This is a genomic window from Bacillus manliponensis (assembly GCF_000712595.1).
Lineage (GTDB): Bacteria > Bacillota > Bacilli > Bacillales > Bacillaceae_G > Bacillus_A > Bacillus_A manliponensis.
In genome coordinates this window covers 1-56629 of the sequence record NZ_JOTN01000021.1, presented here as the reverse complement: position 1 = coordinate 56629, position 56629 = coordinate 1, and the positions used below count along the sequence as shown (strand labels likewise).

Below are 56629 nucleotides of genomic sequence, written 5' to 3'. Positions count from 1 at the left end.
GGGTCCACTCCCATTTCGCTACGTGTTGCTACTTTCATTCATCATTTTTATCATTTTGACGGTGCAAGGGATATGGTTTGTAAATAAAAGTATTCAACCAACGTTAATAAAATATGCTGAAGTGCAGTCAAAGAAAGTTGCGACTGCTGTGATGACAAAAGCAGTAAAAGATCGAATAGATGAAGGGTTCGACGTTGATTCTTTAATGAAGGTAAAGACTGATAGAAATGGAAACGTATCTACAATTGATGTGAATACAAAGCAAGTCAATGAGATTTTGACATCAACAACAACATACATAGAGAAGTATTTACATGAAGTAGGGGAAGGAGATACAAAAGCAATTGGTACGTTAGAAAAAGACGGGATAGCAATGTCAGTTCCACTTGGAAGAATTACTGATAATGCGCTACTTGGTAATATGGGGCCGAATATTCCAGTTCAATTTACAACAGTTGGTCATGTTCATACAGATATTAAACAAAAATTTGAAGAACATGGGATTAACAATACAGCAATTCAAGTTGTGATGGAAGTAGAAGTTGCGTTGCAAGTGCTGATTCCCCTTCATGCTGAGGAAGTAAAAGTAAAACAAGAAATACCAATTGCAACGAAAATTGTACAAGGGAAAGTACCGGATTATTATGGAAGTGGTAGTGTAGTGGTCCCGAATAAAAAGGAAAAGGAAGCGGATAAGTGATTGGTCCGCTTTTTATCCCGCATTAACAGCCTGTAAAAGCCCGATTAGTCGGGCTGACAATCAGTGGGGGATGGAGAAAACCCCCACTGATTGAAGTTCCACCTTATTATTTATATTTTTTTATTTTAATATTAAGTATTATTATTGAAAAAATAAGATATATATTTTTAAATAATAGTAGAGATATAAAAAAATAGATAAGGGAGAATGAGATTATAATGAAAAAATATAAAAAATACATATGTGCTGCAATGCTTTCTTCGGTAGTTACTTTTAGTACAATGACTCCGTCTGTATATGCAAATGGAACAGCTCAGCAATATGAGGAACAGCTATTGCAGCAGTTAGAAGGACAACTTAAAGTACATTTGAATAATCGTGAAGAAAAGATTATCCTTTCTCACAACACGAAGCAAGAAGATTTAAAAGCGGTATTAAATGAGGTTAAGGCTACATATAATGCTGTTTTACAGCAAGATGATTATCTTCTTTATACAGTAGGATCTTCAAACTTTTCAATTCGTGGATATTCCGGTAATTACACCCTTACAATTACAGTAAATTATCGAGAATCGAAAGAGCAAGTTGCTTATGTGAAAGAGCAATCAAAACAAATTGTGCAGTCTATTACTCATGTAAATATGGATGAACATGAAAAAGTAAAGGCAATTCATGATTATGTTGTAAAGCTACTTGCATATGATACATCCTTGCAGCGATATACGGCGTATGAAGCGTTGCAACAACGTTCTGCTGTATGCCAAGGGTATGCGTTATTAACGTATCAACTACTAAAAGATGCAGGTTTGAATGTAGAAATTGTAGAAGGAACTGGAAACGGCGGAGCTCATGCGTGGAATCTCGTTCAAATTGATGGGAAATGGTATCACCTAGATACAACGTTTAATGATCCGATTCCTAATAAAGTAAATCGCGTGATATATACGTATTTTAATGTTAGTGATGAGCAACTTGCGAAGGACCATACGTGGGACCGTACAAAGTATCCTGCTGCAACAGCAAATTATGCACAGGAGCTTTCAAGGAAAATCAAAATGAATCATGAGAAGCAAGCTAGTTATCAACAGATTTTAAAAGATGCGAAATTATCATATGTAGAAGTAAGTACAGGGTGGGTAGCATCAGGAGGAAAATGGTATTACTTAAGTAGCTCAGGAGAAATGCAGACAGGCTGGTTATCAGTAGGGAATAAGTGGTATTACTTAAATAGTTCAGGAGAAATGCAAACAGGCTGGTTATCTGTTGGGGGTAAGTGGTATTACTTAAATAACTCAGGAGAAATGCAAACAGGCTGGTTATCTGTTGGGGGTAAGTGGTATTACTTAAATAACTCAGGAGAAATGCAAACAGGCTGGTTATCAGTAGGGAATAAGTGGTATTACTTAAATAGTTCAGGAGAAATGCAAACAGGCTGGTTATCTGTTGGGGGTAAGTGGTATTACTTAAATAACTCAGGAGAAATGCAAACAGGCTGGTTATCAGTAGGGAATAAGTGGTATTACTTAAATAGTTCAGGAGAAATGCAAACAGGCTGGTTATCTGTTGGGGGTAAGTGGTATTACTTAAATAACTCAGGAGAAATGCAAACAGGCTGGTTATCAGTAGGGAATAAGTGGTATTACTTAAATAGTTCAGGAGAAATGCAAACAGGCTGGTTATCTGTTGGGGGTAAGTGGTATTACTTAAATAACTCAGGAGAAATGCAAACAGGCTGGTTATCAGTAGGGAATAAGTGGTATTACTTAAATAGTTCAGGAGAAATGCAAACAGGCTGGTTATCTGTTGGGGGTAAGTGGTATTACTTAAATAACTCAGGAGAAATGCAAACAGGCTGGTTATCTGTTGGGGGTAAGTGGTATTACTTAAATAGTTCAGGAGAAATGCAAACAGGTTGGTTATCAGTAGGAGGTCAGTGGTATTACTTAAATAGTTCAGGAGAAATGCAGACAGGCTGGTTACAAGAGGGAGGTCAGTGGTATTATTTAAATACAGATGGTACGTTGGCATAAGAGAAAGCGAGCAAAAGGTTTCATCCTTTTGCTCGCCTTTTTATTACTTTAGTTTAAATTGTTCAATCATGCTTTGTAGTTCCTCGGCCATGTGTGAGAGTTGTTTTGCCGCTGAACTGATTTCTTGCATAGAATGCATTTGCTCTTCGGATGAAGCTGCGACATTTTGTACGCTTACTGTATTTTCTTCAGCAGCAGCTGCAATTTCATCAATTGCATTTGTTACATCGTTTGCATTTTCTCCCATATGTTTCGTTGTCGTTGTCATTGTTGTAATTTGGGAGACGATTTCGTTTGTTACTTTTAAAATGTCCACGAAGCTCGTTTTTGTTTTTTGGACAACTTCAATTCCATGTTGTACCTCATGTTTGACTTCGCCCATAGATTTTACTGTTTCATGAATATCTGCTGTAATTTCAGTAATTAACTTTGCAATCTCTCCTGAAGATTGTCCTGTTTGTTCAGCTAATTTTCTTACTTCATCGGCAACAATTGCAAATCCGCGTCCATGTTCGCCAGCTCTTGCAGCTTCAATTGCCGCGTTTAGAGCAAGTAGATTTGTTTGCTGTGCAATGCTTTGAATCACTTCTAAAATCGCACCAATTTGTTTTGATTTTTCATCTAGTAGTTTAATGACATCATCTGATTGTGTGACAGATTGATGGATTGACTCCATTTGTGAAACCGTTTGTTCAACGTATGCGCCGCCTTCTTCAGCTTTTTGTCTTGCATATGTAGAAGAAGTAGAAATCGTTTCGGAGCTTTGTGTAACGTGCATAATTGCCTTGTTTACTTCTTGTAATAATGCGACTCCTTCTTCGACACCTTCGCTTTGGGACTGTGCGCCGCTTGCGACTTGATCCATTGCGGTTGTAATTTCTTCTGTTGCATCATTTGCTTGGTTAACACTTGCTGTTAATTCTTCGGATGATGCAGCTAAACGTCCAGAAGATTCATTCATTTGTATAATTATATTTCGAATTGAAGTGGCCATATCATTAAAGCTTTCGGCTAATTGGCCAATTTCATCTTTAGAATGAACTGGAATTTCTTCTGTTAAATCGCCATCGCTAATTTTTTTGGCAGATGTCACAATACGCCCTAATGGCTTTGTAATAGATAGGGTCATAAAGTAGATCAGCGCACTGCCACTCATAACAGCAATGATTACAATCATTAATGTTTTTAAGAAAACAGGTTCTGCAGCTTTTGTTACTTCATCTTCAAACATAACAGCAATTGTTTTCCAACCTGTCTTTTTATTTGTTGTAAATGAAAGCTTTTTCTCATCGCTATTCTCTTTATAAGAAACTGTTCCGTTGTCTTTTTCATAAATAGGTGTAACCCAAGAAGCTTCTATCTTTTTCCCACCTTTAATGGACGGATGACTAACCACTTGTTGGTTTTGATCTAACACGATGGCATAACCTTTCTCGCCGATATGAATCATTTTTGTTAGTTTTGTAATGCTCTCAAGGTTTAAATTTAGTCCAACAACACCTTGACCATCAGGCGTTTGTTTTGCAATTGTCACGACCATATTTTTTGTGGAGCTTGACTCGTAAGGTGCTGTTATAATAAGTTGACCACTTTTTTGAACAGCCTCTTGATACCACGTTCTCTCTGTTGGATCGTACCCATCAGGCATTTGCAAATTTGGTTCTCTTATAAATGTTTTATCGGCACCACCGATATAAATTCCTTCTACTTCCGGGTGAAGGCTGATATACTCTGCTAGTTTCGTTCGTGTAGCTTCAATATTTTCTGTGGCATAACTACTTGCAGAAAAGATATTTGCAAAATAATCAACATCAGTAGCTTTCGCACCTAGTTGCTGATCGATGATACCATTTAACACTGTTGTACTAGCTGACATAGATAGCATCGTTTGTTTTTCGAAGTTCTCTTTAGCCGTTGTATACGACATTCCTCCGATAACAAAACTCGGTACCGTTAAAATAATTAAAAATGAAATAATAAGCTTTTTTGTAATGCTTATTTTTGAAAGAAACTTCATGTAATTCCCCCTTTATATACTCCCATAATAAATTGTATAGAATTTATCGGTTGGAAACAATATCTAATAATATTAATTAAAAGATATTTATATTTTTTAAAAAAATAGTAGGGAATATAAGATGAAAAGAGACGCTTTGAAATGATATTATTTCAAAGCGTCTCGTAGGGAGGAGTTATATTTTAAATTGTTCTATCATATTTTGTAATTCTTCTGCCATTTGGGATAACTGTTGCGCTGATTCACTGATTTCTTCCATAGAATGCATTTGCTCTTCTGAAGAAGCAGCAACGTTCTGCATACTTGCTGTATTTTCTTCAGCAGCAGCTGCAATGTTATCAATAGTGTTGGTGACTTCGTTGGCATGATCTTTCATTTGTTTTGTTGTTGCTACCATATTTGTAACTTGGGAAGCAATGTCATTTGTAACATGTAGAATGTCTGTAAAACTTGTTTTTGTTTTGTTGACGATTTCAATTCCGGATTTCACCTCATGTTTTACGCTCTCCATGGAATAAACAGTTTGTCCGATATCTTTTTTGATTTCTGCGATTAGCTGGTCAATTTCATTAGAAGATTCTCCTGTTTGCTCGGCTAACTTTCGAACTTCATCAGCTACAATTGCAAACCCGCGGCCTTGCTCACCGGCCCTTGCTGCTTCAATTGCGGCATTTAGGGCTAGTAAGTTTGTTTGTCCGGAAATATTTTGAATTACTTCTAAAATTGCTCCGATTCTCTTTGACTTTTCATCAAGTAATCGAATAATATGATCAGATTCCGAGACTGACTGCTGAATCGACTCCATTTGTGTTACAGTTTGATTTACAAACGTTTCTCCTTCTTCTGCTTTTGTCCTTGCGTAGCGGGATGAATTTGAAATTGTTTCAGTACCTTGTGTAACATATTCAATTGCTCCATTTACTTCTTGTAATAAGGAAGCACCTTCTTCGACACCCTTACTTTGTAAGCTTGCTCCACTTGCAACTTGATCCATTGCAACAGTGATTTCTTCTGTTGCATCATTTGCTTGTTTTACACTTGCTGTTAATTCTTCGGATGATGCGGCTAAACGCTCAGCGGAACCATTCATTTTTGAAATCACATTTCGTAAAGAGGAAGCCATTTCATTGAAATTGAGCCCAAGTCGCCCAATTTCATCATTGGAACGAACAGAGATTTCTTCTGTTAAGTCGCCTTCACTAATCTTCTGTGTAGAAGTAACGATATTTTGCAGTGGTCTCGTAATGGATAAAGTAATGAAATAAACAAGAGTACTACCTATTAATACAGCGATAAAAATAACAGCTAACGTCTTATATAAGACGTCCATTGCGGCTTCTGTTAGTTCATCATTATACATGACACCGATAATTTTCCATCCGGTTGTTTTATTTGTAGCATAGGCCAATTTCTTATCGGCACCTTTTTCTATAAAAGAAATAGTGTCTGCATCTTTTTTATATATAGATGAAAGGAATGGATAGTTTGCTTTTTCTCCACCTTTCCAAGAAGGATGACTGATTACTTTTCCGTCTTTATCTAAAATAACGGCGTAACCTTTCTCGCCAATTTTAATAGAGCTCGTTAGTTTGACAATGCTATCTAGTTTTAAGTTTAATCCGATTACACCTTTTCCATCTTTTGTTTGTTTTGCAATGGTGATAACTGTATTTTTAGTAGAAGTGGATTGATAAGGAGGTGTGATAATAACTTCCTTACTATTTTGAATGGCTTGTTTATACCAAGGGCGTTCTGTTGGATTATAATCTTCATCTAGATTAATAGAAGGTTCTCTTACGAATAGGCCACTTTCTGTTCCTATGAAGATGCCCTCTACTTCTGGATGCATGTTCATGTAATGTATAAAGTTTGTTTTAGCAGTTTCGATATTTGCTTCCTGATATGCATCTTCTGTTAAGAGGTTTGAAAAGTATTCCACATCAATTGCTTTTGCTTCAACTGCTGTTGTAATCATATTGTCCAGGACAATGACATTTTCGTCTATATTGATGAGCATTTGTTTGTCGATACTATTTTTAGCAGTTTCGTAAGATATAGTACCGATAATTAGTCCTAGCATGATTAAAATGGAGAGAAAAGAAAAAATAAGTTTCTTTCCAATATTAATTCCTCGAAACCAATTTGCAATTTGTTTCATATATGTATCTCCTTCATTTTTATTTTTTTTTACTTTGTAAATTGTATAGAAATTAAATTATAAAAACAATATATTTTTATTATTAGATTATAAAAATAAAAATATAAGAACAAATAACCACAGCAATCACTGTGGTTATTTGTTCCTATTCAAACGCTCTTTTCGTTCCCATAGTCGTAAATGGTTGTACGGATCAAACGCCCATTCTGTATAGCCGTTATCTTTGTACATACCAAAATGTAGGTGGGGTGGGAATTTTCCGGCTGTGCCAGGTGGTCCATAACCAGTGCTACCAACAAATCCAATGACGGTTCCTGGCTCCACAATTTGACCAAGTTGTATTTCTTTTGAAAACCCACCTAAATGAGCGTAATAATGATAGTTGTTATATAAATCGCGAATACCAATACGCCATCCACCGAGGCGATTCCAGCCTTTCGTTTCAATAATGCCATAACATGTTGAGCGTACAGGTACACCATACCCTGCGAAAATATCTGTTCCTTCATGCATGCGGCGTCCACCGAAGCTTCGTCTATCGCCAAATGTACTGCGATAACTATAATCAGCACGAAGAGGAAGAGGAAAAGCACTTCCTTCTAATTGAAGGCGCCCGTAATGGTTGTAAAGACGAGCATATTCCATAATGAGCTCCACAGTTTTGGCACGTTTATAATGTTCCCAAAGAGCAATCTTCATATGGTCTTCATCTGTACCACCGCTTCCTAATATTGTGGCCGTTGTGTACAGTACATCACGGTCATTATTCATATTGGCAAATCCATCACCGTCGCCGTCTAAGCCAATTCCTCCAAAAAGTGAGATGGTGTACGGACGCACATCATATGGATCGGGATTAATCGGACCAGACCACATTTCGGGCTTAAAGTAAATAGAAATAACCGCATCAGGTTTTTTTGGAATATCGCGGCGAACGGAGCGTACATTTCGTTCATATTGATCGATAGCAGCGAAATAATACCACGGGATGAATGAGGCCGTTTCCATTTCTTTATATAAAATCATTCGCTTGTCATATATCGTTTGTTCTTGCTCAGCAGCATGAACAGTTAATCCTTGCTGAAGACAAAAATAAACGAAAAGCAAAAGGAACAGTTTTCGATACACGAGAATAGCCTCCTTTTTGTTCACTATCTTTAGTGTGGGATATAGAGAGCATTTCATTATCGCTAATTATTGGAAAAAAATATCGAAATCTACATTTGAGCAAAATCCTTTGTTACGATAAAATAGATATGTTACATTGAAAGAAGCGAACATGGTAAACTATTTCATATTGTGCGGAGTTGATAACATGACAAAACAAACAGAATACAAGCGCAAGCCCGAATGGTTGAAAATTAAGTTAAATACAAACGAAAACTATACAGGCTTAAAGAAAATGATGCGTTCCAAACAGTTACACACTGTTTGTGAAGAAGCGAAATGTCCCAACATTCATGAATGCTGGGCTGTAAGAAAAACAGCAACATTTATGATTTTAGGTGCAGTTTGTACGCGTGCATGCCGTTTCTGTGCGGTTAAAACAGGCTTACCAAATGAGCTTGATTTACAAGAGCCAGAACGCGTAGCAGACTCTGTTGTACAAATGGGCTTAAAGCACGTTGTTATAACAGCGGTTGCACGTGATGATTTAAAGGATGGCGGTGCTGCTGTATTTGCTGAAACAGTACGAGCTGTTCGTCGTAAGAACCCGTTCACTTCTATCGAAGTATTACCATCTGATATGGGCGGAGTAGAAGAGAATTTAAAAATGTTAATGGATGCACGTCCTGATATTTTAAACCATAATATCGAGACAGTACGTCGATTATCTAACCGAGTTCGCGCAAGAGCAAAATATGAACGTTCACTAGAGTTTTTACGTCGTGCTAAAGAAATGCAGCCAGATATTCCAACCAAATCGAGCATTATGCTTGGACTTGGAGAAACAACGGAAGATATTATCGAAGCAATGGATGACTTACGTGCAAACAACGTAAACATTTTAACGCTTGGACAGTATTTACAACCATCAAAGAAACATTTACCAGTTATTAAATATTACACGCCAGCAGAGTTTGCAGAGCTAAAAGAAATTGCACTTAGCAAAGGTTTCAGTCACTGTGAAGCTGGCCCACTTGTTCGTTCTTCTTACCATGCAGATGAGCAAGTACAATCAGCAAAACAAAATACGGCAGAAGCAAAATAAAAAAGAGGGCTGTCATCAGCTCTCTTTTTTATATTCAAAAACAGTATTTTCACATGTGGATAAAATCTTTCGAAATTCTTCTGTTGATAATGCGATTGTAAATTGTGGAACACCAGGAGAAATAAGTAATTTTTCGTGCGCATAGACAGTATTATCCACAATAATGGTTACATTACTTGTATAACCAAACGGGGCCACACAGCCAGGTACACATCCTGTTATTTCTCTTAGTTCATCAGGTGAAATAAGAGATAGACGTTTACCAGTTAGTTCTTTTAGATGCTTTGTATCAAGCCGTGTACCTTCTAGTGTAAAAAAGACGTAATATGAATCGTCTTTTGCTTTTAAAAATAAGCTTTTGCTTGGGATACCCTCTATTCCAAGGCGTTCTCGCATAAGAAGATCTGCCTCGTAATCAAGGATTGGTTCATGCTCAAATTTCTCGTATATTGTATTTGATTTATGTAATAGCGAGATGACTTCTTCATACATGATGTAATAATTCCCCTTTCTTATTAACTAGAAGTAATAGACGTTTCATTATTTCACAGTTTTTTTAGCCCGCTATTTGCGGTCTGTAAGACTCCCACTTCAAAACTTAGAGGATTCAGAGAAGTTTAGGTGGGAGATTAACAGCCCGTAAAAGCCCGATTGGTCGGGCTAACAATCAGTGGGGGATGGAGAAAACCCCCACTGATTGAAGTTTCGCTTTATATTCGTTTCATCTTTTGTAATTGTAATTTCATACACATCTGGATTACTCATTTGTTTCCATGTGGAAAAACCGATGTTTTGATCAAACATTTTTAAAATGAGTGTGAGTAAGTTACCGTGTGTAACGATTAATGTAGTATGTTTCTCACTTTGTAACACATGTTGAATAAGGGGTGCTACGCGGTTCATCGCTTCTTGTGATGATTCTCCGCCATGAAATGCTAAGCCAAGATTCGTAAATGTTTTTTCAAGCTTTTGCAGCCAATCATCCATCGGCTCTCTGCTTAAAATACGTTCTGTTAATCGTTCATCAATTATGATGGGAATATTGATTTCTGTAGCAAATGGCGTGATTGATTGCATCGTTCTTTTGAAAGGGCTTGAAATGATACTTTGTATAGATAGTTTCTTTTCTACAAGAAAATGGGCAAGTGAAATGGCTTGCTTTTCCCCAGCAAGTGTTAGTGCTGCGTCTGGTTCTTGCCCAGTGGCAGAGCAGTGACGCACAAGAATAAGCTTTTTCATTGATATCCCTCCGCACTATACTTCGACAAATAGAAAGAGAATCCTGCAAATGAAAAAGCTAAGCCCATTGGCTTAGCTTTCAATTGGTTCTGCTTGTAGTTTTTCTTTCATATTACGGATGACAAAAATAGCAGCGATTGTACACACAAAGATGATTCCCTCAACAGCAAATAAGTTGATGACTTGTTTTTGGTATAGAGCAGCAAAGAAGTCAACGAACATATGGAATAAAACACTATATGCAACATACATGTGATTTTTATATTTTATGCCATATAGCATCAGTAACGTGAATGCAATTTGTAAAATGAGTACCATAACTCTTTCTGCACTTGTTAGTAAAAATAAATACGTTTCAGCATTTACAAGAACGTCCTGGATTTTACCAAGCTCCGGTTGCTTTTCAATAAGAGCAGCCATGCTGCCATTGTTAATACTGAAAGCGAAGACTAAATTTTGTACACCAACTAGTCCACCAATTAAAATCGATTCAATTCCGCCATGTCCAATTCCATAGCCAAGGCCATCTTCATACTTTCTATATGCTTTTAAGACAAGTAAAAAGGCGATAAAACGTCCTGCTCCTTCAAAAATAGCAGCAGAAAGTGAGCCATAAGTCGCATAGAGAAATGGGCTACTATCAAGGATACCTTTAATTGTATCGTTTCCTAGTACAATCATATGAATAGGAGACTGTAAAATTTGTGAAAATCCGATGAAAATCATAACCCCAACAAGGACAACTTTAAAGGAAATATTGTATTTCTTTCGGAGATATACGAGCGCGATAATTGGGACAAGGGTTGTAATAACAAGCTGAATAATCATGCTTGTAATAACTGCATTTGAAACCATCTTTTCCACCACTTTCTAAAATTGATACAATACAATTATGCATGAAAATGGTGGAAAAGTAGAGGGAAGATTACATATTATCTTTTTTTCCCCTCGTAATAAGGATTGTTTTTTATTTCGCGTTTCAACATATCCAAGGATTGTCTATATTCTTTATCATTCATTGTGCCGGACTGTAACCCTTGAATTTGTGAGATTAACTTTTGATCGGTTGATACATATGCTTTATAATAGCGTGGCACAATTGATAACGCAGTTTTGTACACTTGATCAGCTACAAGTGCTTCGTTTGTTGTATCTGCACGGTAGACAATAAAGACTTCATCGTCTGTTACAAGCGTTGCTGCATTTGTAACGTCAGGTAGCTTAACAGTTAAATCTGTAATCATTTCCGCTAACTTCTCGCGGTTAATGGAGCCAACTTGACCAGTAGATACTTCATTTTTTTGTTTAGAAGAGTAGCCAACTTTCGTAAGGCGATCACTCTTTTCTGGATTGCCATATACATCTTTTCGCTCAGAAACAAGAACACGATTTCCTTCTTCTTGCTTTATTTCAGCTTCTTCTTGTACATTACAAGCTGTAAATAATGAGGAAAGAAGAAAAAGAATAAGTAATTTTTTCATTGTGAGAACCTCCTTATGAATAGCATGTACGAATTTCCGTTTTTTTGTATTTGAAATTGTTGGTTGGTTCCCTTTATGATACGATAAAGAAAAACTTCGATAAGAAACAAATTTTCCTCTCTTATATGATGAATGGAAAGGACTTGAAAGATGGAGCAAAAACAAAAGACGGTATCAACTGTATGTATAAATAACGTTCACTATGAAGTAATAGAAGATTACCGCAACGGGTATAGTGAAGAGGCGTTTAAAGAACGTTACGCTGAAATTTTAAATAAATACGATTATATCGTTGGAGATTGGGGCTATGAACAGCTTCGATTGCGTGGCTTCTTTGATGACAGCAACCAACGTGCAACGTATGATACAAAAATTAGTACATTATCTGAGTACTTGTATGAGTACTGTAATTTTGGATGTTCGTATTTTGTATTGAGAAAAGTGAAGAAGTAAGTGATAGAAATAAGCATTGTCTAGAGTGGAGTCTTGCAGTCCGTTAAAGCGAGATGAACGCTAAAAAGCCCTTCAGCTGAAGGGCTTCTCTCTTTTTAAGAAACGAAAATAGATATACAATCGTCCGCACATAATTTTGTACTTGGTTTAACGGTATTCCCATTTAATAAGATAGAACCGTCATTTAGTTTCGAGACGATGGCACTTCGGCTCCAGTCTTCGATATGCATTGCTAATGTTTTATCGAGACGGAATGTTCCGTATATGTCACGGAGCATAATTTCAATTATATCGATGCCCCTCTGCTGATGAGTGGTAATGGAAACAGTATTATCTATTTCAGTTTGTTCTTCACTTCGCTCACCAAAGAGACGAACGTGATCGGTATATGCCTTATATATTTCTAATTTTTTGTTCCATGTGTGTCCATTTGGACATTTGTAGATGGCAAAGCGATAAATGTTTTTTCCGTTTGCGTTATGCCGGCGAATATTTGAGTCTGTAAAAGCAGTAATCTGTCCACAATTTTTACAATGTTTTTGAATGACGTTCTCCGCATTTGTTTCGTATAAATTCCAAGAAAGCTGTACTTTCTGCATGTTCCTTCACCTCGTATTTTATAAAGGAACGTAAGCATCTATTCGGAATCTTGTAATAGGAGCACAAAAAAAGAGGTCCCCGCTAAGGAACCTCCGTAAACATCATATTACAGATGTGCTACGTTCCTGTGTAATGGGAAATGGGCAGACTACTCCCTTGAAAAAGCTTGGTGCTTTTTTGAGAGCAATACTATCCAATTGCTGGTCCATTACGCAGTAAATGTTGGCATACGCAGCTTTGCATCCTTTCTTCCGAATAGATTTGCTTTTAGTATATCATAAAGAATTGAATTTTTAAAAAACAAAAAGCATCACCAGCTCAAAATAGGCTGGTGATGCTTTTTAAATCACTTCAAACAAAAATGAACGTAGCTCTTCAGCAACTTCTTCGGTAACAGAAAAAGCATGCTCTAAGTAACCTGGTTCATTTAAGTCATCGTGACCAATAATTGCAAATTTATTGCGCTGAATGTCTAATACGATAACTTTTCCGTAGTGACGGTCTGAATAGAGGAGAGCTAAATCGTAACGCTCGTGTTCCCCCATAAAGCTAACGAATCGTGTTTTCGTTTCTACCGTATCATCGTATAGGAAAAAACGTTCTTCCATAAACTCTTCTCCTTTAAATTAAATCTCTAAGTCTAAGTGAGGTTTATGATCTAGGTGGTGATGTGTTTTAATAAAACGCACTGTTCTTGTTTTATAGCGCATAACAATTGAATATGTTTCCGCTAGGTCTCCGCCAAGGAATTTTACACCATCTAATAACTCGCCAGAAGATACACCTGTTGCAGAGAAGATTGCATCATCTCCAGATACTAGGTCGTTTAATGTAAGAAGCTGGCGTGGGTCTTCTAAGCCCATCTTACGGCAGCGTTCTTCTTCCTCCGCATCCATCGGAACTAAGCGTGCTTGCATTTCTCCGCCAAGGCATTTTAATGCAGCTGCGGAAATAACACCTTCTGGAGCTCCACCAGTACCAACGAATAAATCGATACCTGTTCCAGGAAGAGCAGTTGCGATAGACGCACCTACGTCACCGTCACCAAATAATTTTACGCGCGCACCTTTTGCACGTACACGTTCAATAATTTCTTCGTGGCGATCACGCTCTTGTACGATAACTGTTAAGTCGCGAATTCGTTTATTATTTGCTTCTGCTACAATTTCAATCGTCTTTTCGATTGGATCATCTAAGCTAATTTTACCAGCAGCTTTTGGACCAACTGCGATTTTCTCCATGTACATATCAGGTGCATGAAGTAAATTGCCTTTATCAGCAATTGCGATAACAGCCATTGCATTTGCAAGACCTTTTGCAACGATGTTTGTTCCTTCTAACGGGTCAACAGCGATATCCACTTCTGGACCGTAACCAGTTCCAAGCTGTTCGCCGATATATAACATAGGCGCTTCATCAAGCTCTCCCTCACCAATCACAACAGTACCTTTCATGTTGACAGAGTCAAACATTGTGCGCATAGCTGTAGTTGCTGCGTCATCTGCTTCATTTTTCTTGCCGCGGCCCATCCATTGAGCTGATGCAAGAGCGGCTGCTTCTGTTACACGGACAATTTCTAATGCGAGTTCACGTTCCAAAGTGTCATTCCCCCAGTTTCAAAAATCATACAATTATAACTATAACAAAGAAAGGTGAAAAGGTGAATTCGAAAAATTGTCGATTTTTTCAGAAGAAAGGAGTACAATGGTTATGAAAATGCTTTAATTTCCAGGTAGGTGACATCCATGTATTTTGTAGATCGTAAAAAAATTGAGAAGATGCTCGAATGTTTAGAGGAAGCTGTTCATACATTCCAAGCGAATGAAACATATACGAATTCGCTTGAGCGTTATGCGTTAGAACGTATGGCTCAAACGATGATTGATTGCGTATTAGATGTTGGAAATGCGATGATTGACGGTTTTATTATGCGTGACCCAGGAAGTTATGAAGATATTATTGATATTTTAATCGATGAGAAAGTAGTAAGTGAAGAAGCAGGGGAAGAATTAAAGAAGGTTATTTTTCTGCGTAAAATGCTTGTTCAAAACTATATTGAGATGGACCACGAAGTTGTGTACAACACAGTGAAAGAACAAATGGCAGCCTTAGTTAATTATCCGGTGAATGTTCGTCGATATTTAGAGCAAGAGTTAGGACCTGTATCAGCATTTGTTCCACAATAAGTTAACAAAGTGAAACTTTAATCAGTGGAGCTCTGTCTCCACTGATTATGAGTTGAATATGGCATAAAGTCCTCGTTTTTTAGTGGGGGCTTTATTATTTAGTTAGGAAGGGGAGATGAATGAGAAATGGGGGAAGCACGTACAACGAAAGAGGAAATCATACATATTTTTAAAACAAAAGGTGAACAAACAATTGCAATGTTAGCGGAGGAATTACAAATTACAGAAATGGCGGTTCGTCGTCATGTGAGTAAGTTGGAAAAAGAAGAGCTTATCGCTTCTAAAATGGTTCGACAACAAGTTGGACGACCGACGTATGTATATATGTTGAGTGAAAAAGGTGAAGATTCTTTTCCGAAAGATTATAAAAAGTTTGCACTTGATATGCTTGAAGACTTACAGCAATTTGATGTTGTAAATACAATGCTAAAGGCACGAACAGAAAGAATAGAAAAGCAACTAAAAAGAAGAATGGACAGGCAAGAGAGCTTTGTTCATAAGTTGCAAGAGGTCGCTCTGCTTCAAGAGAAAAATGGTTATATGGTTGAAATTGAAAGTGATGGAGAAAAGTCATTTATTTTACATAAACAAAATTGTCCACTTATAGACGTTGCGAAACAATTTCCACAGCTTTGTGAAGAAGAGAAACAAATGTATAAACGTCTTTTTGTCGATGCAAATGTGAAGGTATTATCAAATATGTGCGCTGGCGATTGTAATTGTTCTTACAAAATTGAAGAGAAAAAATGAACATTGTGAAACGCTTTTCTTGAGGGCGTTTTTTTCTTTTGGAAAAGAGGTTAAGATATAAAGAGAGCATAAGCAAAAAGGAGTGTCATCTATGTATAAAGGTTATTTAATTGATCTAGACGGTACAATGTATCGCGGTGAGGAACAAATTGAAGAAGCAAGTGGTTTTGTAAAAGCATTACAAGAGAGAGGTTTACCATACTTATTCGTAACAAATAATTCGACACGTAAGCCAGAGCAAGTTGCAGAGAAATTAAAACGTTTTGATATTCCAGCAGAGCCAGAGCAAGTATTTACAACGAGCATGGCAACAGCGAATTTTATATATGAACGAAAGCAAGATGCAACTGTGTATATGATTGGTGAAGAAGGTTTACGTGATGCTCTTGTAGACAAGGGTTTCACACTTGTGGATGAAAATCCTGACTTTGTTGTTGTAGGACTAGATCGTGAGATTACATATGAAAAGTTAGCAAAAGCATGCTTAGCGGTTCGCAGCGGAGCAACATTCATTTCAACAAATGGAGATATTGCAATTCCGACAGAACGTGGATTATTACCAGGTAACGGTTCCATTACTTCTGTTATCGCGGTATCCACAACAGTAAATCCGATTTTTATCGGAAAGCCAGAATCCATTATTATGGAACAAGCATTGAAAGTTTTAGGTACAAAGAAAGAAGAAACGTTAATGGTTGGGGATAACTACGATACTGACATTTTAGCAGGAATGAACGCTGGAATGGAAACACTTCTTGTCCACACAGGAGTAACAACTGTGGAAAAATTGACAGAATACGAAGTGCATCCAACACATGTTGTGCATAACTTAACGGAATGGATTCCGAAAATGTAATAAAATGCAGGCAGTCTGTGGATTGCCTGTTTTTTTCTGTGGATAAACATTGTATTATGTTGATAAAGCAATTTAAAAGGAGTGTAAATGTGGATATCATTAATATGTTGTTTTGTTTGTTTGGATTGTTTGCAGTTTCATCTACCTTATGGAAAATGTATAAAACATCACGTTTGAAAAAGAGTGTAGGACAGTTGGTGGCTACGTATTCTCGAAAGAAAAGTCGCTTATGGACATTAATTGGAATACCTATCTTTTCTGGGTTGATGGCATATAAGTGGGTCCAATACCATAACGGTGAGATTGCTACTTTACAATCCTTTTTATTAGAAGTTGTTTGGTATAGCTTACTATTGCTCATTGTATTTTTAACGACATGGAATAATATGAAACCTGTTGAAGTATATGAAACGGGGATTGTTGATGGCATGCATTATTATCCGTACGATGAATTAAAAGGATATAAAACATCAACGATAGAGTATGAAAAAGAAAATATTTACTTAGATCGTGGGTTTGAAAAAAATAATTATATTGTTAAGTTATCGATTCAAAAAGAGCATCAGCGACGTGCTGAAGAAGTTCTCTCACGTTATATTCCAAAATTAATTGCAAAGTAAAAAACCACCTCATCCGGTGGTTTTTTACTATAGTAATCGATTTACAACTTCTTTTACTTCTTCAAGATATTCCTTACGTACTTCATCACTAACAGCCGGAACGCTCGTATAGAAAGTATGCTCAAGTACCTCGATACCAGTGAAGTCAAAAATACCTGCATCTGTTGTGTTCTTCATCGCAGTAAACATACCATTCGCTTCATAATTTTCCTGTGAATTTCCCATTGTGGATAACAATAATCCTTTTTTGCCACTTAATAATTTTTCAATGCCGTTTTCACCGTATGCGTAAGCGAAGCCGTGGCTAAAGACGCGGTCTACATATCCCTTTAAAATAGCTGGGAGTCCGGCCCACCATACTGGGTAAATGAATGTAATGGCATCAGCCCACTTAATATGCTCTTGCTCCTCGGCAATATCAGCTGGTGTATTTCCTTCAGAAAATGAAATGAAATCAGAAGCTGCCAGCACAGGATTAAAGTTTAATTCGTACAAATCACGGACGCGTACTTCATGTCCTTTCTCTTCTAATTGTCCTTTTACTGTCTCTAAAATCGCATGATTAAAGCTTTTTGGATTTGGATGTGCATATACAATCACATGTTTCATGTGAAACCCTCCTTTGTGGATATGTCGTCATTAGTATGTGTTTCTTTTTTATGATAGAGTCAAGAAATATGCATTTTTGTTTATAAAAGATACAAAGAAGATAATTGTTTTATATAAAAATATTATAACTATCAAATAGACAAGGAAGATGCATATAACATCAGCTTTGCATATATAGTATGCGAAGCTGATGTTATATATAGTGGGAAAGGATATAAGATATGTATTTGAAGTATTAAACTTGAGTTAGTTTGATAAGGACATAAGGTGTTGGTTGTTGTTCGTTTGCTAGATGATTAGCGGGAGCATAAGGTGTTGGTTGTTGTTCGTTTGCTAGATAATTAGCGGGAGCATAAGGTGTTGGTTGTTGTTCGTTTGTTAGATAATTAGCGGGAGCATAAGGTGTTGGTTGTTGTTCGTTTGTTAGGTGCTTTACATCATGCTTCTGTGTAGCATTTAAATCTAGAAGATTGTATAAACCTGTGCATAACACTCCTATGGATAAAGTAGTGATAAGGAATTTCTTTTTAAACATTTTAACTACTCCTTTTTTTATCTTATTTAATTTAAATATAAATGAAAGGAGTAGTTAAAAAGAACAAGTAAAAAATAGGTAAAATTTTATAAAAAATTTCACCCAAAAAGTGCATAGATTTTACAAAGAAATGTTTCTTATTTTAAATCTAAATGACAATCTAGAGCCGTTTTGAAATATTTTGCAGCTAATTTGTAGGCTCGAATATCGTAGTAGTATTCACCTAGCTCAGTAGCTAGCTTTTTTGTGAGTACATATTGTTTTTTATCGATTCCTAATTGAATCGTACTTTGCATTTTTTTTTCATAATTATAATAATCACCACGAATTTTGTATATATGAGATTTATACATATAGATTTCAGTTTGAATAGAAGGAAGATTGTTATTTTCTACAATTTTTAGTGCACTGGACATAGATTTATCCACTTGTTCCCAGTCTTTTAATTGTAAGTAAATATCAATGAGACTACGTAAAGAATATATATTTTCTTTAGATTGATTTAATGAATCATTCAGTTGCATTGTATTTGTGAAATGTTGGATAGCCTTTTCATATTCTTTTAGACCTTGATAGACTCTTCCATAATTATATTCAATCATTGTTAATAGATGGGCCGAGTTAAGAGATTGAGCATATACTTCTGCTTTTTTTAAATATTGTAATGATTTATCATATTTACCATCTAAGTGATATTGGACGCCTATCGTTATGAGGGTATCTGTAATTTTTTCAGGGATATTTAGAAATTCGAAAATTTCTAGCGCTTTTTTAGAATATTTACGGCTAATATCTTGGTTAGTAATCAGGCGTTGTTTCACTAAACTCATATTGAAGCAGATTTCAGCATACTGTAATGTGTTTTCTGGACTTAACAGTTTATCAGCTTGCACATAATATTCGTTTGCTTTTAAGAAATCTTGTACATAATAAAAATAATTACCACAGGCTATGTAGTAATATAAGAACTCTTCAGTGTATTGCTCATTTATTCTATTGGGAATTAAGTTGTGAGAATGATTATAGATTGTTTCGGCTTTTTTAATAGAATCAAATCTGATGTAATAGTGAAGTAACACTCCAAAAATATTTAAAAGTATGAGAGTTCCATGCATCTCACGGGAATGCAATTCTAATAGAGAAATTTCATGATCTGTTAATGTATTTGTTTCCTTATATTTTTGTGCGATCATCTCAATTGTCTCTTCTATGCCATCCACATTTGCATCTGCTAGATGTTTAACATCTACATTTAACTTTGTTGCAACTTTTTCCAAAAAAGATTGAGAAGGTTTTATTTTTCCGTTCTCGATGCGACTTAAATATGTAATGGAGCATATTCCTTCTACTAGCTCTCCTTGTGTCATTTCACGGTGTATACGAATTTGACGTATTTTTTCACCTAGTTTCAAAATATCACTTCCTTTTTTATAAATCACTGAGAATAAGGTAAAATGTGGATATATTTATATAATACTGAAGAAATGTATTAATATAAATACCTTGTTTTGAATTTTTTATTAATTTGGTCAATTGGTTTTGGATTTATCTTGCATTAAGTCGATGTAAAAGCTTGATTAGCCGCGCTAATAATTAATAGGGATGGAAGTCTTCACTGATAAAGTTTCACTTTATTTGAAAAAAGGAGAGAGCTAACTATGTATATAATACAAATCAAGAGAGAAGAAGCAAACGAAATTGCATCATGGCAATACGAAGAACCATACGAATTGTATAGCTTTTCTTACAGTAAAGAAACGATAGAAGGACTATTAGGCGGTACATATTACAGCTACCGAAATGAGGAAGGGGAATTAATCGGCTATTTTTGCTTTGGTGAAGAGGCGCAAGTACCGGGAGGGCGTGACGCGAATTTATATGGTGGTGAAGGAGTTATTGATATTGGCCTTGGGATGAAGCCGCAGTTAACAGGAAAAGGCTTAGGGGAGCAATTTTTACATACTGGAATTGATTTTGCAGAAAGGAAGTTTCAGCCGAAACAGCTTCGTTTAAGTGTAGCGTCGTTTAATAAGCGAGCAATACGGTTATATGAAAATGCTGGATTTATAGTGAAAACGTTTTTTATGAGCCGCGGAAAGGAGTTTTTGTTAATGATAAGGGAATGAAAAAAGCTGTATCCAATGTTGGTACAGCTTTTTATTTATAAAAGATAAATGAATATGCTGTTATCGGCTGTTCTTTATCCCGCTATTTGTGGGCTTTGAGACTCCCACCTCAAAACTTAAGAAAAAGCGAAGAAGTTTAGGTGGGAAATTAACAGCCCGTAAAAGCCCGATTGGTCAGGCTAACACTCAGTGGGGGATAGTGAAGTCTCACTTTATCCTTCTTTATGAAATGTAAAAGAATTCGCAGTAATTGTTACTTGCTGCTCTTTAGATTGTTCTTCTTCAGTTTCTCTTATTTTATATTGTTGTTCCATTGCGAATTTCAGACGCCGAACAATTGTATTTCCAGCAATAATAGTAAGAATAAAGCAACCAATCGGTACAAGTGGAATCCATGGATTTGCTGATAACGAACGGAAATACAGCCCGATTAAGCCAGACCATTCACTGCTGACAGATTCAATCTCACCGCCAGAGAAAACAATAGTTCCACCGAAGAAAAGTCCTAATATACCTAAGTGTAAGAAAAGAATTAAAGCTTGTACAAATTGCTGCATGAATACAATGAGAAAAAGCGGACGTAAGTTAGGGAATAGGTGCCTTTTTACAAGGTGCCATTTGCTCCCTCCAAGTGTACGAGCAGCGTTCATAAACTCCTCTGACAGTAGTTTCCTTGTTTCATTGGAAAAATAGATTGAAAGTGTTGGTAATGCTAATACGATGAGAACCATCATTTGAAAGGAAACACGTTGATAAAAGGGAGGAGGTATTTCCCAACTTTCAAATGTAAGTACAGTTTCTAGTATAAAAAAAGCAATCAGTGTCATTGGAATGACGCTAAAGCTATCAAATGCTGCTTCAAACGTCCGAAAGGTTCGTTTCACATAAAAGGCAATAAATATGCCAAACCCAATCCCAAAAACAGTACGAATGAAGGCAATTAGAAAGGCTGCACCAATGCTCCACTTCGCACCTTCTATCACGCGATGTAATAAATCATATCCTTTTCTATCAGTTCCTAAAGGAAATTCTAAAGAAGGGGGAAAAGGTGCAACTTCTACATTCCCTTCTTTATCAAATTGCATAGACACTTGGCGTACTTTACCATCTAGAAATATTGTATTTCCAATGCTCGCAAGTACGAAGAGAAGGAGAAAAGTGACGCTAATAAGGAAACTTTTATCTTTTTTTAATACATGCCACATGTTACGCTTCTCCTTTCAATTCATCTGGAACGAAAATATGAAACAATTTAAAAATAATAAAAATTGGTATATAAATAAACAAAAGTGAAATGATAAATACTTCAGGAATATTGTAATCTTTAAGGAACAGGAAAATGCCAGGAATGTTAAAGAAATATTCGATAATGTATAAATTAGATAACATAAACCATATATTTGTTTTGGAAAAATACAACATGCTTAGTAAAACGTTTCGGAGGACGTGGTGATTTAAAATATGTAGTTTATCAAAACCTTTGGCACGGGCTAATAATACATAGTCTTTTTGCAATTCTGTCTCAAAACGGAATAATAGTAGTTTTACAAATAATATAATGGTGGGTAAACTAAGGCATAGAATTGGGAGTAAAACAACTTCTTTATCGCGTATGCTTGCAATATTCATAATTAGTACGTTTGTTTTTTTATAAATATATACAACGAGTAATTGGAGCCCGAGGATGAATAAAACGTCTGGGATAGACTCAAGAAAGTCGAGAAAGACTTTGACTTTGTCTTGTTTACGTTTCGATAGTTGTAGGATGATATACACGATGATGAAAGAAACGAGTACGGAAACGAGTAAGGATATTGAGAAGATAAACAAGGTTTCTTTATACTGTATAAAGATTTGTGGAAACATAGGTCTTCCACTATTTTGGCCCATATGAGATCCGTAATAAAGTAATGGTTCATCTCCAAAGAATTTTGCAAATGTTGAAGTAATGGAATTGATATAGTTATCTATGTTAATTTTCATACCAATAAATAATTGTGGTAATGTCCCTACAAATAAAATAACGATTATCGACAGAACGAGATGGATCGGTATTTCAACAAATTTATTTGTGAGTATTTTTTTCATAAGATTCCCCCAATATATCCTTTCTTCTGTACATATACGACAAATTTCCTAGGAAATCCTTGTTAGAATTTGTAAAAAAGAACGAACCAAAATTGGTCCGTTCTTTTTCTCTTTATTCTACTCTACATGCGCAGCTCGGTGTGCCAAACGACTTGATGCAGCTGCCGCAATTGCACCGACAATATCATCAAGGAACGTATGAACTTTCCCACCAGATTTATCATTTAAGTATTGCAAAATACCTGGTTTTACTTTATCGATATAGCCAAAATTCGTGAAGCCAATGGAACCGTATACGTTGACGATAGATAAGGCAATGATTTCATCTACACCATATAGTCCTTCGTCACGCCCAATGATACTTTGTAATGGTTCACTAAGCATTCCTTTTTCCGCGAGAATATCTAATTCAATACCTGTGATAAGTGTATTTTGTACTTCGCGTTTTGATAATACACGCTCAACGTTATAACGACAGTCCTCCATTTTTAAATCTGAATGATACTTGTGCTGAAGAAAATATACTAGCTCACTAATGTCTTCAATCGTTACACCACGTTCTTTTAATAATTGTAATGCTTTTTCTTCTACTTCGTTTCGTTGTTTCATTGTTATCACCTGTTTTCTTTTTAATATTGTATACGTTACTTTGCGTTATCATGTGCATAGGAATGAATGGCGAGCAAGAGCTCATATATATAGAAAAAAACAGTAGGTGGCGAAGATTATGATTCGTTATATTTACGAGCATTATCATTTGCAAGTGAAAGAGCTCATACCTTTAGGTCACTATAAAAGTTTTTGGATTCGTAATCAAATTTATGTACTATTTCCAATTGGTAACTTAGAAGAAGATGAGCTAATCGAAATGAAAAATTTAAGTGACTATATGCGCCAACAAGGCGATCAAACAGTTATGTTATTTGTACCTAATATACATGGTTATTATGTAACTGAGATAGAAGAAACAAATTATTGCTTGTTAACGGGAACACGCTTCGTACAAAATGCGAACGCTTCACTTGGAAATGAGCTTGCCGTTTTTCATAAACGCGGTGCGTATTTTCCAAGTGAGGTTGAGCACTTACGACGCATTGGCGAATGGAAGGCACTATGGGAAAAAAGAATCGAGCAACTTGAAAGGTTTTGGCAATCAAAGGTGGCAAACCATCCTACTGATACATTCGATCAAATGTTTATCGAATCCTTTCCCTATTATCTAGGAATTGCTGAAAATGCAATTCAGTATGTTGCTGATACGGAACTAGATGATACACCACAGTTTGCCGATGCTGCAACAATTTGTCAGGAACGCTTTTCTCCTTCTTTATGGAAGTCCACACAACAGTTCAAAATCCCTGCTGATTGGGTATTCGATCATCCAAGCCGTGATTTAGCAGAATGGATTCGCACCATATCATTTGAGAAGAAAGGAGAATGGAAACAAACCATTTCTCAATTTTTAACTGATTATGAAAGGGTATATCCATTATCTTCTTTCGGTTGGCGCTTATTATTCGCGCGTCTTCTATTTCCGCTTCATTATTTTGAAACGGCGGAGCAGTATTACTTAACAGGGAACGAAGCTGTAAGAGAAATATATCGTGATCGTCTCGAGATGATGTTAGCTGATGTACGTCAAACCGAGCAATTTATCGGCAGTTTCTTTCAACTTGCTCGCACTCCTGTAAGAAAAACAGATATCCGTAAATTAGATTGGTTGTAATTGTGAAAAAAGAGACCAGTGTGGTCTCTTTTTTCTTGTGTGTTTTTAGCATCTAATCGTTGATTAGGGTGTAATATATGTAGCGGTGGTGGCCGACTGTTCTAGCCGCTTCCGCTTTTAATTATATCCAGCTGCGATGGCAAGCTCTTCGCGTCTAAGAACCTTCCGCACGAGAAAGTAAAGAACACTTTCTGTGCGAAAGAACCTTAGCCGGTCAGAGCTGTGCGTGCCATCTCCGCTTTTAATTAAAATACTTGTTCTACTTCAATTACTCCAGGTACTTCTTCTAGAAGCGCGCGTTCGATACCTGCTTTTAGTGTGATTGTAGAACTTGGGCAGCTGCCACAAGCACCTAGAAGGCGTAATTTTACGATACCGTCTTCGATATCAACTAGTTCTACGTCACCGCCGTCACGAAGTAAGAATGGACGTAATTTCTCTAATACTTCCGCTACTTGTTCATGCATGTTTTGGTTTTCCATATTTATCGACTCCTTTCAATAGTTTTATTATAATCAAGATAGAGGGGAAAATCTAATTTTTTATTACTGTAAAATTATTGTATGACAGTTTCTTTTGTATTTGTGACAATGAAAGGACGACTACATAAGATGGGGGAGTTTGTATGATTCATATTGATGTATACGGTGCAAAGGTAGTATGTGCAAGCTGCGTTGGCATGCCATCTTCGACTGAAACGTTTGAATGGCTACAAGCAGCAATTGGCCGTAAGTATGAAGGACAGGAAGGGAAATTCTGTTTTGATTATATTGATATTCATGAAGAGCAACAAGATGAAGAGAAGCAAGCATTTGCAGAGCGAGTCATTGAAGAGGATTTGTTTTATCCAGTTGTTCTTATAAATGGTGAAATTGTTGGAGAAGGAAATCCTCGTTTAAAAGATGTATATGGAGAAATTGAAAAGTATTTATAAAATGAAAGCTCTCGTGATTGTAGCGAGAGTTTTTTTGTAAACTCCTTACTAAGGAAGCCTTAATTTTTAATCCCGCTATTTGCGGGCTGTAAGACTCCCACCTCAAAACTTGGGAAAAGCGAAGAAGTTTAGGTGGGAGATGAACGGTATGAATCTAGCTACGACTCCTAAGCACTCGAGCCACAAGCTAATCCTTTCTGTGGCAAACTTCGCCACGCCAAGGCTTATCTTGTGCTTGTCGTGCTTGAACAGTCGTCTTCGCTTTTGAATGTAAAAGTCCGATTGGTCGGGCTAACAATCAGTGGGGGATGGAGAAAACCCCCACTGATTGAAGTTTCACTTTATGGAGGATATAAAAAAGAAAGCGAGAATTACTTATGGTGCATAAAAGAAAGGAAGAGTAGATGATGAACAATGTACCGGTAGAAGTTCAAGCTTTTTTACATATGTATGTGAGTGAATTAAAAAGCACCTTACCACATGATCAAGTTATTGGTGTATATGTATATGGTTCTACAGCACTTGGCGCATTTCATTTGGAAACGAGTGATATTGATTTTGTGACGGTAACAAAAGAAGAATTAAAGAAGGATGAAGAAGAGAATCTTTGCGCGCTTCACAAAAGACTTTGTGAACATGGGCTAGGGAAACGAATGGACGGTATGTATATTCCGCTTGCTCACGTCGGACAGAAAAACGAAGAGATGGCAGCTTATCAATACTGTGCAGATGGAAAAATTCATAAGGGCTATTGGGATGTGAACGCTGTGACTTGGTGGACGCTGAAGCACCATGGAATTACAGTAACAGGGCGTGATGTAAGTCAGTTGTCACTGCAAGTAGGCTGGAATGATGTTGTGGAAACGATGAAATATAATATAGAACAATATTGGAGTAAAAAAGCAGCAAGTCCGTATTTGTTTTTCACTGATGAGTGGGTAGAATCCGCAGTTGTTACGATGGGACGTATTTTATATACGTTAGAGAACGGCGGGATTGTTTCAAAAGATGCAGGACTAACATATATGATGAAGTCTTCTCCAAAGTGGGAGCCGCTCTTGCAAGAAGTAAAGAGAATTCGCACTGGAAAAGGGGAGCGAGTAATGACAAGGTGGTCACGGATGAAGATGACGCGTCAATATTTGCTCGAAGGAATTGAAGTGTGTACAAATAAGTGGTTGTTACAGGATAGCCGATAAACTTTTAAAATAGCTGAAATAATTGCTTAGCTACACAACACAAAACAAGAGCCCTTGGGCTCTTGTTTTGTGTTTAACCGTTATGGTATTTGTACATCCATAAAATTCCCGATTTTAATAGACGAGGGACACGGCCCATTAATGGTTGGTTTGCAAGTAAACCGAAGCCGTGCTTTTTTCCGAGTGATCCAAGAACACCTTTTAGTTTAATAACAGGTAGTTCGTCTGGAAGTGGTTCGTTGTTCCATCGTTTTATTAATATTTGGACAATTTGCTCTCCTTGTCCCTCAGCAAGTTGAGCGGATGGTGCGTGTGGCAATGCTGCGCAGTCGCCGACAACATAGACGTGCTCGTTGCTTGGAATATTATGATGTTTTGTTAAAACGATGCGGCCACCGTTATCTTGTTCAACTGGTAAGTTTCGTACAACTTCATGTGCTTGAATACCAGCTGTCCATACGATTGCATCGCATTCTAATGGTTCATCATGATTGTAGACGATGTTTGATTCTACTTTTGTAATGTTAGAGTTTCGGATAATGTTAACATTATGTTTGTGAAACCATTTTTCTACGTATCTACTTAATTTTTCAGGATATGGATATAGAATGCGATCTTTACGATCAAATAAGTGGATTTCTAAATCTGGGCGACTTTCACGTAATTCACTTGCTACTTCTACACCGCTTAGTCCTGCACCAACCACTGCAACTGTTGCATTTGGTTCTAGACCGTTTAGTTGTTCATATGTTTTTCGTGCTTGTTCAATGGACTGGAGGCTATGCGTATATTCCTCTGCTCCAGGAACGTTATGATATTTATCTACGCAGCCAAGTCCGATAATAAGGTCATCATACTGTACGATATCACCGCCATCAAGATGAACGGATTTACTTTCAAGATCAATATTTGTTACCGTACCATATTTTATATTTAGACGCGGATGCTCTGGAAACGGAATGCGAATATGTGTTTCTGAAATTGTTCCTGCCACTAATGCATAGTATTCTGTTTTAAAACAGTGATATGGTACTTTGTCGATTAATGTCACTTGGACATCATCTGGAAGTTGGTTATGTGGTAGAAGCCTCTGTAGAATTCTCATCCCACCGTAGCCCCCGCCTAATAATACGAGGTGTTTCATGATGGATTACCCCTTTTCTGTTGAAATATCCCCTAGTCATACAATTTTATATTGAAAAAATATTTTGACTTTACTCATACAAATTATATCGAATTTGTGAACAAATAACAATGCAGGAATGCACACTCTGTTGTACAATAGGTAGAAAAGTGACAGTAAAATGGAGTCGATTGTTGGCATATAATAGTTTGAAATAGATAACAGGGGTGAGAAAAGTGATCAAACCATTAATCGAATTTTGCGTCGGGAACTTAGCAAGTGGTTCACAAGCAGCGATGGAAAAGTTGGAAAGAGATCCAAACTTAGATGTAATGGAATATGGTTGTCTCGGATATTGTGGTATTTGTTTTGAGGGACCATTTGCACTTGTGAACGGTGAAGTTGTTCAAGGTGCAACGGTAGAAGAGCTTGTAAATAACGTATATGAATATTTGGACGAAAATCCAATGTTTTAAGGCGCCTTATAAAAGAGGCGTCTTTTTTAGTGCTGTCATGCGAGAGTAAAAAACCAATTAGAGGAAATGCTAACGAAGAATTATAAACTTCGAGGTGAAAGTATGAACATTATTTGGGGGCTTATAGGGATTGCTGTCATTCTTTTAATTGGCTATGTGTTATCGAATAATAGAAAAGCTATTTCAGCACGCACCGTTTTTGGTGCTTTAGCAATTCAACTATTGTTTGGATTTATGGTGCTACAGTGGAATGTTGGTCGCATGATTTTAGAAAAAGTAACCCAATTTGTCCAAAAGATTATGGATTTTGCAAATGCCGGAATCCTATTCTTATTCGGTAGTTTAGGTGACCCAACGCAAAACACTGGGTTTGTATTTGCATTTCGCGTCTTACCAATTTTAATTTTTTTATCTTCAGTAATTGCGGTCTTATACTACTTAGGAATCATGCAGTGGATCGTTCGTATTATTGGCGGAGCATTATCAAGATTGCTTGGTACAAGTCAATCAGAGTCATTATCGGCAACGGCAAATATTTTCCTTGGACAAACAGAGGCCCCGCTTGTGATTCGGCCGTATATGCCAAGGTTAACAAAGTCCGAATTGTTTGCAGTTATGGTCGGTGGGCTCGCGTCTGTATCCGGTTCTACTTTGTTTGGATATGCTGCGCTTGGTGTACCGTTAAAATTTTTATTAGCAGCAAGTGTTATGGCAGCACCGGCTGGTTTGTTAATGGCGAAGTTGCTGTTTCCAGAAACAGATGAGCCAGAAGTACATACAAAGCATGAAGAAAATGATGAAGATCGTGATACTAAGCCAGCGAACGTGATTGATGCAGCTGCGCGTGGTGCAGCTGATGGGTTATCACTTGCGCTGAACGTAGGAGCGATGTTGATTGCGTTTATTGCGATTATTGCACTGTTAAATGGAATTGTTGGTGGTATTGGCGGATTGTTTGGTGCACCGAAGTTATCACTAGAATTGATACTTGGGTACCTATTTTCTCCATTAGCGTTTGTGATTGGTGTTCCTTGGAATGAAGCGATTACGGCAGGAAGTTTTATCGGTCAAAAGTTAATTTTAAATGAATTTGTAGCATTTACTGACTTTGCACCTCAAATGGGAACACTTTCTGAGAAAACGACAGCAATTATTACATTTGCCCTTTGTGGTTTTGCAAACTTATCATCGGTTGCCATTTTACTTGGTGGACTTGGTGGTATGGCACCGACAAGACGCGGAGATATCGCAAAGTTTGGACTGCGCTCTATTATCGCTGCGACACTTGCGAATTTATTAAGCGCAGCAATTGCGGGAATGTTTGTATAAAATGCAAAAAAAGCCCCTTTCCGAAAGGGCTTTTTTCTTATAACACTTGTGTAAGCACGACTAATATTAGGAGTCGCCAAAAGTTGTCAAATATAAGAATCGGGGGACGTTCTTATTGTGTTCCAAAAGCATGCATTTTATACTTAAAGCAATTAAATTTTTTTGGAGTGGCTACGATGAAACAATTTACATTTACGAAAATGCATGGTCTTGGAAATAATTATATTTATGTAAATCTGTTTGAAGAAACGCTAGTAGAAGAAGAACTAGCACGCATTGCGGAAAAAGTTTCAAATGTGAATACAGGAATCGGATCGGATGGGATGATTTTAATTTGTCCGTCTGAAGTGGCACCTGTAAAAATGCGTATCTTTAATAAAGATGGTTCAGAAGGAAAAAACTGCGGAAATGGTTTACGTTGCGTAGCGAAGTACGCTTACGAACATAAATTAGTAGAAGAAACAGTGTTTACGATTGAGACGTTAGGCGGTATTGTCACTGCGGAAGTAACAGTAGGAGATAATGTTGTCACATCAGTAACAATTGATATGGGAGCACCTCGTTTAAAACGCGAAGATTTACCGATGCTTGGTGAAGGTGAGCGTGAAATATTCGCATATGATGACAAAAATTATGTGTTCACAGCTGTATCTATGGGAAATCCACATGTCGTTACGATTGTTGATAAGATTGGTGAAGCACCTCTTACTACGCTAGGTCCTATCGTTGAAAAACATGACATGTTCCCAGAAGGAGTAAACGTTGAGTTTATTGAAGTCGTAAACGATAACGAACTTCATTTTCGCGTATGGGAGCGTGGATCTGGTGTGACGGAGGCGTGTGGAACAGGAGCGTGCGCGGCTGTTGTAGCATCCATTTTAAATGGGAAAATGGAGCGTGGAAAAGAAATTACAGTGCACTTAGCTGGCGGTGATTTACGTATTACATGGACTGAAGAAGGAACAGTGTTCATGAAGGGACCTGCTGAAGTCATTTGCACAGGAGTGTATCATTACGACATATAACAGTAAACATGTATAATAGAAGTAGAAAAGAAAGGAAGGTGAATGCTGTGATTGAAGTAACTGAACAAGCAGCATATCAAATTCAGGACATGTTAAATCAAGCTGAAAATGGAGAGAAGTACGTACGCTTTGCGGTACATGGTGGCGGATGTAGTGGTCTTTCTTACGGATTAGGCTTTGACACAGAAATCAAAGAAGACGACACAGTACTTGAATTTCATGGCGTAACATTTTTAATTGATAAAGAAAGCACACCGATTGTAAACGGTGTGAAAATTGACTACAAACAATCAATGCTTGGCGGCGGATTCACAATCGATAATCCGAATGCAATCGCATCATGCGGGTGTGGTTCATCTTTCCGTACAGCGAAGAATGCTGGTAAGCCAGAAGAGTGTTAAGCTTTTTCACTTTATTAGTCTATTTGAAAACTGAGCTAACGGTTGAGGGTTATATGTTTTAGACTGTGTAAAATATATATAAACGACTAGCTAACATGTAATAAAAGAAAACCTTCTTAACGATGAAATTAAATCGTTAAGAAGGTTTTTTATATTGAAAAAGAAAAGACACATCGCATTGAATATTTTGTAACAAGCTGGAATTTTTATGTTATATACAACATAAAATCAAAAAGAGATTATAAAACTCCCTATTCTAAATAAATTCTAGAAAATCTAATTTTCAGTGAAATATATGAAGTGCTGAAAAATATCAAAATAATAAATAGTGTGGAGGAGGATTTAAGATGCAAAAAGATTTCACATTACTTATTGCTGATGAAGAAAAAGAAAAAGAAGAGTTAATCACTCAAATGGAAGATACAAAAGTTAAATTTAAGCAAGCAGTTATTACATATGCAAAAGATTGGTTTCGTAAACAAGCAAAATTAGAAATAACAGATAAGCCAAGATTAGCTAAAAGATTAGGGTCAGAACAATTAAGAAATTTAAAAAAGAGAATTGAAGATTTAATAAATCAATCAGAACAGCTAGTAGATGAGTATTTAGATGACAATTCAATATGGTGGCATTTAAGTGAGAAAAAATGGATTGTTCCTTACAATGATAGAATACCAGGCGAAATTCATAAAGCTGTTAAATTAATGTTTGGAGAATTAGGAGTTATTTTAGCAGAAGCAGGGTTTGTTGAGTTAAACCCTATAATAAAACAGTATACTTCTGGTAGAGAGCATAATCTTTGGGTAGAAGATGATTTAAGAAGAAGACCTTGTTATCCATATCCATTGAGCTTTACAAGCGAAATTAAAAAAATATACGCTGAATATCATGAATTAGCGAAACGAACAGAAGAAAGAAATAGTAACATTAAAAAATTACAAGCAGAAAAAGAAGAAAGTCACGTTGGGGATTTGTGGGATTCTTTATAAGATGAACCTCGTGACAAAGAGGTTAAATGTTATTGATAGTAAATCTTTTAATGAAAGTATATTTTTGATTTGTGAGCTGTAATGTTGAGTTACCTAAAGTTGCGAAGTAAATAATTAGGAAATCCCTTTAACAATTGTTAAAGGGATTTTTTTATCCCGCTATTTGCGGGCTGACACTCAGTGGGGGATGAAGAAACCCCTCATTGAGTGAAGTTTCACTTTATAAATAGCAAAAAAAGTCAAAAAAAGATGTTGCTACTTCGTTATCATAGTTAATGGGAGGAGGGTTTAGCATTGAAATACGAAGGAACTATTCAATTAGCTATCGATTGGATTGAAGAACATTTACATGAAGAAATTTGTGCAGATGATATTGCATATATTGCTGGTTTTTCAAAATATCACTTTCATAGAATTTTTCAAAATACAGTTGGGATGTCTGTTTCAGAATATACGAGAATGAGGCGGCTGACGAATGCAGCAACAGTACTCCTGTATACAGAAGAAAGAATTCTTGATATCGCTTTACATCTCCAGTTTGAATCACAAGAAGCGTTTACACGTGCGTTTAAGAAGATGTATCGTTTACCACCTGGTCAATTCCGGCGTGTGATGAGGGATATAGTAATGACAAAAAAGGAGGTTTCGAGTATGGAAGAGCAAATAAAAGGTTGGTTTTTAAGTGGATCGCATCCGTTTCACTATGAGATGGGGACGGATAGAGAGATTGTACATCAAGGAAGAGTATCAGGATATTTAAAGTCAAAAACGGTTGAAAATGGCGAACAATTTGCGACAATGATGCAACAATTTAAGGCAGATAAATATGTTGGAAAGCGAATCAAACTTTCTGGATTTATTAAAACAACAGATGTTGAATTTTTTGCAGGAATGTGGATGCGTGTTGATAATGCTGGAGATGAGGTACTTCAGTTTGATAACATGAGCGATAGACCTCTTGTTGGTACGAAACATTGGAATCATTATGCAATTGTATTAGATGTGCCGGAAAATGCGGCAACAATTTTATTTGGAATATTGCTTTCCGGTAAAGGAAAAGTGTGGATTGACGGATTGAAATTTGAAGAAGTAGACCATAATACACCAACGACTCACATGACATTTCCTGTAGAATTATTAGATGAACCAACAAATTTATCATTTGAAGAGGAATAGAGATGATTAAAGAAATATTGCTTATTGGCTGGGAACTTATTACGGTGCAAATGCCTCTGTACTTAAATATTTGGATTGCACTCTTATTGCTAAGTAGTGTATTAGAAGGAGTTTTTAAATCCATACAGCAGAAACGTCCTCTTGGAAATGCGTTATTAATAGCGGTGATAGAAGGACTGATTGTGACCGTTGTTGCGCTTGGTATTACTGCTTTTGGAATTCGTCTTATTGATTGGATTCTCCCAGGGCATATAGAACCATTTAGTCGGGAAAATACTGTTTTATTTAGTGTTATAATTGTGACGGCAGCTCTTGTTGTAGATGTAATTGTGAGGGGTGTTACTAAGAATAAACAGCCTATTGTTTTCTTTAGTGTAGTAATCATGGCGATTGTTGTTGCATTTGCATTCTTATTTGGAATGGTAGCTGTATTTAACTCCGCAATATCTGTTAGTTTAGTTGTTCTTCTTATTATAAGTGTTAGTTTGAGCTTACTATTAGGGACAGTTTATTATACGAAAACAAATTGAGAAAGAACTAGGTGTTGAAAACTCCTAGTTCTTTTTTATAACAGGTATCCATATTTCACTTTTAAACATCGGTGAGGTTACATCTTTTCCTTCATTCCATAGAATTTCTGGACCGTCTACTTGTTCATAGTTTGATGATGGGAACCATTCGGAATAAATACGTCCCCATATATTTTGCAATGTTTCAGGAAATGGTCCAATAGCTTCAAATACCGCCCATGTTGAGACCGGGACCTCTAGCGTTGTAAGGTGAGCGGGACATTTTTTAGTTGTTGCTACGCCAATATAATGGTCAAGCTCTCCTTTTTCCTTCATTCGGTCCTCGGAAAAGTTTGTAGATGCACTGATTAATCCGGTAGGTGCAACATTTGATAGACTTTTAAGTGTATTTATCATTTCACTATCTAAACTTCTCCACATTGCAGCAATCTCTGGGTTCACTCCACCAAAAATAATCGGAACTCTTTTTTGAATCCCAACAATTCGAAATTTCTCTTTTTCCACAATCCGATAGTTCATTTCGCTTCCTCCTTGAATTGAGAATTGAAAGGTCATTCGTGGATAGGCTTTCAGCGAAGAACTACTATTTCTTATTTCTGAAGGTGTTACGCCATGTAATTTTTGAAAGGCCCTTGTAAAAGAATCAGGTGAGTTGTATCCGTATTTTATGGCAATATCAATGATTTTCACATTGCTATTTATTAGCTCGAACGCTGCAAGTGTAAGGCGACGACGGCGAATATATTCAGAAAGTGTTATGCCAGCAAGAAAAGAAAACATTCTTGTAAAATGATACTGCGAGCAAAACGCTAACTTTGCAACCTTTTCAAAATCAATCTCGTTCATAAGATTTTCTTCCACATAGTTTAATGCTTCATTCATACCTTTAAGCGAATCCATTTGTGACGACCTCCTTCATTCATACAATAGCAAGAATTGAAAATATCCATCCGACATTTCATGCACAGTTATGTAGGATGATAACTGACTACGGAAGGGAAAATAGTGTATTACAAATCTGTAAGCTTTCTGTAAGGGAAATGAATTTTACCTTTTAGGCTTTGCTAGTAACATAACATATGTAAGGCAAGCGAGGTGAAAAAATGAAAGCAATTGTAAAAGGATTCGTTGTAATTGCACTTATATTAGGCGTTGGCACGTTTTACGTTCAAACGAAAACAGAAGGTGTACAAGCGTTTTTTGATAATTACTTTTCTGCAAAAGAAGTAAAAGAGTACTATGTTGTAACAAATAAGCCAGAAGAAAAAGGCGGCAAGTACTTATATACATTCCATGGCTATGATAAAGATGGAAATGAACAAATCGTTAAGAAGATGATGGATCGTGAGCTTCGTGAAGGTGCGTATTTACGAATCTTCTCAAAAGGAGCACAAGGTAAAGGGTGGCATGAAGTGCAAAAAGAAGATGTGCCGAAAAAAGCGTTGGAAAAACTAAATAAAAATTAATTTGAGGTGAAGGAAATGAAACGAGTATTAGCACTTTTAAGCGTATTAGTTGTATTTACAACAATGTTAGCAGGCTGTAATTTAAACCGAGTTGGAACTGATAAATATTACACACAAATTACGGTTGATGGGAATGAAAAAATAGACAAAGCTGATAACGGCGAGAAATTTCAAACTTTCGAGTATAAATTAGCTTCATTTGATAAAGATGGTAAAGAAAAAGAGATGGAATTTACAGCGCAAAAGAACTTACGTAAAGATGCATTCTTATGTCTGTACTATGATGAGAAAAAAGGCGTGAAATCTTGGCAGGAAGTGAAAGAAGATGAGCTTCCGAAAAAGGTAAAAGAAAAATTAGGTGTGAAGTAATAGAGAAGATTTGGCCCGAGGGCCAAATCTTTTTTTACTTACATATTTTCAAATTCTACTTCTGATATAACGATGAATCCATATCTTCTGAATAGTGCAGTTGTCACGCCATATCCATCCTTTTTGTTTCCGTTAAATTCTCCGGTGTAAATGGTGGAGCTGCCGCATGATGGACTGCGTTCTTTTAGAATGATCAGTTCTGGTGCTAAAGGTTTAATTTTTTCTAGCGCTTCGTATGCACCTTGCACGAAAGCGTCCGTTACATCATTGCCATGTTGATCGATGACTCTTGCTGTTCCGTCTAATACGTCATCGCCATTTCCACCAACAATTTCGGCAGGAGGGCGTGGTGTTGGTAATCCTCCTAATACTTCCGGGCAGACGAGAGTGGCCTCTTCATTTTGAAGAAGCTTTTCAATTTTAGAAATGAGGTTATCGTTCCCATCGTAACGACAGGCGATGCCAGCTAAACAAGCGCTAATAACAATCATTGCATTCGCTCCTTTTTAAAAGAAAGGAATTTTCTCTCGAAGTGTTTGTAGATTTTGGTGTATTCCTTTTTTATGACCGATTTTTAGGTTATAAAGCAGTTCATGAAATACTGCATGGTGCTGATAATAACGATCCATTCGTTCAAAAAATGTTTCGTCATTTGGAAACGGTGTTTGCTCTTTATAATAATTGTATACCAATCTTGCAAATGTTGCGCCGTAATCGGCATATAATCTGTAAAAGTCATACGCCGGATCACCAATACAGGCGTCGCCAAAATCGATAACGCCGTGAAGACCATTTTTATATAAAATGTGTGTGTAACTAATGTCACCGTGGATGATGCTTTTGGCTGTTGATTGCTGTTGAACGAGAGAAATGATGTTAGAAAAATACGCGTGAATGTACTCTTGTTCATGTTTTGTAAGAAGTGGGAAAATAGATTGTCCTACATTTTGAAAATGGTCTCTCCAAAATGCTTCGTCATGCTCACGGTGATAATTTAAACCTGCTACATCTACTCTATGTAATGTTGCCATGAATGTAGCGATTTGCTCTGCGACTACTTCTTGTTTTTCTAAAGAATGTAATAGCTCTTTCGTTAAAAAATTCCCATCAATTAATTTGTAATAACATCCAAATACGTTGCCGCGTTGATCATGTAGCAAGTTGTACAAAGGTACACAAATGTCTAACTCTTTATGTAACCTTTCTAACAATTTTCCATCACGTTCAATCCGTTTTCGACTTTGTTCTGTACGTGGAAAACGAAACAGCCATTCGTTATTAATAATAACACCAATGTTATCCCAGCCGCGCGTTTCTACTTGGAATGACTCAATTTGCAAATGCGGGAGATATTGCTGAATTGTATGTATATAGTTCATGTGAAACTGCTCCTTCGATATATAGTTGAAATTATAACAAATTGTTCTGTCATTTTTTAATTGTAGATGCATCATTAGAATGGGGCGTGGAACACTCGGATTCCCATTTAAAAAAGAGTCACGTGCTAAGCACATGACTCTTAATCAAACTTTCGTACGACAGGAACACGAATTGCGACAAAAAGAACAAATACAATTACAGCAATTGCACCGCTTTTCATAATTGTGACAATCGGTAAACCTGCGGCTAAGGCAAGGGATGTAAATGCATAGGAAAGTGGAATGAAGCCCATGGATGTTAACATAAGTAAACTCATGACACGTCCCATCATTTCTTCTTTCACTGTCGATTGAATCATTGCCATAAGCGGCACGATTGCCATCGCAATTGTCATGCCATAACATGCACCGGCAAGTAAGGCGTGCCAAAGCTCTGTACTAAAGTTTAATATGAAGAAGAACATACCAGACAACAGCATCATTACAATGCAAAACAAACCACGGCGTCTGCTTATATTCCTTAATCCAACGATAACGGCCCCAACTGCCATTCCACTTCCAACAGCTGCTTCCAAATAGCTAAAATGAAGTGAGTCACCGTGCAGCACGTTTTTCACAAATAGCGGGAATCCGACTTGCATCGGTCCGATTAAAAATAAATTTAAAAAGGCACTACAAATTAAGAAAGTAGAAAGAAATGGTGATTCTTTCACATAAAGAATGCCCTCTTTGATGGAGGTAAACATACTCTTTTCTTCTTTCTTTTCCTGTTGCAATGTCATTTGAATCTTTTGGACAAGGATTGCAGCAAGGATTAATAACAAAATGGTGATTGAAAAAATCGTTTCGTAGTTACTAAACTTAATAAGAATGCCGCCAAGCACAGGTCCTAAAATAACGGATGCTTGGTTTGACATGTGCGTTAATGAATTTGCTTGTGTGAGCTGGTGCTTTTCTACGAGCTCAGGCAAAATTGATCCGTCCGCTGACCAAAAGAAAGCATCAGCAAGTCCAAAAAATAGGGCGAAGAGTGCAAATGTATAAAGCGTCACATCACCGACAATAAACCAAGTTAAAATGGCTGAAACAAGCAAGGCTCGTACAATATTGGAATAAAACATGATATTTTTCTTTGGGAATTTATCGGCAATGGCCCCGCCAACAATCATAAAAATAAGGCGTGGTACACTAAGTGCCACGAATACAATGCCAAGTGAAGCTTCTAAATTTAATGTTTTTGCTATGTACCACGTTTGAGAAAATGTAAAAAATGCTAAGGCAAAGCTTGAACATAGAGTAGCTGTCCAAAGAAAGAGGAAGTTTGTATTCTTTAATAATGGAACACTTACTTCTTCTTGTGGGGTGGCCACTTCTTTTTGTTGTAGTTCCTCCATATTGCTTCCTTTCTATTGCATAGTTTAGTATCTTTTTTTACTGTTTCTTCTTTTTCTATACAGATACTTTTTCATTGTATGAAAAAATAGAGGATTTGCCCAGCTAAGATTGAAAGGAAGCATATGAAGGTTTATCTTTCGAGTGCTATGTAAATATCAACTTGTGCATTATCGGGGTTTGTAGCACGTTCATCATACAACTCAAAATCGACAGTGAAGGCACGTTGATTTTCTTTTGACCATTCCCAAATGTATGCCCACATCTCAGGAACGACTTCCGGGATTTTACCACGACGCGTCGTAAAAACAGCGTATGTTGTTTTTGGAACAGAAAGTAAGGTCATGTTTTCTGAAATGGGCTCAAAAGCGGAAACTGCATTGCCGATTGTGTACGTGTAAGAGCCGGTCTCATCGCTTTCGTAGTTGGAGTATAGCGCGATTATTTCTGCACCTGTTTTATTCGGAATTTGATTCATAATATCTTCTTTGAAGTACGTTTGCCATAGATGAGGAATCTTTCCATTAGCAGAAAATTCAACGTCGTTTCGCGTTGTAACAGAGATACCGACAGAGCGAAATATATCTTTTGTTATAATTGTAGGTTGCATATTTTTTCCTCCCTCTAAATAGAACATTAGTTCTTATTTAGAGTAACATATATGAGAGGAGATTTGAATATTTTTCTGAAAAAATAAAAAAGTGACTGGATTCCGAGCAATTCTGACCGGAAAACCGAAAAGCCCCGGCATGCCGGGGCTCTCTCTTTATTAAAACATACTAGAACTATGCATTGGTTGTAGTTTTGCGTTTGGATCAAAGTATGCTTTTGCATTGTTGACAGCTGTTGGTGCTTCGCCAAATCCACATGCAATAAGCTTTACTTTGCCTTCATATGTACAAATGTCACCAGCTGCGTAAATGCCTAAGATATTTGTTTCCATTTTTGAGTTCACAAGGATGCTGTTCTTTTGAATCTCTAAGCCCCAATCTTTAATTGGGCCAAGGGAAGAGACGAATCCGTAGTTGACGATAACATCATCGACATCAATGACTAACTTTTCTTCCGTTTTTACATGTTGTAGCACAACTTGTTCAATTTTGTCTTCGCCAATTAACTCTACAGGTACGTACGGTGTTTGTACGTTTGCTTTTGAGTTCATTAAGTTTTCAACACTATGCTCATGCGCGCGGAATTTATCGCGGCGGTGGGCAATTGTAACTTGTTCAGCGATTGGCTCTAACATCATTGTCCAGTCTACTGCAGAGTCGCCGCCACCAAATACTACGACGCGTTTTCCTTCGAACTTGTTCATATCATCAACAAAATAGTGTAAGTTTTTCTTCTCAAATTTCTCTACGCCTTCTAGTTCTAAACGGCGCGGTTGGAATGCTCCATTTCCAGCTGTAATAATAACGGATTTTGAGTAGTGCGTTTCTTTATTTGTGACAAGTTTGAAGATGCCATCTGCTTGTTTTTCAACTGTTTGGACAGCTTCTTCTAAGCAAACCGTTGGATCAAACTTTTTCATTTGTTCTTTTAAGTTGTCAATGAGTTCTTGCGCACGTACTTTTGGGAAACCCGCTACATCGTAAATATATTTCTCAGGGTATAGTGCAGATAATTGACCACCAAGTTGTGGTAAACTTTCAATAATCTTCACGCTGGCTTGTCTCATACCGCCATAAAATGCTGTGAACAGTCCTGTTGGACCTCCACCAATAATCGTGATGTCATATACTTTTTCATTTTCTGTCACTGCCGACTCCCCCTATACATAGAAATTTGGATTTTTCCGTGAATGAAGTGTAATCAAACTTAAAACAAATCATACCATATTTTATGGAAAAAAACCTTAGAAACAGACTGAATAGTATGTCACTTCTTGCATAGATTTATGAAAGAAGCGAAAACTAATTTCTGTATATAAATGTAATAAAAGTTATTCAAAAACAAGGATTATTTAGAAATGTTTATTATTTTCAGAGCGCTTGAAATCTAAAAAGAAACAAACTAATATAGGTAAGTAATATGTTAATTTTTTATGACAAATTTCGTAATATTATACGAATGCGTTTTGTTACGGTTGAGAATGTGAGAAATTCCACATTCTTGACAAGTTGAGTGTTAATCACTTTGTACTTATTTTCATTACTATTATATAAAGAAGAAGGTTGTGATTCGGGTGAAAACTCCAAAAATCGTAGTTCTAGGTGCAGGTTATGGTGGAATGATTACAACAGTTCGCCTACAAAAAACATTATCTGTAAATGAGGCAGATATTACATTAGTAAACAATAACAGCTATCACTATCAAACAACTTGGTTACATGAAAGTGCAGCTGGTACATTAGCAGACGATAAAATTTGTCTTGAAATTCAAGATGTAATTGATACAAACAAAGTAAACTTCGTGCAAGATACAGTTGTAGAAATTAAACATGAAGAAAAACGTGTTATCTTAAAAGATAGCGAGTTAGAGTATGATTACTTAGTAGTAGGTATTGGTTTTGATTCTGAAACATTTGGTATCCCAGGATTAAAAGAGCATGCATTCTCTATTACAACAATTAACGCAACACGTGAAATTCGTGAGCATACAGAAGCGAAGTTCGCTCAGTATGCAGCTGAAAAGCGTGACGAGTTAGTAACAATCGTAGTTGGTGGCGCAGGATTTACTGGTATTGAGTATGTAGGTGAGCTTGCAAACCGCGTACCAGAACTTTGCAAACAATACGGTGTACCTCGTGAAAAAGCACGTATCATCTGTGTTGAAGCTGCTCCAACAGCACTTCCTGGTTTCGATCCAGCATTAGTTGATTATGCTGTAAGCCAGTTAGAGAAAAAAGGTGTAGAATTCCGCATTGGTACTGCGATTAAAGAAGCAACTGAAGAAGGTATTATGGTTGCAAATGGCGAAGAAACAGAATTAATTAAAGCTGAAACTGTAGTTTGGGCTGCGGGTGTTCGCGGTAAAGCTCTTGTTGAAGAGTCTGGCTTTGAAGCAATGCGTGGTCGCGTAAAAGTTGATGAGTTCATGCGTGCTCCAGGTCATGAAGATGTATTCATGGTTGGTGATGCTGCATTAATCATTAACGAAGAAATTAACCGTCCATACCCACCAACAGCACAAATCGCAATTCAACAAGGTTACAGCATTGCACACAACTTAGCTGTACTAGTTCGTGGTAAAGGCGAAATGCAAACATTTGCATTCGACAACAAAGGTGCTGTATGTTCATTAGGTCATGACGACGCAATGGGCGTTGTAATGGGCAAAAAGTTAACTGGTTGGAAAGCTTCCTTCATGAAGAAAGTAATCGACAACCGTTACCTATTCCTACTTGGTGGACCGTTATTAGTTCTTAAAAAAGGTAAATTAAAGTTATTTTAATATGTAAGAAGAAGCAGAAATGACAATATGTCGTTTCTGCTTTTTGTTTATCCCGCATTAACGTGCTGTAAGACTCCCACCTCAAAACTTGGGAAAAGCGAAGAAGTTTAGGTGGGAGATGAACGGTATGAATCTAGCTACGACTCCTAAGCACTCGAGCCACAAGCTAATCCTTTCTGTGGCAAACTTCGCCACGCTAAGGCTTATCTTGTGCTTGTCGTGCTTGAACAGTCGTCTTCGCTTTTGAATGTAAAAGCTCCTAGTACTCAGTAGGGAATGGAGACCCCATTGAGTGAAGTTTCATTTTGTTTAATGATGAAAAAATAGAGTGGTGCAAGGTGTGTAATATGTAACCGTGATACACTTTCAGGAAAAGTGTAGTATAATATATAAAAAAAGAATGAATATTCTGTTGTTTCTTGTGGAAGGGGTGTTGCAGCATGGGGAAACGCGGAAATGTGTGGTTAGCTGTTAGTGGGCTTGTTGTAACGGAAGATGGAAAGTGGCTATTTGTAAAGAAAAAGTACGGTGGTTTAAAAGGAAAATGGTCATTGCCAGCTGGTTTTGTTAATGAAGGTGAAACAATTGATGCAGCGGTACAGCGTGAAGTACGAGAGGAAACAGGCATTAAAACAAATGTAAAGGGCATCATCGGTATGCGTTCAGGTGTTATTCACAATGAAATTAGTGATAATATGGTTATTTTTTTATTAGAGCCTGAAAGTAAAGAAATTGTAGTTCAGGAGAAAGAGTTATCAGAAGTAGCCTTTTTATGTCCAAATGAAGTGGCGCATGATGAAAATGCTTCTGTCTTAATTCAGCATCTATTAGATCATATGTCAACGTCTCTTTTAAAAATGGACAAGGGTGTAAATCCTGGAGAGCAGTTTGGATATAATGCCTATCATGTGTTTTTATAAATAAAGTTCAACTAACAATCAGTGGGAGAGGCTTTATTCTCCACTGATTGTTAGTTGAACGAATCGGGCTTTTATGGGCTGGTTATTTCTCATCTAAACTTCTTTGTATTTTCTTAAGTTTTTGGTGGGAATATTACAGCCCGTTAAAGCGGGATAAAGGGGGAGCTGTATGAGTATACCGGTATTACTAATTTCAATGATGCTATTTCTTGTTTTATTTTTTGGTATTGGTTTTTTACTCAACATGATCTTACGAGCAACGTGGGTAATGGCGATTATTTACCCTTTAATCTGCATTTTTATTATCGATAAAGTGAGCTTATTTGATTACTTTTTAAGCCCAAAAGAGTCATTTTCTTCACTTGGAACAAGCATGATGAATCTCGGACAAGCAGATGCATTTATTTTATCAACAGGCTTACTTGGCGCGTTTTTGTCAGGAATTGTTATTAAAAAGTTACGTCAAAATGGATACCAAATGTTTTAAAACGACCAGTTTCGTGGTCGTTTTTTTTGTTTTTGGAGGGTGTATCAGCTATTTTCACGGGTGTATCGGCTATCTTCACGAGTGTATCGGCTATCTTCACGAGTGTATCGGCTATTTTCACGGGTGTATCGGCTATCTTCACGGGTATATCGGCTATTTTCACGGGTGTATCGGCTATTTTCACGGGTATATCAGCTATTTTCGCGAGTGTATCGGCTATTTGGCTCCTCTATGAATAGTTCCCTTCTGTATAGGGAACTACTAACGATGAAGGAGTGTGGAATATAAAAATGTTAAAACGATATGGCATACGCATCATAATGACTTGTTTATTTGTAACAGCGTTATGTGTGACGTGGCAGGCGATAACAGGTGTTTCTTTTTCTGATGTGGCGAAATGGTATAACGAAAGTGCAGTATCAAAAGTTCACGCAGCGGAGAGAGAGAAGGCGGTTGCTCCAAGTAGAGCGGCAATTGAAGCGTTAGGAAAATCAAAGGATTGGTCACAGTATCGTCAGATGGAAGTGACAGCAACAGGTTATACATCTGGTGTAGAATCAACAGGAAAATATCCAGGTCACCCAGAGTATGGGATTACGTACTCTGGCGTCCGTGTAAAACGTGATATATACTCGACAATTGCTGCTGACTTGCGTGTTTTTCCGCTTGGAACAGTTTTATTTATCCCTGGTTATGGCTATGGCGTAGTTGCTGATAAAGGCGGTGCCATTAAAGGAAATCGTCTCGATTTATATTATGACACTGTGGAAGACGTATATAGTGAGTGGGGAAAAAAGAGGCTTCATGTCTATATTGTAAAAATGGGAAATGGTAAGTTGAATGAACAAGAATTAGCACAATTAAATGAAAATCAAGCAATGCAAGTGTTTCGAAATCAATATAAAAATGGCAGATAGTCTAGCGCATAGAAGCGCTAGACTTTTTTCATTTTGCTTGCGATGATAAAGAAAATGGGGAGGGAGTGCTGTGGAAGATTATCCGTTAGCGTACTACGAGTTTTTCGTGAAATATAATGAAGAAGATTATTATACGTGTCATGACTTACTTGAGGAAATGTGGCTTGAGGACCGCAGTAACTTATTTTTAAAAGGGTTATTGCAAATGTCTGTTGCGCAATATCATTATAGTTACGGGAATATAAAAGGCGCGCGCATGATGATGGAAGTGGCAGAGCAGTATTTAACTCCGTATAGTCCAGTTTACTGGAATTTAGATGTGGCATGTGTCATTACATTTATTCAAACATGCCTAAGCATTCTTCCTGCGAATCGAGATAAGGTAATGTTCGAAGAGGTTCATTTATTGCCTCCTTTGCCAAAGTTAATATTAAATATGAAGTAAGGTTTGAATTGTCGCATTTTACAAAAAATACAGTTATAATGAGAACAGATACTGCAAGGGGGTCTGAACATGTTTCAAATACAAACAGAAGTAAATAATCATGAAGTGGCGATTATCGGTTTATTTGCCGATGATCGTATGAATAGCTTTATGCAAACAGTAGATAAACAGTTAGATGGTCAATTGCAAATTTTATTAGAAGAAAAAGAGATTTCTAGTAAGAAAAAAGCAATTTCAAAGGTACATAGTTTAGGAAAGACAAGTGTGAAGCGTTACTATTTCGTTGGTCTTGGCAAAAAAGAGGCGTACACGACTGAAACGTTACGAGGGGCATTAGGAGCTTTATTTAAAACGTTAAAAGGTACAGGGGTGAAAGAGGCAGCATTTGTACTTGATACGTTCGTAACAGAGAAAATCAATGCGCTTGATGTTGCTCATATTACAGCTGAAGTATCACAGCTTGGTACATATGAATTACAAACATATAAAACAAATAAAAAAGAAGCGTATGAACTTGAGAACTTTATCGTTGTAACAGAGAACGATGAAAAAGAAATTGAGGCTGCACTAACAGTAGGGTATGCGCATGGAAAAGCAACAAATTCAGCTCGTACACTTGTTAATATGCCACCAAATGAGTTAACGGCAACAAAGCTTGCTGAGTATGCGGTATCATTAGCTGAAAAGTATGATATGGAATATAAAGTGCTTGAGAAAGAGGAGATGCAAGACCTAGGTATGGGAGCATTACTTGCAGTAAACCAAGGTTCAACTGAGCCTCCGAAAATGATTGCACTTATTTATAAAGGAAAAGAAGAGTGGACGGATGTCATTGGTTTCGTTGGTAAAGGGATTACATATGACACAGGTGGGTATTCGCTAAAACCACGTGATGGCATGGTTGGTATGAAGACAGATATGGGTGGTGCAGCGGCAGTACTTGGTGCAATGGAAGTAATCGGTGAATTGCGTCCAGAGCAAAATGTTGTAATGGTAATTCCGTCCACAGATAACGTTGTGAGTGGAACGGCATTTAAGCCAGATGATGTAATTACATCTATGAGCGGGAAGACAATTGAAGTATTAAATACAGATGCAGAAGGTCGTCTTGCGTTAGCTGATGGCATTACATATGCGAAAAAACTTGGAGCAAATTACCTTGTTGACGTAGCAACGTTAACGGGTGGTATTATCGTTGCGCTTGGAAAAGATACAACAGGTGCGATGACAAATAATGAAGCGTTATATGAAAAAATGTTAGAGGCTTCGATGGAAACAGATGAAACAATTTGGCAACTTCCGATTTATGAACGCGATAGAGCGCGCGTACGTAATAGTAAATTTGCTGATTTAAACAATTCACCGGGTCGCGATGGACACGCAATTATGGCGGGGGCATTCCTTGCTGAGTTTGCAGAAGATACACCGTGGGTACATTTAGATATCGCCGGTACAGCAGACAAAGGTAGTGCACATGATTTAGGGCCAGCTGGTGCAACTGGTACCATGGTTCGTACGTTAGCAACGTTTGTTGAATGTTTTGCTGAAGAAGAATAGAAGGGAATGACGTGCAAATAAGCACGTCATTTTTTTTGAAAAAAGCGGAAAATATAACATAGAGGAAAAAAATCCTAAACCTTAAAATATATTGAGGCATGGATTGGTTTTTCATATAATGAAATAAAGTGAAACTTCACTCAGTGGGGGTTTTCTTCATTCCCCGCTGAGTGTTAGTTGAACCAATCGGGCTTTTATTGGTTGTTAATCTCCCACCTAAACTTCTTTGCTTCTCTCAAGTTTTGAGGTGGGAGTCTTACAGCCAGTTAATGCGGGATAAACGAACTGAGAGGAGAGAGTGATATATGGAGTGGAAAAATGAATATAGTCGTTGGCTATCATTTGCAAACTTGGATGCAGAGTTAAAAGGGCAGTTAGAAGATATGAGGCAAGATGAAAAGAAGGTTGAGGATAGCTTTTATAAAAATTTAGAGTTTGGCACAGGTGGTATGCGTGGTGAGCTTGGCGCAGGAACAAACCGTCTAAACGTATATACAGTTCGTAAAGCGACAGAAGGGTTAGCTCGCTTTATTGAAAAATTAGGAGAAGAGGCGAAAAAGCGCGGCGTTGCAGTTGCATATGATTCTCGTCATAAATCTCCAGAGTTTGCGATGGAAGTAGCGGCAACACTTGGTGCACATGGCATTACGACATATGTATTTGAAAGTTTACGTCCAACTCCAGAGTTATCATTTGCAGTGCGTTATTTAAATGCAGTAAGTGGAATCGTTCTTACAGCAAGTCACAACCCACCAGAGTATAACGGATATAAAGTGTACGGTGAAGATGGTGGTCAGTTGCCTCCAAAAGAAGCGGATGAATTAATTGAGTACGTGAACAATGTAGAAGACGAGTTAACAGTACAAGTTGCTGACATAGAGCAATTAAAAGCGAATGGCTTTTTACATATTATTGGACAAGAAGTAGATGACGCATACTTAGAACAATTAAAGACGGTAATCATCAATCCAGAGTTAACAAAAGAGGTAGGAAAAGAGTTGAAAATCGTGTTCTCGCCACTACACGGAACAGCAAACATTCCAGTGCGCCGTGGCTTAGAAGCGGTTGGTTTTACAAACGTAACCGTTGTAAAAGAGCAAGAACTTCCAGATCCAAATTTTTCAACTGTTAAATCACCAAATCCAGAAGAGCATGCAGCATTTGAACTTGCGATTCGTGACGGTGAAAAAATGGATGCAGATGTGTTAATTGCAACAGATCCAGATGCGGACCGTCTTGGTGTAGCGGTTCGTAATCATAGCGGTGAGTATCAAGTATTAACGGGTAATCAAACAGGCGCGCTAATGCTTCACTATTTACTATCACAAAAGAAAGAAAATGGTACACTGCCAGCCAATGGTGTTGTATTAAAAACAGTTGTAACATCTGAAATTGGACGTACAATTGCATCTCACTACGGCTTAGAAACAGTTGATACGCTAACAGGATTTAAGTTTATCGGTGAAAAAATTAAACAATATGAAGAGAGTGGGCAGTACGATTTCCAATTCGGTTATGAAGAGAGCTATGGTTACTTAATTCGCCCATTCTGCCGTGATAAAGATGCGGTACAATCTGTGTTATTCGCATGTGAAGTGGCAGCATACTATAAGTCACAAGGGAAGACATTATATGACGGCTTATTAGAAGTATTTGAAACGTATGGTTATTTCCGTGAAGATCTTGTATCACTTACGTTAAAAGGAAAAGATGGTGCTGAGAAAATTCAAGAAATGATGACGACATTCCGTGAGAATCCGCCAACAGAAGTAGCGGGTATTACAGTAAAAGCAGTTGAAGATTTTAAGGCAAGTACGATTACATATTTAGCAGATAGTCGTAATGAGGACATTCATTTACCAAAATCAAACGTACTAAAGTACCAGCTTGCGGACGGTTCTTGGTTCTGCCTACGCCCATCAGGTACAGAGCCGAAAATTAAGTTTTATTTCGGTGTGAAAGATGAGACGCTTGAGAAGAGTGAACAAAAGTTACTTTCCATTAAAGAAGATATTATGAATCGTTTGTAGTATGATAGAAAGAGGAGAATGGCTAGAATCATTTCTCCTTTTTTCCTTATTGAGAAAGAAAGCGGTTCATTTTCAAAGGAATACAATAGAAAAGAGGTTATAACATGAAGAAAGTAAGAAAGGCGATTATTCCAGCAGCTGGATTAGGAACGCGCTTTTTACCGGCAACAAAAGCAATGCCAAAAGAAATGTTACCAATCGTGGATAAACCAACGATTCAATATATTATTGAAGAAGCAGTTGCTTCCGGTATTGAAGATATTATTATTGTTACTGGAAAAGGCAAGCGCGCAATTGAAGATCACTTTGATAATGCGTTTGAATTAGAGCAAAACTTATTAGAAAAGAAGAAGTATGATTTACTTGAGAAGGTACAAGAATCTTCAAAAATGGTTGATATTCATTACATCCGTCAAAAAGAGCCAAAAGGTTTAGGACATGCTGTATGGTGTGCGCGTAAATTTATTGGTGATGAGCCATTTGCTGTTTTATTAGGTGATGATATTGTACAAGCTGAAAATCCATGCTTGCGTCAGTTAATCGATGAGTATGAACAAACGCTATCGTCTGTTATTGGTGTACAAACAGTTCCAGAAGAAAATACACACCGTTACGGTATCATTGACCCGTTAGAGCAAGATGGCCGTCGTTATCAAGTGCGTAAGTTCGTTGAGAAGCCAGCACAAGGAACAGCACCATCTAATTTAGCAATTATGGGTCGTTACGTATTAACGCCAGAAATCTTTATGTTCTTAGAACAACAGCAAATTGGTGCAGGTGGAGAAATTCAGTTAACAGATGCAATTCAACAGTTAAATGAAATTCAACGTGTGTTTGCATACGACTTTGAAGGAACACGTTATGATGTTGGTGAGAAGCTAGGGTTTGTTCAAACAACAATCGAAATGGCGCTTCAGCATCCAGAGTTAAAAGAAGACATGGTTGCACTTATGACACAAATTTTAGAAAAACATACGAAGTAAAAAAACTCCCTGATTCGGGAGTTTTTTTATTACGCTGCATGTGATTTGCGATAAGCAGAACGGCGCACAGCGAAATAAATACGCGGCGCAATTAGTGCACCAATTGCAGTGAAAATCATATCTTTCACCATAAACCACATCATTACTGTCCAAGCAGCTTTATAACTCATGTTGCTACCAATCCAGCCATTCACAGCCATATACATGTAGTTTGTACCAATAAAATATACGAGAATGATTCCGATTGCAGAAGCAAATGCGAACGTACCGAATGTTGGTTGCTGCTTTCGTTCAACAATTGCACCTGCTACATATGCTACAACAATAAATGAAAGAACGAATCCACCAGTTGGACTTAGTAATGTATCAAACCCAGACTGGAATTGCGCAAATATAGGTGCACCAGCAAGGCCAACTAACATATAAACGAGCATAGATAAAGCTCCAATCCTACTTCCAAGCAGAAGACCTGCTAAAATCGCAAAAAATGGTTGCATGGAAAGCGGTATATTTGCGACTTGTAAAAAAGGTGCCCAAGATGTAATGTTTGCACCAATCGCCATTAATGCGACAAACATCGCAGCTAGTGCTAAATCTAAAGGACGTAGTTGTTTCATAATGTTAACCCCTTTGTTGTTAAAGTTAACATTATAGTAGCGAATGAAGTTAAGGGTTGTCAATTAAAATATTTTTGTATTCAGGTTTTAACTCCTCTGTAAGAAGCGTATATGGAATGGGGAATTGGGGGATTCCACTCGCATATGGTGCGATTTCATAGAGAGGAAAATAAATGACAAGATTGTCTTTTTCCAAAAAGTATTTTAGTTTTTTCTCACTCATTACTTTATCCGTTGCATCTGGAAAGTACATCGTTTCATTTTGTTTAATTTGGCGTGCCATTTCTTCTCGAACAATTTTATCGTAATTGCTATCTTCTTTGAATAAATCTGCTAAATGGAGCAGCTTTTTCTGACTCACATCAAGCGTTGCTGCTTTCCATTCGTACATGCCGTGCGCGCCACCTGTATATTGATAGTAGTTCACATATAGACTAAGAAGCGGTGCTTTGTTTAGTGTCACTTTATAGTCAACAGTAGCACTATAAGGTAGAAAGTGTGCGTCACTTTCTTTCGCAGCTTCGTAATATGTTTTTGCATCTTTTTCTAATTTCTTTTTAAAATGATGCGTTTTCTTTTTATAGTAATGGTTCAACTTTTGCTGAAATTGCTTATCAGGAATTCCACTAAATTGTGGATAAGAAATTTCATATTCAAAATAAGGATTTTTACCTTTTTGTGTCGAAGTATTGATATGGATTGTCATGTTAGATGGTTGGGACGCACTTATGTAATTTGGTACAATAGTAAGGCAGGAGAGCAACAAGAGCATAAAGAAGATTCGTTTTTTCATAAAGACATACCTCCTGAAGTAAATATTCATAGTTTGAAAAGAATTAGAAAAAATATACATTTTTTGAGAAGCTTTCTCTTTTTTGTTTGGAGAGGGGTACTGGCTATGCATAGTAACGGTCAGAGCCCTTTTGTGCCACAGGCGATGTTTTAAAACAAAAATTAGAACGCGAGAGGAAGCGTATTATTGTTTGGCGTGACGTTGATATTGTGATAGCTGAAAGATAGAAGATTTTCTCTTTTCTATTTGAAGGGAGGTACTGGCTATGCACAGTAACAGTCAGAGCCCTTTTGTGTCACGAGTAGTGTTTGAAATCAAAAAGTAGAAAGTGAGAGGGAGAGAGTTATGGCAAAGACTTTGATGGAAGCGTTAGGAATTGAGTTGGTAGAGATGAATGAGGAAAAAGTTGTGGCGACAATGCCAGTGCATGGAAGTACGCACCAGCCATTTGGATTCCTTCATGGTGGTGCATCCGTTGCGTTAGCAGAAACTGTAGCAAGCGTTGGTACATATAATTTAATCGATCAAGATAAGTATCTTTGCTTTGGACTTGAAATTAATGCAAACCATATTCGTTCCAAGCGTGATGGTTTAGTAACAGCAATTGGTACACCAATTCATAAAGGAAAAACAACGATGGTGTGGGATATTCGTCTTATTGATGAGGACGATGAGTTAATTTGCATTTCAAGATGCACAGTTGCGGTGAAAGAGAAGCGATAGAGTGATTTAGGGGGATGGAGAAAACCCCCACTGAGTGAAGTTTCACTTTATATAAGTTTGTAAAAAAAGAAGCTAGGCAAGGATAAATTCCTTTGCCTAGCTTTTTCTATTAAAACTTAATTTTATTTTCTAAGAAGCTTTTCAGTTCGCTAATTGGCATACGAACTTGCTCCATTGTGTCACGGTCACGTACTGTTACTGCTTTGTCTTCAACAGAGTCGAAGTCGTATGTGATACAGAATGGTGTACCGATTTCGTCTTGACGACGGTAACGTTTACCGATAGAACCCGTTTCGTCGAAGTCTACCATGAAGTCTTGTGCAAGTTCTGCGAATACTTCACGAGCACCTTCAGATAGCTTTTTCGATAATGGTAAGATTGCTGCTTTGTATGGTGCTAAAGCAGGGTGGAAACGAAGTACTGTACGAGAATCGTTCTCTAATTGCTCTTCTTCGTATGCATCACATAAGAATGCTAATGTTACGCGATCTGCGCCAAGAGATGGCTCGATGCAGTATGGTACGTAACGCTCATTCGTTTGTGGATCTACATAGTTGAAGTCTTCTGTAGAATGTTCCATATGACGGTTTAAGTCGAAGTCTGTACGAGACGCGATGCCCCATAGTTCGCCCCAGCCAAATGGGAATTTGAATTCGATATCAGTTGTTGCGTTACTGTAGTGAGATAGTTCCTCTTCACCATGGTCACGAAGACGCATGCTTTCTTCATTCATGCCAAGTGCAAGAAGCCAATCTTTACAAGAGTTACGCCAGAATGTGAACCACTCTAGATCTTCGCCAGGTTTGCAGAAGAACTCAAGCTCCATTTGTTCAAATTCACGTGTACGGAATGTGAAGTTACCTGGTGTAATTTCATTACGGAAACTTTTACCGATTTGGCCGATACCAAATGGAAGTTTCTTACGCATAGAACGTTGTACGTTCTTGAAGTTTACGAAAATACCTTGTGCTGTTTCAGGACGAAGGAAGATTTCGTTTGTGCTAGACTCTGTAACGCCTTGGAATGTTTTGAACATTAAGTTGAATTGACGAATTTCAGTGAAATCTTCAGCGCCACAATCTGGGCATTTTACTTCATGTTCTTTCATTAGAGCAGCCATTTGGTCGAATGAAAGACCGTCAACAACCATTTCGATGCCCTTTGCATCTAATGCATCTTCAATTAATTTATCAGCACGGTGGCGCGCTTTACATTTTTTACAGTCAATCATAGGATCGTTGAAGTTACCAACGTGACCAGATGCTATCCAAGTTTTTGGATTCATTAAAATCGCTGCGTCTAAACCTACGTTGTAAGGAGACTCTTGGATGAATTTCTTCCACCAAGCTTTTTTAATGTTGTTTTTTAATTCGATACCAAGTGGACCGTAATCCCAAGTGTTAGCAAGACCGCCATAAATTTCAGAACCAGGGAATACAAAGCCACGATGCTTCGCTAAGTTTACTACTTGTTCCATTGAAGTCATGAAGAACTCCTCCTTTTTTTAGTGCGCGTATAGTAGCGAGGGGACATTGGGCTGAACGAGCCGCTTCCGCTTTTAAATATTATCCAGCTGCAGCGGCTAGAACAGTCGGTCATTTCGCGCCTTCCTGCGAGGCAAAGAGCGCCTCTACGTCAGGAGCTCCAATGCCCTTCTGTTCTGAACGAGCCGCTTCCGTTTTTAAATATAAAAAAGCTCGTCTCTAGGCATAAGGCCTAGGGACGAGCTGTATATACCCGCGGTTCCACCCTAGTTGATGTACGAATTGTACATCCACTTTGTTGTGTATGGCTCGAGACTGCCGTTTCCTTGCTGTTTTCAGGCTTTCACTATCCCTGAATCGCTTATGGGGCAAGTACTTATATGTCCGTCGTCGCTACTATATTCATAATTATTCAGTGGCTATAGCAAGCCGCTGAAGCTTTTAATAAGATGAACATATTCTATCATGTTCTCCCCTAATTCACAATAGAGGGTAGAGTTGTATCTATTAAGTAGTGTAGCCTATTTTCATAAGAAACTTACATTTGAAATGTTTTTTGAATATGCTTTACGCCTTCTCGCCTACTGAGCGGTGCTAAATGATTCGTTTGAACGAACTCCCATACGGCATCTGGATTTGTTTTTGCATATTCACGTAATGTCCAGCCGATTGCTTTTTGGATGAAAAATTCCTTCGAGTGACTTAGCTCGTTAATGAGAGAGAAAAGAAGTTTCGTGTCCGTTTGTTTTTTATATTTAAGTTGGAATAAAATACATGTCCGTTGAAGCCACATGTTCCCTGATGCCATCCATTTTGGGATTTCTGTTTGGATAAGTTCTGGATGTTTTTGAAGTATGATTCCAACAAAATGACTCGCAAGCATATCGACGGAATCCCACCATGATTTTGTAATGATGAGTTCTTCTAATAGCGGTAAGTGTGTATCGTTAAGATGCTTTTTATATTTATCTAGTAATGTTAAAGCAAGCATTTGAAATTCACGTTCTGGTAGCGTCCAGAGCTCACGAACAATACTTGGTACATCTTCAATACTTGGTACTCCTTCTATCTTCAAAACTTCTCGAAACAACTCTTTTCTTTCAGGTGTTTGAATGCCGAAAAAAGGAAAATTATCTTTCATATAACGTTCCATCGACTTTGCCTTTTCCTGGTTTTCATATTGTTTTGCATGCGTTTGTAAGCGAATTGTAAATGGGTGCATGTTCATCCCTCTTTTCTTTATTTTTTGAGTACAGTATATCCACTTAGAAAATTCTTTCCTATGCTTCTGAATCCTTCTTGCTTTGAATATATAAAGAGAGAAAGGGGTGAAGTACATGGAAAGTGAAATCATGATAAATGGTACACCAGATGATGGGGCAATGGCTGCCTTTTTTGCATTGGGGATTGTTTTTGTGACGATTGCGATTATATGGGGAATTGCTGCTTATTTATTGAGTGCATTCGCGCTGTATACAATGGCAAAGAATGATGAAAGAGAAGATGCATTTTTAGCATTTATTCCAATTATAAATTGTAAAGTGCAAGGGGATTTAATTGCGAAGAAACTGCCGAGTTTTATGAACCCCGAGGCAGGCTGGAAACTGTTTGGTGTATATGTTGGGATCTTTATTTTGAGCTTCATTCCAATTGTTAATATTTTAACAGGCTTTTTATCAGTTGGACTTGGTATATACGTTATGTATGCTATTTTAGAAAGGTATGCGGATAATGCGGTGTTATTTACTGTCATACATGTTGTGACGGCAGGTTTGTTTTTTCCGCTGCACCTGTTTCTTGTCCGAAAACATACACCTCGTTATTAAAAACGGAAGGACCTCCCTTCTGTTTTTTTCTTTTTTGAAAATATTTATGGTGATGTGACATATATATAAAATACACCCTACTTGAGTGAATGCATTCAAGCATGTTCGTGTTTTAGATGATTCTTGTAGCGAATAAACTCTCTGCCACGCAGAAGAAAGGAGATAAGCACTCGCTTTGTACATGTGTTGTGACTTGGCGCGTGGAAGTCAAAGGCTCTGACCGTTACTATGCAAGGCCAGTTCCTCTCTCCAACTCAAAAAAGAAGGTTTTTAAATCTTTTATGTATTTAACTAATAAGGAAGGGATTGTATGAATGAACAACAATTTTTATTTTTAGACTTTGAGTTTACGATGCCTCAAAATCGGAAGAACCCGAAAGGTTTCTTTCCTGAAATTATTGAGGTGGGACTTGTTTCAGTTGTAAATAGTACTGTGGAAAGTACGTATTCTTCTTATGTAAAGCCTGTTACGTTTTCTTCTTTAACAGATCGGTGTAAAAAGTTTTTAGGTATTCAGCAAAAATCTGTAGATGAAGGAATCTCATTCTCACAGTTAGTAGAAACGTTAAAAAAGTATGAAAGTCGTTGTAAGACGACAGTTGTAACATGGGGGCATATGGATATAAAAGTACTTCGGAAAAATTGCTCAGTAGCTGGTGTAGAGTATCCATTTACGGGGCAATGTCGAGATTTATCACTTGAGTATAAAAGTTTCTTTGGGGATCGCAATCAAACTGGGTTATGGAAGGCAATTGAGGCGTATGGAAAATCAGGGACAGGAACACATCATTGTGCGCTAGATGATGCGATGACAACTTATAATATTTTTAAACTTGTGGAAAAAGATAAGCAGTATTTAGTAAAGCCGGCTCCCCCCACATTAGGTGAGCTTATTGATTTTTCAAAAGTGCTAAAGAAAGTAAGTGCACAGTAGCGACCAAATTACAAACACATTTGTAATTTGGTCGCTTTGTTTTTACAGTTTATAATCATGCTTCAGCTGTTCAAGTGCTTGTAAACTGCGCTTGGCAAATGGAGAATCTTCCTCTTGTAGCTTTGCTATTTGATTCGCTAATGCTTCCTTTAATGATGCTGTATAGTCGGGAATTTCACCTTCATATTTTTTCACCATTGTTTGTGGAATATTTGTTTGTTCACGAAATGCAAGAGCGCGGCGTTCATGGAAAAATGGTACGTCTGCTTGGCGCGGATTATGTAGATCACCTTGTACTGGATGATTGATAACCGCTAATATTTTCACTAAATAAAACTGGGGACGAATATTTGTAATTTCGCCAATGTATTTACCTGTTTTATAAATACCAGTAACAATTTCACCAACTTGTAATGTTTCGTTCATGTTTTTCACCTCTGTTTCATCTTAAGCAATGAGGGAAAGAGAGTCAAAGATTGTTACTTTTTGATAGAAAATTCTGTATAATTTTTATAAGGGGTGAAGACAAATGATGCCAATGTATTTTCCAGAAGATAAGACAGAGTATATTATACCTGGAATTGTATGTGTGTTATTTCTTGTAGGAGCTGTTATGACGTGGCGTATGTTCATTCGTGTATCGAATCGTGAAGCGAAACGGTTAAAGGAGACAGAGAAGAAACTTCTTGGAGAACAGAAGCAATAGTTTTACATGTTTTACGAGAAGTTCGGACAACATAAGTGCAGAATGTATTTGGAGGGAAATGTTGTGAAAAAGCAGCTTGCACTTAGTTGTTTTCTTATGCTCCTTTTTACTGGATGCGCACAAGGAACACCAAAAGAAATTGATGCAAAGTTATATAATGCAGATGGCGATCAAGTCGGCACTGCAAAGGTTGTACAGCAAACAAATGGCGTAAAAATTTCGATTAACGGAGAGGGTTTCACACCAGGGGTTCATGGTGTACATATTCATGAAATGGGAGTGTGTAAAGCACCGCGTTTCGTTTCGTCTGGTAATCACTTGAAGTTTGATGATAAACAAAAGCACGGATTACTTCATCCAGAAGGTGCTGAAAATGGTGATTTACCAAATATCATTGCGGATGATAAAGGTGAAATTAAAGCAGAGTTTGATGTACCACAAGTTACGTTAGAAGATGGGAAGACGTCGCTTCATCGAAAAGATGGGGCTTCCATCATTATTACGGAAAGTCCTGATGATGGTATGACACAGCCAACTGGAAAGTCTGGAAAACGAGTGGCATGTGGTGTGATTACAAAAAAAGCTTCGGATATGAATAAAGAAAAATAAAAAGCGTTCAGTCGTTAAGACTGAACGCTT

Annotated in this window: 63 protein-coding genes (1 of these 63 cut by a window edge); 34 read left to right on the top strand and 29 right to left on the bottom strand. The window is 37.3% G+C overall.

The annotated features are described in order from the left end of the window. Nucleotides 1–700 carry the 3' portion of a sporulation protein YunB gene (yunB, locus tag BAMA_RS19175; RefSeq protein WP_034642426.1) on the top strand. 38 nt of this gene lie to the left of the window's left edge, so 700 of the gene's 738 nt are visible here — the last part of the coding sequence; the start codon falls outside the window, past its left edge; its stop codon occupies nt 698–700. A gap of 218 nt (nt 701–918) precedes the next feature. Further along, nucleotides 919–2730, top strand: coding sequence for a transglutaminase domain-containing protein (locus BAMA_RS25510; RefSeq protein WP_051759033.1), 1812 nt, complete (start codon nt 919–921; stop codon nt 2728–2730). A 43-nt stretch (nt 2731–2773) separates the two neighbouring features. Here the strand turns inward: BAMA_RS25510 and BAMA_RS19165 are convergent, their stop codons facing one another. From BAMA_RS19165 to BAMA_RS19155, 3 genes are all read right to left on the bottom strand, one after another. Next, nucleotides 2774–4747, bottom strand: a complete 1974-nt coding sequence (locus BAMA_RS19165; RefSeq protein ID WP_034642424.1) for a methyl-accepting chemotaxis protein — start codon at nt 4745–4747, stop codon at nt 2774–2776. 175 nt (nt 4748–4922) lie between these two features. Next, nucleotides 4923–6905, bottom strand: coding sequence for a methyl-accepting chemotaxis protein (locus tag BAMA_RS19160; protein ID WP_034642423.1), 1983 nt, complete (start codon nt 6903–6905; stop codon nt 4923–4925). 135 nt (nt 6906–7040) lie between these two features. Continuing rightward, the gene (locus BAMA_RS19155; RefSeq protein WP_034642421.1) at nt 7041–8033 is read right to left on the bottom strand and encodes a M23 family metallopeptidase; all 993 of its coding nucleotides are present in this window, start codon (nt 8031–8033) and stop codon (nt 7041–7043) included. A gap of 187 nt (nt 8034–8220) precedes the next feature. Between BAMA_RS19155 and lipA the strand changes: the two genes are divergently transcribed. Continuing rightward, nucleotides 8221–9117, top strand: a complete 897-nt coding sequence (gene lipA, locus BAMA_RS19150; RefSeq protein ID WP_034642420.1) for a lipoyl synthase — start codon at nt 8221–8223, stop codon at nt 9115–9117. 15 nt (nt 9118–9132) lie between these two features. On the opposite strand, the gene BAMA_RS19145 is transcribed toward lipA, so the two are convergent. From BAMA_RS19145 to BAMA_RS19130, 4 genes are all read right to left on the bottom strand, one after another. After that, the gene (locus tag BAMA_RS19145) at nt 9133–9609 is read right to left on the bottom strand and encodes a YbaK/EbsC family protein (RefSeq protein WP_034642418.1); all 477 of its coding nucleotides are present in this window, start codon (nt 9607–9609) and stop codon (nt 9133–9135) included. A 168-nt stretch (nt 9610–9777) separates the two neighbouring features. Further along, complete coding sequence (locus tag BAMA_RS19140; protein ID WP_051759032.1) at nt 9778–10356, bottom strand: histidine phosphatase family protein; 579 nt, start codon at nt 10354–10356, stop codon at nt 9778–9780. A 72-nt stretch (nt 10357–10428) separates the two neighbouring features. Beyond that, complete coding sequence (locus tag BAMA_RS19135) at nt 10429–11211, bottom strand: YhfC family intramembrane metalloprotease (RefSeq protein ID WP_034642416.1); 783 nt, start codon at nt 11209–11211, stop codon at nt 10429–10431. Nucleotides 11212–11288: 77 nt separating this feature from the next. Beyond that, the gene (locus BAMA_RS19130; RefSeq protein WP_034642415.1) at nt 11289–11837 is read right to left on the bottom strand and encodes a YhcN/YlaJ family sporulation lipoprotein; all 549 of its coding nucleotides are present in this window, start codon (nt 11835–11837) and stop codon (nt 11289–11291) included. Between the two features lie 150 nt (nt 11838–11987). Here BAMA_RS19130 and BAMA_RS19125 point away from each other — a divergent pair, with 150 nt between their 5' ends. Further along, a complete protein-coding gene (locus BAMA_RS19125; protein ID WP_034642413.1) occupies nt 11988–12290 on the top strand; it encodes a YutD family protein in 303 nt (100 codons plus the stop codon). A 95-nt stretch (nt 12291–12385) separates the two neighbouring features. Here BAMA_RS19125 and BAMA_RS19120 read toward each other — a convergent pair whose 3' ends face one another. The 3 genes from BAMA_RS19120 to glpX all read right to left on the bottom strand — a co-directional run bounded on the left by BAMA_RS19120 (nt 12386) and on the right by glpX (nt 14488). Continuing rightward, nucleotides 12386–12889, bottom strand: coding sequence for a hypothetical protein (locus BAMA_RS19120; protein WP_034642412.1), 504 nt, complete (start codon nt 12887–12889; stop codon nt 12386–12388). Nucleotides 12890–13231: 342 nt separating this feature from the next. After that, entirely contained in the window at nt 13232–13498 is a 267-nt protein-coding gene (locus BAMA_RS19115; protein WP_034642411.1) for a DUF3055 domain-containing protein, read from the bottom strand. An 18-nt stretch (nt 13499–13516) separates the two neighbouring features. After that, the gene (gene glpX / locus BAMA_RS19110; protein WP_034642410.1) at nt 13517–14488 is read right to left on the bottom strand and encodes a class II fructose-bisphosphatase; all 972 of its coding nucleotides are present in this window, start codon (nt 14486–14488) and stop codon (nt 13517–13519) included. Nucleotides 14489–14635: 147 nt separating this feature from the next. Here glpX and hepT point away from each other — a divergent pair, with 147 nt between their 5' ends. From hepT to BAMA_RS19090, 4 genes are all read left to right on the top strand, one after another. Further along, entirely contained in the window at nt 14636–15076 is a 441-nt protein-coding gene (hepT, locus tag BAMA_RS19105) for a type VII toxin-antitoxin system HepT family RNase toxin (RefSeq protein ID WP_034642409.1), read from the top strand. A 126-nt stretch (nt 15077–15202) separates the two neighbouring features. Further along, nucleotides 15203–15826: a helix-turn-helix transcriptional regulator gene (locus BAMA_RS19100; protein ID WP_034642408.1), complete on the top strand. Its 624-nt coding sequence runs from the start codon at nt 15203–15205 to the stop codon at nt 15824–15826. A 91-nt stretch (nt 15827–15917) separates the two neighbouring features. After that, entirely contained in the window at nt 15918–16682 is a 765-nt protein-coding gene (locus BAMA_RS19095; RefSeq protein ID WP_034642407.1) for a TIGR01457 family HAD-type hydrolase, read from the top strand. An 89-nt stretch (nt 16683–16771) separates the two neighbouring features. Next, complete coding sequence (locus BAMA_RS19090; RefSeq protein WP_051759031.1) at nt 16772–17302, top strand: hypothetical protein; 531 nt, start codon at nt 16772–16774, stop codon at nt 17300–17302. A 27-nt stretch (nt 17303–17329) separates the two neighbouring features. On the opposite strand, the gene BAMA_RS19085 is transcribed toward BAMA_RS19090, so the two are convergent. The 3 genes from BAMA_RS19085 to BAMA_RS19075 form a co-directional block, all read right to left on the bottom strand. Continuing rightward, entirely contained in the window at nt 17330–17911 is a 582-nt protein-coding gene (locus tag BAMA_RS19085) for an NAD(P)H-dependent oxidoreductase (protein WP_034642406.1), read from the bottom strand. Between the two features lie 235 nt (nt 17912–18146). After that, the gene (locus tag BAMA_RS19080; RefSeq protein WP_034642405.1) at nt 18147–18446 is read right to left on the bottom strand and encodes a hypothetical protein; all 300 of its coding nucleotides are present in this window, start codon (nt 18444–18446) and stop codon (nt 18147–18149) included. A gap of 137 nt (nt 18447–18583) precedes the next feature. After that, complete coding sequence (locus BAMA_RS19075; protein WP_034642403.1) at nt 18584–19858, bottom strand: helix-turn-helix domain-containing protein; 1275 nt, start codon at nt 19856–19858, stop codon at nt 18584–18586. 246 nt (nt 19859–20104) lie between these two features. Between BAMA_RS19075 and BAMA_RS19070 the strand changes: the two genes are divergently transcribed. Beyond that, nucleotides 20105–20572 carry a GNAT family N-acetyltransferase gene (locus tag BAMA_RS19070; RefSeq protein WP_034642400.1) on the top strand — a complete coding sequence of 156 codons (468 nt, stop codon included), beginning with the start codon at nt 20105–20107 and terminating at the stop codon, nt 20570–20572. A 212-nt stretch (nt 20573–20784) separates the two neighbouring features. Here the strand turns inward: BAMA_RS19070 and BAMA_RS19065 are convergent, their stop codons facing one another. From BAMA_RS19065 to BAMA_RS19055, 3 genes are all read right to left on the bottom strand, one after another. Continuing rightward, the gene (locus BAMA_RS19065; RefSeq protein ID WP_034642399.1) at nt 20785–21777 is read right to left on the bottom strand and encodes an ABC transporter permease; all 993 of its coding nucleotides are present in this window, start codon (nt 21775–21777) and stop codon (nt 20785–20787) included. A gap of 1 nt (nt 21778) precedes the next feature. Continuing rightward, nucleotides 21779–22660, bottom strand: a complete 882-nt coding sequence (locus BAMA_RS19060) for an ABC transporter permease subunit (RefSeq protein ID WP_034642397.1) — start codon at nt 22658–22660, stop codon at nt 21779–21781. Between the two features lie 117 nt (nt 22661–22777). Then, nucleotides 22778–23269, bottom strand: a complete 492-nt coding sequence (locus BAMA_RS19055) for a phosphatidylglycerophosphatase A family protein (RefSeq protein ID WP_034642395.1) — start codon at nt 23267–23269, stop codon at nt 22778–22780. Nucleotides 23270–23387: 118 nt separating this feature from the next. Here BAMA_RS19055 and yutH point away from each other — a divergent pair, with 118 nt between their 5' ends. Continuing rightward, nucleotides 23388–24386, top strand: coding sequence for a spore coat putative kinase YutH (gene yutH / locus BAMA_RS19050; protein WP_034642393.1), 999 nt, complete (start codon nt 23388–23390; stop codon nt 24384–24386). Between the two features lie 245 nt (nt 24387–24631). Here the strand turns inward: yutH and BAMA_RS19045 are convergent, their stop codons facing one another. Continuing rightward, nucleotides 24632–24868, bottom strand: coding sequence for a NifU family protein (locus BAMA_RS19045; protein WP_034642390.1), 237 nt, complete (start codon nt 24866–24868; stop codon nt 24632–24634). 143 nt (nt 24869–25011) lie between these two features. Here BAMA_RS19045 and BAMA_RS19040 point away from each other — a divergent pair, with 143 nt between their 5' ends. Then, on the top strand, nt 25012–25320 hold the full coding sequence (locus tag BAMA_RS19040; RefSeq protein ID WP_034642388.1) for a YuzD family protein: 309 nt from the start codon (nt 25012–25014) through the stop codon (nt 25318–25320). 404 nt (nt 25321–25724) lie between these two features. Continuing rightward, the gene (locus BAMA_RS19035) at nt 25725–26519 is read left to right on the top strand and encodes a nucleotidyltransferase domain-containing protein (RefSeq protein ID WP_034642386.1); all 795 of its coding nucleotides are present in this window, start codon (nt 25725–25727) and stop codon (nt 26517–26519) included. A 73-nt stretch (nt 26520–26592) separates the two neighbouring features. Here BAMA_RS19035 and BAMA_RS19030 read toward each other — a convergent pair whose 3' ends face one another. Further along, entirely contained in the window at nt 26593–27663 is a 1071-nt protein-coding gene (locus BAMA_RS19030) for an NAD(P)/FAD-dependent oxidoreductase (RefSeq protein WP_034642383.1), read from the bottom strand. Nucleotides 27664–27878: 215 nt separating this feature from the next. Here BAMA_RS19030 and BAMA_RS19025 point away from each other — a divergent pair, with 215 nt between their 5' ends. The 7 genes from BAMA_RS19025 (at nt 27879) to BAMA_RS18995 (ending at nt 33568) form a co-directional block, all read left to right on the top strand. Beyond that, nucleotides 27879–28118, top strand: a complete 240-nt coding sequence (locus BAMA_RS19025) for a YuzB family protein (RefSeq protein WP_034642381.1) — start codon at nt 27879–27881, stop codon at nt 28116–28118. A 102-nt stretch (nt 28119–28220) separates the two neighbouring features. Beyond that, the gene (locus BAMA_RS19020) at nt 28221–29447 is read left to right on the top strand and encodes a NupC/NupG family nucleoside CNT transporter (protein WP_034642379.1); all 1227 of its coding nucleotides are present in this window, start codon (nt 28221–28223) and stop codon (nt 29445–29447) included. 176 nt (nt 29448–29623) lie between these two features. Beyond that, nucleotides 29624–30472 carry a diaminopimelate epimerase gene (gene dapF, locus BAMA_RS19015; protein ID WP_034642438.1) on the top strand — a complete coding sequence of 283 codons (849 nt, stop codon included), beginning with the start codon at nt 29624–29626 and terminating at the stop codon, nt 30470–30472. 47 nt (nt 30473–30519) lie between these two features. Continuing rightward, nucleotides 30520–30873 carry a HesB/IscA family protein gene (locus BAMA_RS19010; protein ID WP_034642436.1) on the top strand — a complete coding sequence of 118 codons (354 nt, stop codon included), beginning with the start codon at nt 30520–30522 and terminating at the stop codon, nt 30871–30873. A gap of 347 nt (nt 30874–31220) precedes the next feature. Beyond that, complete coding sequence (locus tag BAMA_RS19005) at nt 31221–31862, top strand: hypothetical protein (RefSeq protein WP_034642377.1); 642 nt, start codon at nt 31221–31223, stop codon at nt 31860–31862. Nucleotides 31863–32156: 294 nt separating this feature from the next. Continuing rightward, complete coding sequence (locus tag BAMA_RS19000) at nt 32157–33038, top strand: helix-turn-helix domain-containing protein (RefSeq protein WP_034642375.1); 882 nt, start codon at nt 32157–32159, stop codon at nt 33036–33038. Nucleotides 33039–33040: 2 nt separating this feature from the next. Beyond that, entirely contained in the window at nt 33041–33568 is a 528-nt protein-coding gene (locus tag BAMA_RS18995; RefSeq protein ID WP_034642373.1) for a hypothetical protein, read from the top strand. A gap of 24 nt (nt 33569–33592) precedes the next feature. Here BAMA_RS18995 and BAMA_RS18990 read toward each other — a convergent pair whose 3' ends face one another. Beyond that, nucleotides 33593–34468 (bottom strand): AraC family transcriptional regulator, encoded by an 876-nt coding sequence (locus BAMA_RS18990; RefSeq protein ID WP_034642372.1) that lies wholly within the window; start codon nt 34466–34468, stop codon nt 33593–33595. 203 nt (nt 34469–34671) lie between these two features. Here BAMA_RS18990 and BAMA_RS18985 point away from each other — a divergent pair, with 203 nt between their 5' ends. Then, nucleotides 34672–35034, top strand: coding sequence for a YxeA family protein (locus BAMA_RS18985; RefSeq protein WP_034642370.1), 363 nt, complete (start codon nt 34672–34674; stop codon nt 35032–35034). A 15-nt stretch (nt 35035–35049) separates the two neighbouring features. Then, nucleotides 35050–35403 (top strand): YxeA family protein, encoded by a 354-nt coding sequence (locus tag BAMA_RS18980; RefSeq protein ID WP_034642367.1) that lies wholly within the window; start codon nt 35050–35052, stop codon nt 35401–35403. A 38-nt stretch (nt 35404–35441) separates the two neighbouring features. On the opposite strand, the gene BAMA_RS18975 is transcribed toward BAMA_RS18980, so the two are convergent. From BAMA_RS18975 to BAMA_RS18955, 5 genes are all read right to left on the bottom strand, one after another. Next, a complete protein-coding gene (locus BAMA_RS18975) occupies nt 35442–35894 on the bottom strand; it encodes a 2-thiouracil desulfurase family protein (protein WP_034642365.1) in 453 nt (150 codons plus the stop codon). A 15-nt stretch (nt 35895–35909) separates the two neighbouring features. Beyond that, nucleotides 35910–36782, bottom strand: a complete 873-nt coding sequence (locus tag BAMA_RS18970; RefSeq protein WP_034642363.1) for a phosphotransferase family protein — start codon at nt 36780–36782, stop codon at nt 35910–35912. A 140-nt stretch (nt 36783–36922) separates the two neighbouring features. Next, nucleotides 36923–38176 carry an MFS transporter gene (locus tag BAMA_RS18965; protein WP_034642361.1) on the bottom strand — a complete coding sequence of 418 codons (1254 nt, stop codon included), beginning with the start codon at nt 38174–38176 and terminating at the stop codon, nt 36923–36925. 131 nt (nt 38177–38307) lie between these two features. Beyond that, entirely contained in the window at nt 38308–38784 is a 477-nt protein-coding gene (locus BAMA_RS18960; protein WP_034642359.1) for a GyrI-like domain-containing protein, read from the bottom strand. A gap of 159 nt (nt 38785–38943) precedes the next feature. After that, nucleotides 38944–39933 carry an NAD(P)/FAD-dependent oxidoreductase gene (locus BAMA_RS18955; protein WP_034642357.1) on the bottom strand — a complete coding sequence of 330 codons (990 nt, stop codon included), beginning with the start codon at nt 39931–39933 and terminating at the stop codon, nt 38944–38946. A gap of 426 nt (nt 39934–40359) precedes the next feature. Between BAMA_RS18955 and BAMA_RS18950 the strand changes: the two genes are divergently transcribed. The 8 genes from BAMA_RS18950 (at nt 40360) to galU (ending at nt 48907) form a co-directional block, all read left to right on the top strand. Beyond that, a complete protein-coding gene (locus BAMA_RS18950) occupies nt 40360–41568 on the top strand; it encodes an NAD(P)/FAD-dependent oxidoreductase (RefSeq protein ID WP_034642356.1) in 1209 nt (402 codons plus the stop codon). A gap of 440 nt (nt 41569–42008) precedes the next feature. Next, nucleotides 42009–42488 carry an NUDIX domain-containing protein gene (locus BAMA_RS18945; protein ID WP_034642354.1) on the top strand — a complete coding sequence of 160 codons (480 nt, stop codon included), beginning with the start codon at nt 42009–42011 and terminating at the stop codon, nt 42486–42488. Nucleotides 42489–42657: 169 nt separating this feature from the next. Next, nucleotides 42658–42975 (top strand): YuiB family protein, encoded by a 318-nt coding sequence (locus BAMA_RS18940; RefSeq protein ID WP_034642352.1) that lies wholly within the window; start codon nt 42658–42660, stop codon nt 42973–42975. Between the two features lie 290 nt (nt 42976–43265). Next, nucleotides 43266–43892 carry a 3D domain-containing protein gene (locus BAMA_RS18930; RefSeq protein WP_034642349.1) on the top strand — a complete coding sequence of 209 codons (627 nt, stop codon included), beginning with the start codon at nt 43266–43268 and terminating at the stop codon, nt 43890–43892. A gap of 70 nt (nt 43893–43962) precedes the next feature. Further along, a complete protein-coding gene (locus BAMA_RS18925; RefSeq protein ID WP_034642347.1) occupies nt 43963–44337 on the top strand; it encodes a DUF309 domain-containing protein in 375 nt (124 codons plus the stop codon). A gap of 69 nt (nt 44338–44406) precedes the next feature. Further along, entirely contained in the window at nt 44407–45894 is a 1488-nt protein-coding gene (locus BAMA_RS18920) for a leucyl aminopeptidase (protein ID WP_034642345.1), read from the top strand. A 305-nt stretch (nt 45895–46199) separates the two neighbouring features. Beyond that, nucleotides 46200–47924, top strand: a complete 1725-nt coding sequence (locus BAMA_RS18915; RefSeq protein ID WP_034642343.1) for a phospho-sugar mutase — start codon at nt 46200–46202, stop codon at nt 47922–47924. A gap of 104 nt (nt 47925–48028) precedes the next feature. Further along, nucleotides 48029–48907, top strand: coding sequence for a UTP--glucose-1-phosphate uridylyltransferase GalU (galU, locus tag BAMA_RS18910; protein ID WP_034642341.1), 879 nt, complete (start codon nt 48029–48031; stop codon nt 48905–48907). Between the two features lie 29 nt (nt 48908–48936). On the opposite strand, the gene BAMA_RS18905 is transcribed toward galU, so the two are convergent. Then, nucleotides 48937–49524, bottom strand: a complete 588-nt coding sequence (locus BAMA_RS18905) for a biotin transporter BioY (RefSeq protein WP_034642339.1) — start codon at nt 49522–49524, stop codon at nt 48937–48939. A gap of 49 nt (nt 49525–49573) precedes the next feature. Next, nucleotides 49574–50317 carry a DUF3298 and DUF4163 domain-containing protein gene (locus BAMA_RS18900; protein ID WP_034642337.1) on the bottom strand — a complete coding sequence of 248 codons (744 nt, stop codon included), beginning with the start codon at nt 50315–50317 and terminating at the stop codon, nt 49574–49576. Nucleotides 50318–50662: 345 nt separating this feature from the next. On the opposite strand from BAMA_RS18900, the gene BAMA_RS18895 reads away from it, so the two are divergent. Next, nucleotides 50663–51040: a hotdog fold thioesterase gene (locus BAMA_RS18895; RefSeq protein WP_034642336.1), complete on the top strand. Its 378-nt coding sequence runs from the start codon at nt 50663–50665 to the stop codon at nt 51038–51040. A 109-nt stretch (nt 51041–51149) separates the two neighbouring features. Here BAMA_RS18895 and BAMA_RS18890 read toward each other — a convergent pair whose 3' ends face one another. Then, nucleotides 51150–52526, bottom strand: a complete 1377-nt coding sequence (locus BAMA_RS18890; protein WP_034642334.1) for a glycine--tRNA ligase — start codon at nt 52524–52526, stop codon at nt 51150–51152. A 536-nt stretch (nt 52527–53062) separates the two neighbouring features. Next, nucleotides 53063–53746, bottom strand: a complete 684-nt coding sequence (locus BAMA_RS18885) for a DNA alkylation repair protein (protein ID WP_034642332.1) — start codon at nt 53744–53746, stop codon at nt 53063–53065. 115 nt (nt 53747–53861) lie between these two features. Between BAMA_RS18885 and BAMA_RS18880 the strand changes: the two genes are divergently transcribed. Together BAMA_RS18880 and kapD are read left to right on the top strand one after the other, a co-directional pair. Then, nucleotides 53862–54350: a hypothetical protein gene (locus BAMA_RS18880; RefSeq protein ID WP_235184482.1), complete on the top strand. Its 489-nt coding sequence runs from the start codon at nt 53862–53864 to the stop codon at nt 54348–54350. Between the two features lie 310 nt (nt 54351–54660). Next, nucleotides 54661–55284, top strand: a complete 624-nt coding sequence (kapD, locus tag BAMA_RS18875; protein ID WP_034642331.1) for a 3'-5' exonuclease KapD — start codon at nt 54661–54663, stop codon at nt 55282–55284. A 42-nt stretch (nt 55285–55326) separates the two neighbouring features. On the opposite strand, the gene kapB is transcribed toward kapD, so the two are convergent. Beyond that, nucleotides 55327–55710, bottom strand: coding sequence for a kinase-associated lipoprotein KapB (kapB, locus tag BAMA_RS18870; RefSeq protein ID WP_034642329.1), 384 nt, complete (start codon nt 55708–55710; stop codon nt 55327–55329). A 103-nt stretch (nt 55711–55813) separates the two neighbouring features. Between kapB and BAMA_RS24995 the strand changes: the two genes are divergently transcribed. Beyond that, nucleotides 55814–55990 carry a hypothetical protein gene (locus BAMA_RS24995; RefSeq protein ID WP_200874702.1) on the top strand — a complete coding sequence of 59 codons (177 nt, stop codon included), beginning with the start codon at nt 55814–55816 and terminating at the stop codon, nt 55988–55990. Nucleotides 55991–56032: 42 nt separating this feature from the next. Next, complete coding sequence (locus tag BAMA_RS18865; protein WP_415782939.1) at nt 56033–56599, top strand: superoxide dismutase family protein; 567 nt, start codon at nt 56033–56035, stop codon at nt 56597–56599. The last annotated feature ends 30 nt before the right edge of the window (nt 56600–56629 follow it).

Bases quoted from the DNA above. Each gene is read 5' to 3' on its own strand.
- BAMA_RS25510 (WP_051759033.1), top strand. From the start codon at position 919: ATGAAAAAATATAAAAAATACATATGTGCTGCAATGCTTTCTTCGGTA.
- BAMA_RS19165 (WP_034642424.1), bottom strand. From the start codon at position 4,747: ATGAAGTTTCTTTCAAAAATAAGCATTACAAAAAAGCTTATTATTTCA.
- BAMA_RS19160 (WP_034642423.1), bottom strand. From the start codon at position 6,905: ATGAAACAAATTGCAAATTGGTTTCGAGGAATTAATATTGGAAAGAAA.
- lipA (WP_034642420.1), top strand. From the start codon at position 8,221: ATGACAAAACAAACAGAATACAAGCGCAAGCCCGAATGGTTGAAAATT.
- BAMA_RS19145 (WP_034642418.1), bottom strand. From the start codon at position 9,609: ATGTATGAAGAAGTCATCTCGCTATTACATAAATCAAATACAATATAC.
- BAMA_RS19140 (WP_051759032.1), bottom strand. From the start codon at position 10,356: ATGAAAAAGCTTATTCTTGTGCGTCACTGCTCTGCCACTGGGCAAGAA.
- BAMA_RS19135 (WP_034642416.1), bottom strand. From the start codon at position 11,211: ATGGTTTCAAATGCAGTTATTACAAGCATGATTATTCAGCTTGTTATT.
- BAMA_RS19130 (WP_034642415.1), bottom strand. From the start codon at position 11,837: ATGAAAAAATTACTTATTCTTTTTCTTCTTTCCTCATTATTTACAGCT.
- BAMA_RS19125 (WP_034642413.1), top strand. From the start codon at position 11,988: ATGGAGCAAAAACAAAAGACGGTATCAACTGTATGTATAAATAACGTT.
- BAMA_RS19120 (WP_034642412.1), bottom strand. From the start codon at position 12,889: ATGCAGAAAGTACAGCTTTCTTGGAATTTATACGAAACAAATGCGGAG.
- BAMA_RS19115 (WP_034642411.1), bottom strand. From the start codon at position 13,498: ATGGAAGAACGTTTTTTCCTATACGATGATACGGTAGAAACGAAAACA.
- hepT (WP_034642409.1), top strand. From the start codon at position 14,636: ATGTATTTTGTAGATCGTAAAAAAATTGAGAAGATGCTCGAATGTTTA.
- BAMA_RS19100 (WP_034642408.1), top strand. From the start codon at position 15,203: ATGGGGGAAGCACGTACAACGAAAGAGGAAATCATACATATTTTTAAA.
- BAMA_RS19095 (WP_034642407.1), top strand. From the start codon at position 15,918: ATGTATAAAGGTTATTTAATTGATCTAGACGGTACAATGTATCGCGGT.
- BAMA_RS19085 (WP_034642406.1), bottom strand. From the start codon at position 17,911: ATGAAACATGTGATTGTATATGCACATCCAAATCCAAAAAGCTTTAAT.
- BAMA_RS19080 (WP_034642405.1), bottom strand. From the start codon at position 18,446: ATGTTTAAAAAGAAATTCCTTATCACTACTTTATCCATAGGAGTGTTA.
- BAMA_RS19070 (WP_034642400.1), top strand. From the start codon at position 20,105: ATGTATATAATACAAATCAAGAGAGAAGAAGCAAACGAAATTGCATCA.
- BAMA_RS19065 (WP_034642399.1), bottom strand. From the start codon at position 21,777: ATGTGGCATGTATTAAAAAAAGATAAAAGTTTCCTTATTAGCGTCACT.
- BAMA_RS19060 (WP_034642397.1), bottom strand. From the start codon at position 22,660: ATGAAAAAAATACTCACAAATAAATTTGTTGAAATACCGATCCATCTC.
- BAMA_RS19055 (WP_034642395.1), bottom strand. From the start codon at position 23,269: ATGAAACAACGAAACGAAGTAGAAGAAAAAGCATTACAATTATTAAAA.
- yutH (WP_034642393.1), top strand. From the start codon at position 23,388: ATGATTCGTTATATTTACGAGCATTATCATTTGCAAGTGAAAGAGCTC.
- BAMA_RS19045 (WP_034642390.1), bottom strand. From the start codon at position 24,868: ATGGAAAACCAAAACATGCATGAACAAGTAGCGGAAGTATTAGAGAAA.
- BAMA_RS19040 (WP_034642388.1), top strand. From the start codon at position 25,012: ATGATTCATATTGATGTATACGGTGCAAAGGTAGTATGTGCAAGCTGC.
- BAMA_RS19035 (WP_034642386.1), top strand. From the start codon at position 25,725: ATGATGAACAATGTACCGGTAGAAGTTCAAGCTTTTTTACATATGTAT.
- BAMA_RS19030 (WP_034642383.1), bottom strand. From the start codon at position 27,663: ATGAAACACCTCGTATTATTAGGCGGGGGCTACGGTGGGATGAGAATT.
- BAMA_RS19020 (WP_034642379.1), top strand. From the start codon at position 28,221: ATGAACATTATTTGGGGGCTTATAGGGATTGCTGTCATTCTTTTAATT.
- dapF (WP_034642438.1), top strand. From the start codon at position 29,624: ATGAAACAATTTACATTTACGAAAATGCATGGTCTTGGAAATAATTAT.
- BAMA_RS19005 (WP_034642377.1), top strand. From the start codon at position 31,221: ATGCAAAAAGATTTCACATTACTTATTGCTGATGAAGAAAAAGAAAAA.
- BAMA_RS18995 (WP_034642373.1), top strand. From the start codon at position 33,041: ATGATTAAAGAAATATTGCTTATTGGCTGGGAACTTATTACGGTGCAA.
- BAMA_RS18990 (WP_034642372.1), bottom strand. From the start codon at position 34,468: ATGGATTCGCTTAAAGGTATGAATGAAGCATTAAACTATGTGGAAGAA.
- BAMA_RS18985 (WP_034642370.1), top strand. From the start codon at position 34,672: ATGAAAGCAATTGTAAAAGGATTCGTTGTAATTGCACTTATATTAGGC.
- BAMA_RS18980 (WP_034642367.1), top strand. From the start codon at position 35,050: ATGAAACGAGTATTAGCACTTTTAAGCGTATTAGTTGTATTTACAACA.
- BAMA_RS18975 (WP_034642365.1), bottom strand. From the start codon at position 35,894: ATGATTGTTATTAGCGCTTGTTTAGCTGGCATCGCCTGTCGTTACGAT.
- BAMA_RS18970 (WP_034642363.1), bottom strand. From the start codon at position 36,782: ATGAACTATATACATACAATTCAGCAATATCTCCCGCATTTGCAAATT.
- BAMA_RS18965 (WP_034642361.1), bottom strand. From the start codon at position 38,176: ATGGAGGAACTACAACAAAAAGAAGTGGCCACCCCACAAGAAGAAGTA.
- BAMA_RS18960 (WP_034642359.1), bottom strand. From the start codon at position 38,784: ATGCAACCTACAATTATAACAAAAGATATATTTCGCTCTGTCGGTATC.
- BAMA_RS18945 (WP_034642354.1), top strand. From the start codon at position 42,009: ATGGGGAAACGCGGAAATGTGTGGTTAGCTGTTAGTGGGCTTGTTGTA.
- BAMA_RS18940 (WP_034642352.1), top strand. From the start codon at position 42,658: ATGAGTATACCGGTATTACTAATTTCAATGATGCTATTTCTTGTTTTA.
- BAMA_RS18930 (WP_034642349.1), top strand. From the start codon at position 43,266: ATGTTAAAACGATATGGCATACGCATCATAATGACTTGTTTATTTGTA.
- BAMA_RS18920 (WP_034642345.1), top strand. From the start codon at position 44,407: ATGTTTCAAATACAAACAGAAGTAAATAATCATGAAGTGGCGATTATC.
- BAMA_RS18915 (WP_034642343.1), top strand. From the start codon at position 46,200: ATGGAGTGGAAAAATGAATATAGTCGTTGGCTATCATTTGCAAACTTG.
- galU (WP_034642341.1), top strand. From the start codon at position 48,029: ATGAAGAAAGTAAGAAAGGCGATTATTCCAGCAGCTGGATTAGGAACG.
- BAMA_RS18905 (WP_034642339.1), bottom strand. From the start codon at position 49,524: ATGAAACAACTACGTCCTTTAGATTTAGCACTAGCTGCGATGTTTGTC.
- BAMA_RS18900 (WP_034642337.1), bottom strand. From the start codon at position 50,317: ATGAAAAAACGAATCTTCTTTATGCTCTTGTTGCTCTCCTGCCTTACT.
- BAMA_RS18895 (WP_034642336.1), top strand. From the start codon at position 50,663: ATGGCAAAGACTTTGATGGAAGCGTTAGGAATTGAGTTGGTAGAGATG.
- BAMA_RS18890 (WP_034642334.1), bottom strand. From the start codon at position 52,526: ATGACTTCAATGGAACAAGTAGTAAACTTAGCGAAGCATCGTGGCTTT.
- BAMA_RS18885 (WP_034642332.1), bottom strand. From the start codon at position 53,746: ATGCACCCATTTACAATTCGCTTACAAACGCATGCAAAACAATATGAA.
- BAMA_RS18880 (WP_235184482.1), top strand. From the start codon at position 53,862: ATGGAAAGTGAAATCATGATAAATGGTACACCAGATGATGGGGCAATG.
- kapD (WP_034642331.1), top strand. From the start codon at position 54,661: ATGAATGAACAACAATTTTTATTTTTAGACTTTGAGTTTACGATGCCT.
- kapB (WP_034642329.1), bottom strand. From the start codon at position 55,710: ATGAACGAAACATTACAAGTTGGTGAAATTGTTACTGGTATTTATAAA.
- BAMA_RS24995 (WP_200874702.1), top strand. From the start codon at position 55,814: ATGATGCCAATGTATTTTCCAGAAGATAAGACAGAGTATATTATACCT.
- BAMA_RS18865 (WP_415782939.1), top strand. From the start codon at position 56,033: ATGTATTTGGAGGGAAATGTTGTGAAAAAGCAGCTTGCACTTAGTTGT.